The sequence below is a fragment of the Exiguobacterium sp. s161 genome, assembly GCF_018619045.1.
Lineage (GTDB): Bacteria > Bacillota > Bacilli > Exiguobacteriales > Exiguobacteriaceae > Exiguobacterium_A > Exiguobacterium_A indicum.
The window spans coordinates 1-55,837 of record NZ_JACSNH010000002.1 but is presented as its reverse complement, the minus strand read 5'-3'; the positions used below and the strand labels follow the sequence as shown (position 1 = coordinate 55,837).

The following is a 55,837-nucleotide window of genomic DNA, read 5'->3' as shown; positions in this document are numbered from 1 at the left end:
CCACGAAGTATACGCTGCAGGAGGAATTGCGGAGAAGAATGCCTTGATGATGCAGATTTATGCTGACGTTCTAAACATGGAAATCAAGATTTCAGCCTCTTCTCAAACCCCCGCTTTAGGATCTGCCATGTTCGGTGCCGTAGCCGCAGGAGCAGAACGAGGCGGTTATGCCACCATCACGGAAGCAGCGACGAAGATGGGACGTGTAAAAGAAAAAACATATCTTCCGATTCCAGAAAACGTTGAAGTGTATGAGGCGCTGTTCGCTGAGTATGCGAAACTATACGATTATTTCGGTCGTGGAGAAAACGATGTGATGAAGCGATTAAAGAAAATCAAAGCTGAAGCGTCGCGTCAGAAGGGAGAACCTGTATGGTGAGTCGTCAATTAAAAGAAGAAGTGCTTGAAGCGAACCTAGCATTGCCAAAACATGACTTAGTCACCTTTACGTGGGGAAACGTCAGTGGGATTGATCGAAATGCGGGTTTAGTCGTTATCAAACCGAGTGGTGTCCCCTATGACGCTTTGACGATAGATGATTTAGTCGTAGTCGATTTAGAAGGCAATGTTGTCGAGGGTGATCTACGTCCATCTTCTGATACGCCAACACATTTGGCTTTGTATCGCGCTCTGCCTGAGATTGGAGGCATTGTCCATACGCATTCCCCTTGGGCGACAAGCTGGGCGCAAGCAAAACGAGCAATTCCTGCATTCGGAACGACACATGCCGACTACTTTTATGGAGAAATTCCGTGTACACGTGAACTATCTGATGAAGAAATCGAGACGGCGTACGAGCTAGAAACCGGAAACGTCATCATTGAGACGTTGAACGAACTACACTTGGAAGCTGTTGCTGTACCAGGTGTGCTGGTCGCAAATCATGCACCTTTTTGTTGGGGGAAGCATGCGGATGAAGCCGTGCATAATGCAGTCGTACTTGAGGAAGTAGCCAAGATGGGTATTCATGCCTTGAATCTGAATCCAGGATTAGCACCCATCAAACAAAGCATCTTAGATAAACACTACTTGCGCAAACACGGAGCAAACGCCTACTACGGTCAGAAATGATAGGTGCACATAGCTAGATGAGGGGGATTTTAAATGTTGACAGCAAACACACACGAATTTTGGTTCGTGACAGGAAGCCAGATGCTCTACGGTGAGGAGGTAATTCGTCAAGTCGAAACACATTCAAAAGAGATGGTCTCAGGATTAGATGCAGCGGACGTCTTCCGGGATCGAATTGTTTACAAGGGAGTCGTCAAAAATGCAGAAGAAATTCGGCAGATGATGTTGCGGGCGAATGCTGATGATGCCTGTGCCGGTGTGATCACATGGATGCATACCTTCTCACCATCGAAAATGTGGATTAGTGGGATGCGTGTCTTACAAAAACCATTGCTCCATTTTGGGACACAGTTCAATCGTGACATCCCGTGGGATGCGATCGATATGGATTTCATGAACCTCAATCAGTCGGCGCATGGTGATCGTGAACATGGTTTTATCACAAGTCGAATGAACGTGAAGCGAAAAGTGCTCGTCGGTCATTGGGAAGATGAACTCACACGTCAAAAGATGTCATCTTGGATGAATGTAGCGCATGCGTTAGCGGAAAGTAAGAACTTAAAAGTCGCGCGATTCGGTGACAACATGCGGAATGTAGCAGTGACAGAAGGTGACAAAGTCGAAGCGCAGATTCAACTGGGCTGGACGGTTGATGGGTATGGTGTCGGCGATCTCGTCACCTACATGAATGCGGTATCGGAGTCAGATTTAGATGACTTGATGGAAGAATATCGCACGCAGTATGAAGTGACGAATACTGGAATGGAAGAAGAAGCATTCCAGGAATCGGTTCGCTATCAAGGTCGCATCGAACTCGGCATGAAGGCTTTTCTTGAAGCTGGTGGATACACTGCCTTCACGACAACCTTCGAAGACCTACATGGCATCAAGCAACTACCTGGGCTAGCCGTTCAACGATTGATGGAGCAAGGGTACGGGTTTGCTGGAGAAGGAGACTGGAAAACCGCAGCGCTTGTTCGTCTTATGAAAATCATGGCGAGCAACGAACGGACATCTTTCATGGAAGATTATACTTATCACTTTGAACCAGGCAACGAAATGGTCTTAGGGGCGCATATGCTCGAAATCTGTCCGACCATTGCGGTCGATAAGCCTAGAATCGAGGTACATCCTCTCGGAATCGGAGATCGTGAAGCGCCAGCGCGGATGGTATTCGAAGGACAGAATGGCAAGGCATTGAACGCTAGTTTGATTGATTTAGGACATCGCTTCCGTCTCTTGGTAAACACAGTCGAGGGCATCCAACCGGATGAAGCAATGCCGAATCTTCCTGTGGCACGTGTTCTATGGAAAACAGAACCATCGATGGCTCAAGCTGTCGAAAACTGGATCCAAGCCGGGGGAGCGCACCATACTTGTTACTCCTATGAAGTGACAACTGAACAACTACGCGACTTCGCAGAACTTCTGAACATTGAAATTGCTGTCATCGATAAAGAAACGGAGACGGTTCGATTTAATAACGAGTTACGTTGGAATGAACTGTACTATCGACCATAATTTATAGGGACCTTCCTAGGTCCCTTTTCTTGGAGGAGATACTATGAATAACCAACTCGTCACATCAACACTAAATACAAAAGAAGCTGCAACACAACTAATCGTCAATGTAGATTTACCGAAAGGTAAAATCAGTAAGCATATCTATGGGCACTTTGCGGAACACCTTGGACGTTGTATTTATGAAGGGCTTTGGGTTGGTCCAGAATCATCCATACCGAATACAGATGGCATTCGGAACGATGTATTGACAGCATTGAAGAAATTGAACATTCCGGTTTTACGATGGCCGGGTGGATGCTTTGCAGACGAGTATCATTGGAAAGATGGTATTGGACCAAATGATAACCGAAAGCGGATGGTCAATACACATTGGGGTGGCGTCGTCGAAAACAATCATTTCGGAACCCATGAATTTATGCGCCTTTGTGAATTACTAGAGTGTGAGCCTTATATTTGTGGAAACGTTGGAAGTGGGACCGTCCAAGAAATGTCTGAATGGGTCGAATATATGACGTTCAATGGAGAATCACCGATGGCGAACTGGCGTCAGGAGAATGGCCGTACAGAGCCGTGGTCGCTTAAGTATTTCGGTGTTGGTAACGAGAACTGGGGTTGCGGAGGGAATATGCGTCCGGAGTATTACGCCGATCTATATCGTCGCTATCAGACATATGTCCGCAATTATGATGGCAATCAACTCTATAAGATTGCTGGTGGTGCAAACATTGATGATTACAAATGGACTGAAGTTCTCATGCGTGAAGCGGGTACGATGATGGATGGTCTTAGTCTGCACTATTATACGATTCCGGGCGATTTTTGGTTAGGTAAGGGATCAGCGTTAGATTTTACGGAAGATGAATGGTTCATCACCCTAAAACGTGCTTATTACATGGATGAACTGATCACAAAGCATGGGCAAATCATGGACCAGTATGATCCAGAAAAGCGCGTCGGTCTCATTGTTGATGAATGGGGAACGTGGTTCGACGTTGAACCAGGAACAAATCCAGGCTTCTTGTATCAACAAAACTCGATCCGAGATGCACTTGTCGCAGCAATTCACTTCAATATCTTCCATAAGCATAATGACCGCGTTCACATGGCGAACATCGCACAAATGGTCAATGTGCTTCAAGCAATGATCTTAACGGAGGGTGACCAGTTCATTCTTACGCCAACGTACCATGTCTTTGAGATGTATCGCGTTCACCAAGATGCTGAACGAGTCGAGCTAGCAGCCATCACGCGTGACTATGTAGCTAAAGAAGAATCGATTCCTTCTGTAAACGCGACAGCTTCTCGCGATGCTGATGGTGTATTGCACATTAGCCTCTGCCAGCTTGATCATCAAAATAGCGATAAAGTAGAAATTGATTTGCGGGGAATGGGGACGATTTCTAACGTATCGGCACGTATTTTAACAGCAGATCATCTCAATGCCCATAACACGTTTGAACAACCAGATGTGGTTGCGCCGCGTGATCATGAGGTCCAGGTGACAGAAGACGGAAAGCTCATCATGGATGTTCCGGCGATGAGCGTCATCACAGTGGCGGTTCGCTAAGATGAAAGTCGTCGAGACAAGACAGTGTCGTACTTGTCCACCGACAAAAGTAGACACTGATTGGTTATTAACCATCGACGCGGAAGTCATGCCGCAAGTCACGGACGCTGAGTATCAGGAACGTCTTCGTCAATGTGCAGTCTGTCCGTTTTATCAGGACGATACCTGTTTGAAGTGCGGGTGCTATGTCTCTTACCGGGCACGCCTTGCAACAAAGCATTGCCCGGTGAAGGTTTGGTGAAAAAGGAGCGACTTGAGATGGAGCGACAAGAAGTAGTAGATCAGACGGCGTTTACGCTCGAGAACGATATGTGTCGTTTACGCATTTTGACATATGGAGCAACCCTGCAAGAGTTTTCGATTCAAGATGAGGGATGGAAAAATCTCATTTTGTCATACGATACGGTTGAAGAATACAAGACAGACACGTATTACTTGGGAGCGACTGTCGGACGTGTCGCTGGTCGAATCGAGGACGGGACATTCGATATGGACGGTGCAACGTACCATCTGCCTCAAAACGAAGGCAAGCATCATCTTCACGGGGGAGACGGTCTCCACTGTCAATTCTGGAAAATGGAAGACGTATCCAATACTCATCTCGTTCTTCGGTATTTAAGTCCTGATGGTGAGAATGGCTATAAGGGTACACTCGATGTCAGAGCATCGTTTGAATTGTTAGCTGACGGTGTCAAAATTACGTATGAGGCAATCAGTGACACGGATACGGTATGCGATATGACAAATCATACGTACTTTAATCTAAGTGGTGGAAGTCGTGATATTTTAGGACATGAATTGACGTTACCGGCTAATCAATTTGCTGAGCTGCGAGATGATTTGATTCCTACAGGACGCCTATTGGATGTCGATCAGACCCCTTTTGACTTCCAATCAGGACGAATGCTAGGAGATGGTCCAACTTCAAGCCATCCACAAAATCAACTCGTCAATGGTTATGATCATCCATTTTTATTCGACGACCAACGAAAAGCGACGCTGTACGATCCTGAAAGTAAGCGTTCCTTGATGTTGTCTACGACTGCACCAGCTCTTGTGCTCTATTCAGGAAACCAGATGAATGAAGAAACGATCTTACGTGAGGGACGCTCTCGAAAATATTATGGTGTTTGTCTCGAGCCGCAACATCTTCCGGACGCCGTTCATCACAGTAATTTTTCATCCATTCGATTATTAGCAGGAGAGACGTATCACTGGGAAACGGAATATCGCGTTGGGAAAGGAGTCAGTCGATGAACCTCGAACAGATACAAAAGCAGGTTGCTACTTGTTCGTGTGGAAATCTACATTACCCCATTACGATTGAACAAATCAGCGCCTCTGAAAAAGTATGGCAATCAGTGGTCGAGTTTGTGCAGCAAAAGGAGTGGCGGCACCTCCTCGTCATTGGTGATGTCAATACGCAGATGGTCGGTTATTCTCCACTGAAGAAAGCATTAATGACAGTAGGAATTGACGTATCAATAGTCACGCTCTCGCCGAACAGGCAAGGGGACGTTTTAGCTGATGAACTATCAGTTGTACAAGTAATGCTCGAGTTGGACGATAGTGTGGATGCGTTGATTGCACTCGGAGCAGGGACGATTCATGATGTGACGCGGTTTTGTGCTGCGAAAGCAAAAATCCCATTTCTGTCTGTTCCGACCGCTCCTTCGGTGGACGGGTTTACTTCGAAAGGAGCTCCCTTAATTATAAGAGGGAAAAAAATCACTTATCAGCTCGTCTCACCAATTGCCGTATTCATCTCAAGTGACATTATCCGTGATGCACCTCGGGCGTTAATAGCAGCAGGTGTCGGGGATATGCTTGGGAAGTACACTTCCTTACTGGATTGGCGTTTTGGTGCTTTTGATGGACAAGAACCCTTTTGTCCTGTAGTTGCTCGATTGACAGAAATTGCTTTATCCGATTGTGTAAAAGCTCTACCAGATATCTATGCAGAAAAAGCGGAAGGTTTGGATCAACTGATGGATTCATTGATTTTATCAGGAATTGCGATGTTGATTTTTGGGCATTCACATCCTGCATCTGGTGGAGAACACCACCTCTCTCATTATTGGGAGATGGATTTCTTAACGCATGACCGTCCAGCCGTCTTACACGGTACAAAAGTAGCGATTGCGACGATGGAACTTATCGATACTTATAGAACGATGATCCAAGAACAACCTGATGTACCAAAGGAGCTAGGTGATTGGGTCACTCAAATGCCAACAAGGCAGAAGTTGGAGTCCATTTTTAATTCGTTACAAGCGCCTCTTCAGCCAGAGGAAATCGGTATTTCGTCTCTTCTTCTATCGAGTAGCAAGAGAGAAGCATATCGTCTTCGAGAGAGACACACGCTGTTAAAACAGATGAGCTTACAGACGAGCCACTTTGAAACAGAGGAGCGTTCATTATGACAGAGACAATCGTAAATCCAATCATAGGACAACGCGCGGATCCATGGATCATGCGGCATACAGATGGCTATTACTACTTTACGGCGTCCTTACCTGACTTTAGCGGTATTCCGCTGCGTCGTGCTCAGACGATCAAGGAGTTGACTAAAGCAGAAGAAAAAGTCGTATGGCAGAAGCGCTCGACCGGAATCATGAGCGCTAACATTTGGGCACCAGAATTACATCACATTCAAGGGAAATGGTACCTTTATTTCGCGGCGGCACGTGAAGATGCTATTTTTGATCATCGCATGTACGTTCTCGAAAATAGTTCAGCCAATCCGCTGGAAGGTCAATGGACGGAAAAAGGACAAATCAAGACATGGCAAGAATCATTCGCCCTCGATGCGACAACGTTCGAGCATGAAAACCGGTTATATTACATCTGGGCTCAGAAAGATCCAAAAATTGAAGGAAACTCGAATCTCTATATTTCTGAAATGGAGAATCCTTGGACATTGACAGGACCGCAAACGATGATTGCGACACCGGAATATGCTTGGGAAAAAGTCGGCTTTCTTGTAAACGAAGGACCTGCTGTCTTAAAGCGAAATGGTTATATATATGTCACGTTTTCAGCAAGCGCGACGGATCATAATTATTGTGTAGGTTTCCTTCGTATCAATGAAAAAGAGGATGTGTTAGATGCTACTCATTGGGAAAAACACCCGCAACCCGTTCTTACGACGAATGAGTCAATCCGTGAATACGGACCAGGTCATAACAGTTTCACGACACTCGCAGATGGGACCGATATGATTGTTTATCATGCACGGAACTATAGAGAAATCGAAGGGGATCCATTATGGGATCCGAATCGTCATACGTATGTACGACCATTTTCTTGGCAGGGAGATGTGCCTATTTATGAAAACAGGATGGTCAACGAGGAGGTCACACGATGAACCAGACAGAGGATCGAAATCTTGTTTTAGAGCAACGGGCAGATCCATGGGTGTATCTGCATTCTGACGGTTATTATTATTTTACAGCGTCTGTTCCTGAATACGATCGAATCGAATTGCGTCGTGCTAGATCTCTCCATGAACTAAGGGATGCAGAAGCGGTGACAGCATGGATTAAACCAGAAACTGGCCCTATGAGTGATCTGATTTGGGCACCCGAATTACATCGTATTCATGGGAAATGGTATCTTTATTTTGCGGCTGCGAAGTCACGCGAGATTGTAAACGGACTCTTTGATCATCGGATGTTCGTTTTAGAGAATAGTTCGGATAATCCTCTAGAAGGCGAATGGTTAGAACGCGGACAAATAAAAACGCAGTGGGATTCATTTGCTCTTGACGCGACCGTCTTCGAACATCAAGACGTTCATTACTTAGTGTGGGCACAAAAAGATCCTTCCATTGAAGGAAACTCGAACTTATATATTGCAACTTTAAAGAATCCATGGACCATTCAAAAGCCACAAGTCATGTTGACGAAGCCAGAGCTTGATTGGGAGACAAAGGGCTTTCTGGTGAACGAAGGACCGGCAGTCTTGAAGCGCCATGGACAAATCTTCATTACGTATTCTGCTAGTGCAACGGATGAGAATTATTGCATGGGTATGTTGAGTGCCTCAGAAGACGCAGACCTATTGAATCCGGATGCTTGGGAAAAATCATCGTCTCCCGTATTTGCGACGAATGAAGAAGTTGGTCAATATGGACCAGGGCACAATAGCTTTACAGTAGATGAACAGGGAAAAGATGTCATTGTGTATCATGCACGGACCTACACTGAAATCGAGGGTGATCCTCTGTACGATCCGAATCGCCATACACGGGCACAGATCTTTACGTGGGGCATGGATAAAAAACCAAACTTTGATAAGCCAATCTGATTGCGAACAGAATCAACAAAAGACGTTACTCTTCAATCTGGATTTTCACCTTCGTTTTCAGCGACATTCATAGAAGGATTCTTGACATCAGAGGCGACAATGGAAAATCCTTTTTCTTGCTCAGCAGCTCGTGCTGGTTCGATCGCTACATTCAAGGCAGGTAGATTGGTTTGTTCAGAATATCATGAATGATAAAATAAGATTGAATTAGATGTAAATTACTTTATAGACAATATTTATTGGGGGTACTTTAAATGGAAAATAAAATTTGCTCATCATGCGGAAGTACTAATTTTCAAGAGGCAACAGATTATATTCCACTAAAGCCATCTAAAGGGTCATTTCTTAGTGCTCAAAAAGTATTTTCGTTTTGTATGGATTGCGGTATCGTAGATGCGATTCGTATTGAGAACACAGAAATCTTTCAAAATAAAGAGTAAATATTCAATCTACAAAAAGAGCGTCCGATATGGATGCTTTTTTATAAAGAAAAAATGTAGTCGATCATGAAAAATAATTAGTTTTGTAAATATGGAGTAATGTAGTGCCTATCTTTTTCTTAAATGGCACTGTAAATGCATATCTAACCAATGCAACCAGTCAGATGCACTTAACCAGCCAAGTTCATCATAATAAATCTTTTTTGAAGCATCTATAGTTTGAATATGCATTTTAACGCACTCCATTTGAGTAATTAATTATTTTGTGCTTTTTAGGAGAATAGCGTAATTCAGGTTACTTTCTAGTTCGATATTAAAATCATTTTTAAATTTACACGTACCTGGAACTTCGTCATATAAAAAACAAAGTCTCCAAATCTTGTTCTCCTTTTCGAAGGCTGATGAAGTAAATTTAAGAACCCAAAAGCATCGTATCTTTTCTTAACAGAAATGGTACGATGCTTCTTTGTAGTTCCTCGATAGAATTAAAAAAATCTATAGTTAGTCATTCATAAAAGGGAAAAGTAGAAAAAGAAGAAGAGGTCTGGTCAAGATTGATTATTTCTTCTAATCTCCATTTAACTAATTTATTAATTGAATTAACTTTAATTCTGAAAAGTAAATTTAATAAATGTCACCTATCCTATTGTGATATAAGGTATCATTGGAAATAGTTTCTTAGGGAGTATATACCATAAAGAAAGTTATAAGAGGAAAAGAACAGGCAATTGATTTCTTGAAACTACTAACAAAAGAATTAAATCTTAAAGTAGATGAAGGAGAAGTATGATGAGAGAAAAAACTCGCATATTAATCGGGCTGCTACTAGCTTGCCTCTATATTTTACCGATGGTCTTACTGGGAGAACATGCACATGTCCGTATTCATGATAATCTAGACTCAAACATCACGTGGTATAAAACATTGGTCGATACCAATAGTATTTACGCAAGCCTTCATGCAAATGTTCCTGACTTATTGAATGGGGTCGTCTCGAGAAATGCTTTCGTCAGTGAGTTTACAGGTATCGTGTGGCTATATCAATGGTTCCCTCCATTTACGGCATACGTGATCAGTCAAACGTTGGTCCGAATCTTTGCTTTCTTAGGAATGTACTTATTACTACGTGATCATGCGAAAGGGGTTATTCCTAAATCATATGCGCTGTGGGTAGCAGTTCTATTTTCTTAGACACCATTCTGGCCATCGGGCATGCTCAGCACGCTTGGGATGCCACTCTTATTGTGGGCTTATTGGAATATCTGGCATGGACGGAAAATAAAATCGAGTGCATTCGTATTGTTAGTGGTTCCGTTCTATTCGAGTTTCGTGCTAGGAATCGTTTTCTTTTTAGCAACGCTTGCCATTTACCATATGGTGAAGGAGATACGCGCACGTAGTTTTCATAACCGTTTTTGGATCGCCTATGGCCTTCAGGTCCTTTTATACTTATTAATTGAATATCGACTTGTCTTCTCGATGCTGTGGGAAGAAGAGCCTACAAGTCGAAATGACTTCGAAACAGGGAATAACGGATTTTGGGCAAGTATTCGTTTATTTTTTAAGAATTTGGTGTTTGGTCATACACATGATCGCGCAGTACAATCGCCCATCATCCTCCTAACACTTCTGATTGTTGGATTTCTAGTATTTCGTCAAAAAGATCATGCAGCAAGACGAATTCGAACTTTGATGTGGTTTCTATTTGGACTATCGCTGTGGTATGCGTTTTGGTTTTATGAGGGGTGGAATCCGTTAAAGCAACATGTCTCTCTCATTAGAACTTTCAATTTCTCACGATTCCACTTCCTTCAACCGATGTTGTGGTATGCATTGTTTTACTTGATGCTCGACTGGCTATGGCGAACTGCCAAACGAAAATGGGTGACTTGTTTGCTCGTAGCCCAAACCCTTGTCTTGCTTGCATGGAATCCCGAGTTCCTCTATCGTCATCATCCATCCTATGAAGCGTTTTATGCGACTTCTCAGTTTTCTGACATTAAACGCTTCATCAACCAACCAACGAAAGACTATCAGGTCGCTTCTCTCGGATTGCACCCTGCGATCGCACAATACAATGGTATGCAAACCGTGGATGGTTATGTGAACTTTTATCCATTACGCTATAAAGCATCTTTCCGAAAGGTGATTGCTGGAGAATTGGATAAAAGTAAGCTATTACAACGTTATTTTGATACGTGGGGAAATCGAGTCTATGTGTTTTCATCTGAACTCGGTAAGGAATACGAGTACACAAAGGAGCATCAAGTACCGGTTCGACATTTATCTATCAATACAGCACAGTTGAAGCAAATCGGTGCGACCTATCTTTTGTCTGCTGTACCAATCAAAAATGCTGCAGCCATTGGATTGCAGTACGAAAAAACATTTGAAGATCAACATTCTGCTTGGAAGATTAGGTTATACCGTATCCAAGCTACTACAGTGAATACGAAGTAAGTTCATTTAAGGAGGAGTAATGGTATGACGATGACGACAATCCCTACGCTAGGCGTAATTATTCCGTGTTATAACGAGACGGAAGTATTACGCTTGACGGTCCATACGATGCACCGTTTCTTAACAGAGTGGCGAGAACGACACCTCATTTCTGAGGACTCCTTTGTCTTGTTCGTAGATGATGGAAGTCAGGATGATACCTGGTCCCAAATTGAAGATGTACACGCACAAGATGGTCGGTTTAGAGGATTAAAATTAGCACATAACGTAGGACATCAAAATGCTTTGTTCGCAGTTCTTGTCGAAGGACACACCGATGCGGATTGTGTTGTGTCAATGGATGCGGACCTTCAGGATGACGTAAAAGTGATTGAACAGTTTTTAAGTGAATTTGCGAAAGGGAATGATATCGTCTATGGGGTAAGAGAAGATCGTCAGACCGATAGCTGGTTTAAACGGTCGACTGCTCAAGGCTTTTATCGCTTCATCGACTGCTTGGGTGTAGAGACCATCTTCAATCATGCAGACTATCGTCTCATGAGCAAACGAGCTGTCGAAACACTTTGTGCACATCCGGAACGTAATCTCTTTTTGCGGGGGATGGTACCTTCGCTTGGTTTTCAAACAGCAGAAGTGACCTATACACGTCAATCACGTCCAGCAGGCGAATCAAAATATCCATTACGAAAGATGATGGCACTCGCATGGGATGGGGTGACCTCGTTTAGTGTTCGTCCGATTAAGTTGTTATTTTTAGTCTCACTATTCATGCTCATCGTCTCGATCGGTTTTGTCGGATATGCTCTTTATCGTAGATATGAAGGAGAAGCGATGGATGGGTGGACGTCTTTAATGATGTCGATCTGGTTCATCGGCGGACTTCAATTACTAGGTATTGGACTGATAGGAGAATACATCGGTAAAATCTATCAGGAAGTCAAACGACGTCCTCGTTATGTCGTCGAGAAAAAAAGAGAATGATGACCTTTCTTCGTTTCTTATTAGTAGGAGTTCTTAATACGCTGGTTGGTCTGACGCTGACACTGATTTGTTTTCATGTCTTGCATACTGGTTATTGGGGAGCGACGGCGATCGGGAATGCATGTGGTGTTTGGGTCAGCTATATGCTAAATCGTCGCTTCACCTTTCGTCAAGAGGCTGGAGGATGGCCCTATTGGATACGTTTTTTGATCGTCGTTTCGATTAGCTATCTCATCGCTTATCGTCTTAGTTTATGGGGAGTGCATTACGTATTGCCAAATCTACAAGAGACTGGAGTGATTCTGATCGGGATGATCATCTATACGGGGTTAAATTATCTAGGTCAGTCTTATTGGGTATTTCGCAAATCATGATAAAACAAGCTATCTATAGAGGGAGCTTGTTTTTTTTAATCCTCTCAATTGCACTTGCAAAAGCACAGTAGCAAATCAAAAGACTGACAAATGAATTTTCAAATTATAGAAATCAACCACTCAGATTAGAGTGAGGAAAGTCATTTACAATTTGATAAGATGACGCATTCAACGTATGCATCACATAGTTATATGGGTGGATATGCTATTTCTCATGTAATCGACCATGCCTATTCCTTATTCATCGACTCCCTTCAGTCCACCACATTAAATGACCGTTGATGAACGAATCCCAAAAGAAGAACAAAAGTAAAGTATCCGTGAAATCTAATTTACAGACTTAAATTTATTACAAATGACATCAATAAATCGCAATTTCTTCTTGTAGTAAATAATTCTGTTAAAATAAGAAATTTTTATTTTTTAGTTGGTCCGTTATTACTCCTTCTCGATAAAGTAAAAGTCTATGAACTTAAACGATAAGAAGCAGTTCCTGTCACGTAAAGACAGGAACTGCTTCTTATCGAACAATTATATCGTCGGTAATTCTAAAATTCTTAAGAGATAGAAAAAAGTAAGATAGAAAGATATGTCACTTCGTTTCAAAACAAACATACGTTCGTTTTACGTGACAATTTAAATAAAAGTGTCCTTACTTAATTTTCATAATATTAGTATAATCCATATCAAAATATAAGTCTATATCTTGATAACTATCTTCTCTATAGTAAAGCTACGAAAAGAAAACGCTATTCGTTAACTATGAGAGGAGTTATTATGAACAAAACTACATGGAATCCTAATGTGAAAGTCAGACTGATAGGAGAAGGTCTTTTCAATCTGCTATTTTGGATGTACTTTCCTTTTCTAACGGTCTATTTTGGTAAAGGACTAGGGTTACAGACTGCTGGATTAATAATGGCACTGCCCCCCTTAATAAGTATTGTCGGAAGTTTAACCGGAGGAAGCTTTGCGGATACGTTAGGGAGACGTCCTGTGATGCTGATCGGAACATTTTTGCAAATGACCATGTTTATTCTATTTGCTGTCTCTTCTTCTCCTTGGATTAATTATGTTGCCTTTATCGGAATTAATATAGGCGCAGCATTTTATCGTCCTGCTAGTTCAGCGATGATAGCGGACACAGTTCCAAAAGATGAATTGCGACAAGTGTATGCGACATTTATGACCGTGAACAATATTGGTGCCGTTTTAGGACCAATCATTGGAGCAGTCTTCTTTTTTCAACATCGTCTACTGTTATTGTGGACCTGTGCAATAGTTCTCTTTCTTTACTTCATAACGATCTATTTTATTGTTAGTGAAACCTTACCTGTCCGATCCAAGCAAAAAGATGTAACGACCCCACTTAAATATGCGTTTCAGTCTAAGTGGTCTGGCTATCGACTTATTCTCAAAGATCGTATTTTTCTGCTATACGTAATTGCGGGAACCTGTTCACTCTTCCCAGTGATGCAACTCGATCTCTACTTACCAGTTTACGTGATAGACAATGTGCCTAAACAACCTCTCGTACCGCACTTGCTAGATTCTTTTCAGCTCACGAGCCAATCCATTTTTGGCTATCTGGTAAGCTTTAATGGTCTTTTGTTTGTCATCTTGATCCTTCCCGTAACGAATCGACTTAAAAATTGGTCAGAAAGACGTCTCTTCGTCGTTTCGACCTTACTTGCAGGAGGAGGTACATTTTTAGTCGGATGGAATAACAACATCTGGTTTTTGTTTGGTTGTACGCTCATCTTCACGTTAGGTGAGATCATGCGTACACCAGTCACGCAGAGTTTCATCGGTCATTATGCTCCAGAGGAGGCAAGAGGTCAGTATCTAGCTGCTGATAGTCTTCAAAACACACTTGGTAAGACGCTAGCACCTCTCGCTATCTACGCATCAGGATGGATCGCCCCGCTTGGTATCTTCACTATCATTCTCCTTTTTGCTATCATTGGAGCTTGTTTATATCTGCAATTATTTAGACTGTATTCTCCCACTTGACAATCAGGTTGATAATACAAAGTGTACGATTACAAATAAAATATTAATTTAGGCTTTAGAATGATTTCACGAAAATAATAATTACTATAGATAATTAATATCAGATAAATGCTATCTAAAATATCTTAAATCAGCATGAATGAGATGATTTCAACATTCCACCGACGATTAATCTTGAAGTCGATGATCCAACGTGTGACCTGGATTATGTAGCAGGAGGGGCTCGTTCGCTGGAGATGCAGTACGGACTATCCAATTCTTTCGGATTCGGTGGTTATAACGCCGCCATCGTCTTGAAAAAATATATGGATTAAGCATCAGAGTTTGGGTTCGGACAAGAGGACTCAATGAGTAAGTACTCGCTGAAAATGGATTGTATACATTTCGACGTCGAAATGTATACAATCTTTTTTGTGTATCCAATTCTTATTAAATGTTAGTGATTCGGAAACCTTCACTATTGCTGTGTCGTCATTCATCCAACGATTCATGACACGTTCTATCTATTTTACATAAAACGCGAATCATCAGTTCTAGTCAGAGTTTGCCTTAACTAGGACATCATGATCTTTATTTTAGTAATCCACCCTCTGAAGGGAGGTTTGAATCCACACCTAAAAAAATAACTGTATATGTTGTCATTCTAATTCTAGCTTTTTCATCATATCGTCAAAAGAGAAGGCTTTTGATTGATTATCATGTACTTCCTAAGATATGAGTTTTAGATGCTTTATTTATAGATATCCCGACGATGTCCAATCTCAAGAATCAATATCACGACTTTCTCATCCTGGATGTCAGCAATCAGACGATAGTCGCCGATGCGATACCGCCATTCGCCAGAGCGATTCGAGACGAGTCCTTTCCCATGACGACGCGGATCATCCGTCCCGACAAGGTTCTTCTTGATCCAGGACATGATGATCCGCGCTTGTTGTGGGTCTATCTTCTTGAGAGATTTTTGAGCCCCGCGCTCGAATTCTACATTATAAGCTGTCATTCTAAATCAAGTTCCTTCATCATGTCGTCGAAAGATATCGCTTCTGATTTTTTACGGTGTGCTGCCATGGAATCATGATAGAGTTGCAAATCGATTTCGTCTTCGATACGGTCGAGGACGGCATCGCGAACGAGTGTAGAAATCGTGATGTTCTTTGCCTTCGCATATTCCTTGATAAGTCGTGTATCTTGATCATCCAGACGTACGGAAATGGTACTCATGATTATCAGCTCCTTTGTAATACATTGTAATACATATTCCGGTAGTAGTCTAGAAATGGCACCGATTTAAAATAGGATTGAACCTGTTATAACTAGTATGAAAATGATGAATAAGTATGAAAAAAGAAAGGCTGCTGTATCGCGTGCCTTTCTTTTTGTATAAGACGTCGCACACGCTGAAATGCTCATGTGGAGGATCATAAATACACGGAAATACTATACAACGCTGCGAAAAATAATGAGATCGAGACGCCTAATCCAAGATAGAGGGTCTTGATGGAGTCTTGGGTTGATCGGATGACGTACACCAACAATCCCACGAAAAGGAGGCTGATTGCCATCAAGAAGAGGGATATCATGGTCGGCTCGAACCGGATATCAGAATAGGTGAAACGCAAGCTAGGGAAAAGAAACCCTGACAGTGGACCAGCCCCGCTGGAGTGAAGAGTATCCTTGATCGAGTGAGGGGGTTCCTGTTGACCGAGCCACGCAGTCGCTGTGAAGAGAAGCAGGATCAAGATGCCTTCCATGCGCATCCGCATCCGTCGGACTTCAAACGATCGTTCAGGAGACGCGTAACTCCACTTCCCGTTCATGATACCGATGATCAGCACGGATAGAATCAGGACGTGTTTCCAGAGTAAGGCTTGTCCATACGGTAAAATCCAGGAATCGGAATACTCCTCTACCTGCACGACGACAGACATCAGATAGATGCCGGAACCGACGATCAGTAAGAAACATAGCGTCACGAGTGGTTTGAACTATTCGAGGAAGATGCCCCAGTTACGGTCTGATGGACTCCAAAAGCCGAGTATGAGCAATCCACCGGTCCAGATGAAGACGGCGAGTGCGTGAATAGAATGTACGAGCATGCCTTCTGCCCCTTTGATGCTAGAGGCGTGCCCGGACCACGCGAACGTAACGACCATCGCCATAACAAGGAATACCCCTAGTTTTATACGTCCAGGACTGAGTGATGAACGATTGATGACGATGAGAAGGAGTACACTCCAGAGAGCCATCAGAATCCAAGCGTTCCCTGCCTCGAATGTAAGTAACACGGATTGCAGTGTTATCCAAAAACCGATCTCTTCATATAAATACAGTACGATTCGTAAGACGGACAGGGAAAAGGATAACAGCATCAGCACGATGAGCATGCGAACCCAGCGGATTGAAAGCGATACGTCAGGTCGGTAAGAACGAGGGATGAGCTGGACGGAAAAGAAACCGATCAACAGCGCAAGACAACCGTAGAGGAGCGTATCGCCGATCAGATAGAGCGCGGTCATCGCTTCCGCCCCTTCCCGATAAATCAGATCAGCTCGTCCAAACATTCACCGTTTCCGGGATGGACTGTAGTAGCTGTGCTAAGACGATCGAACAACACTTTCAAAAGATGCAAAATGTCCAGACCGTCACAGTTTCGTTTGCCCGTGGGGAGATGGAAATCGACCATCAGCTGGATGCTCGACAAGTCCAAAGCGAGCTGAACAAGATCGGTTTCGATGGATACGTCAAGGGAAAGAAAATGTCCGAGGCACCGGTCCGGTCGTTCGAGGGGATCTCCTTGATCCTGTCCGGGATTTTGATTGGTCTGGGATTGCTCATCCAAACGAGCGGAGTAGCGTATCTTCCGAATGTTTTGTACGGTATCGCCTTGATCCTCAGTGGGGGGAGAGTTTTCCGGAGTGCCTATTATGCCGCCCGTGCCCGCTCACTCGACATGAAAGTATTGATGAGCGTAGCAGCCATCGGTGCCGCATGTATCGGGGAGTGGCTCGAGGGAGCGACCGTCGTCTTCCTCTTTGCCATCGGCAATTTGCTTCAGAATCGCTCCCTTGCGCGGACGCGCAATTCCATTCAGAAACTGATCGAACTGTCTCCGAAGGAAGCCTTCGTGCTGACGGACGGGGACGTTAGACGTAAACCGGTGGAAGCGGTGCGAGTCGGAGAAATCCTCCGGATTCGACCAGGTGATCAGGTTGCACTGGACGGCACGATCCTGAACGGGACGACGACCATCAATCAAGCACCGATCACGGACGAATCGATTCCTGTCGATAAGAAGGAAGGCGATCACGTATTTGCCGGAACGCTCAACATGGATCGTTCGTTCGACATGATCGTCGAGAAGACGTATCAAGAGACGACGCTTGCGCACATCATTGAACTGGTCGAGGAAGCGCAGGATAATAAAGCACCGAGTGAAGCGTTCATCGATCGTTTCGCGAAAGTGTATACACCGTTCGTCTTCCTAGGTGCATTGTTGCTGATGATCGTCCCACCTTTACTCCAACTTGGTAGTTGGGGAGAGTGGTTCTATAAGGGGTAGCGTCAGGAAAATGCGGATTTACAATGCTAAGGAAATTCCCATACTAAAAAGCCAAATTTCTCAACATCAATTGAGAAATTTGGCTTTTTCCGTTGCTCAGTTAAAGCGTCCTTTAGTTGTATATTTCCTGTTAATATCCCTTTTGAAGCATAACATTGTTTTCAATGATCGCACCCGATAGTTGACGCCCATTTTAGAACCTATTCTTTGATTTTCAATAAGCGTAAACTGTTTAATGTTACAAGTAAAGTTGCTCCCATATCAGCAAATATAGCTATCCAAAGTGTTAACCAACCGGGCATGACCAAAAGTAATGCCACTAATTTAATCGCCAAAGAGAAGGTAATGTTTTGCTTGATGATTGCTAAAGCCTTACGGCTTAATTTTATTGTATATGGCAATTTACTCAAATCATCAGACATTAAGGCGATGTCAGCCGTTTCTAAAGCTGTATCAGTTCCAGCACCACCCATTGCTACACCAACGGTAGATGCCGCAAGGGCTGGAGCATCATTCACGCCATCTCCGACCATCCCCACACTTTGATGTTTTTCTCGAAGTTCTTTAATAAAATTAAGCTTATCTTCTGGAAGTAAGTCAGCTTTAATATCCGAAACACCAGCTTGTTTTCCGATGGCTGTTGCCGTTCTTTGGTTATCGCCTGTTAGCATCACTGTTTCGATTCCCATATTGTTCAACTTGCCGATAACTTCTTTAGACGATTCCCTCATTTCATCGGCTACGGCAATAAACGAAAGAATTTCTTTTTCTGTTCCTAACACCATCACCGTTTTACCTTGAGTTTGCATATCGGCAATTTTTTCTTTCCTATCGCTTGAAATGCTTCCGTGTAATTCCTCAAAAAGATTTGGACTTCCCACATAATACATTTCATTATTTATTTTGGCTTTAACGCCTTTACCTGTAATGGATTGAAAATCCTCTACTGTTACTTCGTTGAATTTTAATCCATTTTCTTCTGCTTTTCGCATAATCGCTGAAGCAAGAGGGTGCTGTGATCCTTTTTCAATGGCTGCTGTTATGGTCATTAATTCATTTTCATTTCTACCATATGTCACAATGTCTGTTACAGCAGGAATCCCTTTGGTTAATGTTCCTGTTTTATCAAAGGCTATCGCTTTTAAGTGTCCTGCTTCTTCTAAATGGATACCACCTTTAATTAAAACACCATTTTTCGCTGCATTTCCTATTGCTGTAACCACAGCAACTGGAGTTGAGACTACTAAGGCACAAGGACAACCAACCACTAATACAGCTAAGCCTTGATAAATCCATTGGCTCCAGTCTCCGCCAAATAATGGTGGAACTACCGCAATTAAAAGAGCTAGTATGACAATAGCTGGTGTATAGTATTTTGCAAATTTATCGACAAACGCTTGAGAAGGGGCCCGTTCTGCTTGGGCTTCTTCTACCAAGTGAATGATTTTTGAAAGAGTAGTATCTTCAACTCGTTTTGTTACTTTAACCTCAAGTAACCCTTCTTCATTCAAGGTTCCTGCAAATACTTCATCATTTGTGGTTTTCGTTACTGGAACACTTTCACCTGTAATCGCAGCCTGATTTAATGTCGATGTACCTTTAACCACTATTCCATCCATTGCTAACTTTTGACCGGGCTTAACAATCATGATGTCTCCAACTTGAATATCATCAACATGAATCATCATTTCTTCATTGCCTCGTCGAATTAACGCTTCTTTTGGGGCAATATCCATTAAAGATTCAATAGATTGACGTGCTTTATCCATTGAATAACGCTCTAATGCTTCACTAATCGCAAATAGGATAACAACGGTTGCCCCTTCACCCCATTCACCAATGATTGCAGCTCCTATAATTGCAATAGTCATAAGCGTATTCATATCGAAATTTAATCTGCTTAGATTTTTGAGACCTTTAATGAATAACGAATATCCACCGATTAAAATGGACGCTGCATAACCAATTGTCGGTAGAACATGCTCTTCACCATACTGCTCTCCTAAGAACCAGCTAACTACAAGTAAAAGAGCTGATATATATACCTTAATGTTTTCTTTCTGCTTCCAAAAAGGTTCTCGTTCTACCCTTTGTTCTTTTTCATCTCGAATTTTTAAATTTTCAAATGCTCCTGCTTTTTCTAATTCTTCAATGGTTGTCGTCCCTTTAACATAAACTTTAGATGCTCCGAAATTTACTTTCGCATCCTGAACACCGGGAAGTTCTTTAACATTATTTTCAAAAATGGCTGCACAGTTAGTACAAGTAAATCCTTGAACACGATAGGCTTTCATTTCTTCTTCAGACAGTTTTGCTTTCCCACTAGACATTGATCTTCACCTCTTTCTTATGTGCCAATGCAATCATCATAATTTGTCTGATATGCTCATAATCTAATGAATAAAATGCAAGTTTTCCCTCTTTTCGAAACTTAACAATCCCTTGCTTATGGAGCGTTCGCAGGTGATGAGACGCATTTGCAACCGTAACACCTATAATATTTGCTATATCACACACACACAGTTCGTCATCTTGACATAAAGCATAGGTAATTTTTGCTCTATTTTCATCTGCAATAGCTTTTAACATTTGGGCAACACTAGAAATATCTACTGTCTGTAAATTACCTTGTATTCGATTGACCTTTTCTTCGTCATAACAATAAATTTCACAAGTATCTTTCTTAATCACATTCTCACCCCAATATCATTCAAGTGTTTATTTGAATATAGTATAACAATTTTTAATAATTCATTCAAGTGTTTATTTGAATGAGTAAAAAAATTCATAAAAAAAGAATTGGAGTACCCAATTCTAATAACAAAATAACCAAACTGCATAAGACTTTAAGTACATAACATTATCTGGCCAATTAATGGAATAGGACTGAACTATTTGTTCTCTTCCGATAGCTTTCTATATAATGAAGCCCTAGACACATTTGTAATTTCACAAATTTGATTTACAGTCATATTTCCTTCTTTATATAGCTTTACTGCATAATTCATTCCCGCATGATTTTTATGATATTTCTTTATCCGACCTTTAAACTTTCCTTCTTTCTTAGCCATCTCAATCCCTTCACGTTGACGCATACGGATAAGATCTCTCTCTAACTGGTTAACACCAGCCATTACTGTAATTAAGAATTGGCTGTATGGATTATCCTCTGATAAATCTAGCCATGTATCCTTGAGTGATTTTAAGCTGGCTTTTTTCCTTCGTATGTAATCGATCAATTCAAATAAATCTTGTGTACTACGAGTAATTCGAGTTAAATCTGTAACATAAATGGTGTCACCATCTTGTAAGTCCTCTAACATTTTTTGAAGTTGCTCACGTTCCTTCGTTGCCCCAGAAACTTTTTCTTCGTATATAATATCCATTCCGAATTCGCTTAGCTGCTGAAATTGTCTTGAAGGGTTTTGACTAGTTGAACTGACACGTACATAACCAATTTTCCGCAAAATATCACCTCACTTTTGAGACAAGTCTTATGAGACGCTAGATCACAGCAATCCACTTCAAAATAAATGACTTGATGAAGTCGCTTCAGATCATAGAAAAACCCTCATTTCGACGTCGAAATGAGGGTTTTTCTATGATCTGAAAAGATGCTGTCTTAGGACATCCTCTCTTCTTTTTTTAGGTTACAAATAGTTCAATGGGTTGACACTATTCGCTGCAGAATAACTGCTGTATTTATAACTGTTTTTATGAATCTCAAAGTGTAAATGATTTCCGAACGAGTTTCCTGTATTCCCAACTGTTCCAATCTTCATACCTTTAGAGACTGTCTGACCACTTTTTACCGAAAGACTATTCATATGAGCATAAACGGTTACGTATTTTTGATTCTTTAGACTATGTGAAATCATAACGTGTTTACCATATGCACCGCTGTTTTTAGAGATAGTGACTTTTCCACTCGCAGAAGCATAGACAGGTGTGCCTTTTGTTGCAGCTAGATCAACGCCATTATGGAATGTATAACCGTAAGCGCCATTAGATTTTCCGTATCCTTGGGTCAGCCTCCCTTTAGTAGGAGAAGCAAAAAGAGACTCATTATACGTCATTTTTTTTGCAACGTGGCTCTTATATTTTTTTAGGTAAGAACTATAGATATACCGTGTGTTCCCTTTGTAAAGTACTTTTGTCCAAGCTCCTTTTTTTCCTAAATAAGAAAAAGTCTGACCAGTGTTAGTCACGCCGACTATATTGTAATTGAGAGAAGGACCAGTCCGAACACGGAGATTGTCTGTCTTTACTTTTACTTTATATGCACTACTTGCTTCAACTTTTGGGCTATGCATTGAAAAAGTTGTTGTGAGTAAGACGCTAGAAGCGATAAGTATTACCTTGTTTTTCATTAGTTGTACTCCTTTAAAGATAAAGATACGGTGACAAACGATTTGTTAAAAGGAGTATAGCATCACTATATTACAAAAAAGTGTATCAAATTCATTTCAAAAATTGATACGAGATTTAATCAAAAAATGCATAGTTTTTTCACAAACAGATTTTATGTTTAAAATTAAACACATTTCTTTTTTATACATCTTAAAAAAAGATTTATTTTTTAGAGTTCGGGAGGAATTTGATGGAGTTATCTTTTTTGTTAGCTTTTGGAGCAGGGTTTTTATCTTTTATCTCGCCATGTTGCCTAGCTTTGTATCCTGTTTTTCTATCTTACATTACAGGAATTTCAGTTACAGAGTTAAAAGAAAATAAAAAGTGGAACTGGAATGGTGTTCCCCATACATTCGTTTTCTTACTTGGATTTTCGAGCGTATTTTTAGTGATGGGTTTTTCAACGTCATATTTGGCTGATTTTTTTATAGTGTATAAAGATGTTCTACGGATGAGCGGTGCACTTATTTTATTCATATTCGGTGTTATTTTAACTGGTCTGTGGACCCCAATATTTTTACTTAAAGAGCGAAGAATGAACTTAGGAAAAAGAAAGCGTGGTTATATCGGAACGTTTATTGTCGGAGTCGGATCGGCTGCTGGATGGACTCCTTGTACAGGACCAATCCTCGCTGGAGTTATTGCTTTGATCGCCACGAATCCTAGTAATGGATTTTTATATATGCTCTTTTATGTACTAGGTTTTTCTATTCCATTTTTCTTGATGTCGTTTTTGGTCGGGAAATCCAGATACTTAATGAATTATTCTTCAAAGGTTATGAAAATAGGTGGCTGGTTTATGATTTTATTAGGTATCATATTGTATTTCGATGGTCTGACGAAACTAACTACAATATTGATTGATTTTACAGGGTTTAGAGGGTTCTGACGCTCTATTTTCTATTTCGAAAGGAGATGCATCGTAAATGTCTCGTGAAAATGTCCTGATAATGGGAGTAGAGGAAAACTGGAAAGTGATGGAGAACATAAAACAACTTAAACCTGTAAGTATAGATATTCATATTTCTTCAAAAGAAGGATGGGTTCGAAAGCTATTTCCTGATTTTAAATATTTTGATTCATTTTCAAAAAAAGAATCAGAAGAAGGGTATATTAGTAATCTGATTGAATATTGTACTTCTCAAGAAATAGGCTGGATTATCCCTTTAAGCGAACAAGAAGCATCTACGTTATCAAAACATAAGTTGAAAATGAGAAAAAATAACGTAGCGTTTATAACATCCTTTGACTGGGATAAAACAGTACTTCATGATTCATTTTCGGTTCAAGGTAATACTTTCACTTATTCTTTTGACCAGATAAAGAATGCGCCTGAAGGTGTAAAGGTGGGGAAAATTAATGCATATGTCGATTATCGATCTAGTGAAGTGATTTGCTGTTTTATGAGAGAAGAGTATGAACGGTACCAAGATACTGTTCTTTCATACGAGGTGTTTGCCAACTCGATTTTAGAGGAGTGCGTAGCAATAATTGCTCAAAGGCTTAATATAAAGGGTTCTTTTTCTTTCGATTATCAACGTGATTCGGAGGGAATGTATACGATTACAAAAATAGAATGTTTCATGACGCATTCTACTCGTGAGGCTAATTTTAGTGATTATGATTTCGCTAATTATTTGTGGAGCAATATTCAAGGAATTGTCCTTTTAAAAGAATCAAATGATAAAAGCTCTTTTGTGTATCGCCTAAATGAAGAATACTTTCTTTTCTAAATCTCAACAGTTTGTTTTTATATGTAATCATCTTAAATGAGAAAGGTACTTTATGAATAAACTTTCATTTAAAATAACGTTATTTTATTTTTTCGGGATTCTCATGATTTTCATTCTCTCATCTGCTATTGTATACAACATTCTTGAGCATCAACAAGTAGAAAGTGAACTGGAGAGCCTTCAAGAGAGAGGCAATAGTCATCGAGATGTTCTTTCCACTAACTTCGACAAGCAAACAGTTGAACACGTTGTTTTAATGGAGGAAAAGGCGATGACTGATGTGATTATCTTAGACAAAAATAATCAAGTCGTCGATTCATCTAACGACGCTGAACAATTTTTGAACCCGGATTGGATTCAAAAAAAGGATGGAATCGTAGAAGGTAATTGGAGAGAGGGCAAATTTTTAGTGACGGTGAGTAATATTGAAGATGGCGGTCAAATAATCATGTTAGAGCCGACGAAGTATATACAGCATTTGATGGGGGAATTGAAACAACAAGTAGTGTTCTCTCTATTCTTGTTAGTACTTTTTCTATTAGTAAGTGTTTATTTTTTGAGTTATATCATTATAAAGCCACTTTTATCAATGAAAGAGGCAACGGTAAAGTTAAGTAAAGGCGAGGTGCTGAAAATCAGAGAAGCTGAGAGAAGCGACGAAGTAGGAGATTTAGCACGAGCGATCACTAAGTTATCTGTTGATTTACGTCACATTCAAAATACAAGAAAGCAATTTCTGACTTCAATCACACATGAATTGCGTACGCCGATTACCTACATTAAGGGATATGCAGGACTCCTCAAAAAAGACGAATCGAGATTTGGAGATATTATCTATGAGGAATCCGAAAGACTTCAAGAACTGATTGAGGATTTGTTTGAACTTGCTAGATTGGAAGAGCCACATTTTCAAATAGATCCTCAGATCACAGAGATGAATGATTTCTTAAAAAAAATCAGTGAAAGAATAATTTTTAAATTTGAGGAGAAACAAGTGAAATTAATTCTTCAAATTAATAAAACTCCCATCTACAAAGAGATAGACCAAGCTAGATTCGATCAGGTTCTCTTAAATTTACTGGATAACGCGCTAAAATATACACATGCGAACAAACGCGTATTTTTAAAACTTGATGAAAACTTTATTGAAGTTACGGATGAAGGTGGTGGTGTGGATGAGCAATCACTACCGTATCTTTTTGATCGTTTTTATCGAGTAGATTCTTCACGAAATCGTGAAACAGGAGGTACTGGGCTCGGTTTGGCTATCACGAAAGAAATAGTTGAAGCGCACAAAGGGACCATCGTAGCTATTAATGTAGAAAACGGGCTGAAGGTTGTCATTGACTTGAGGGGGATTCCAGGATGAGAACCATTGCTTTGGTAGATGATGAGAATCGAATGTTAGAACTGATTGAACTCTATCTGCAAGACAGTTATACCTGTATTAAGCTGAACAGCGGAAGAGAGATATTGAACTTGATTGATGTAGATGAGCCTGACTTAATCATATTGGATGTGATGATGCCTTTAATGGATGGTTTTGAGACCTGTCAAAGGATAAGGGAAGTTTCGAATGTACCAATCATTTTATTGACAGCACTCGACGGAAAAGAAGAAATCGTAAAAGGATTACAACTGGGAGCAGATGATTACATTGTGAAACCGTTCGACGAGGCGGAATTGAAGGCAAGAATTCAATCGATTTTCAGACGAACTACAGTTTCTTCAGGATCAAAAATCGAATCGTCGGGTCTAATCTTAAATGAAGACGCCCATGAGCTGTATTATGATAATCATTTAGTCAAAGTCACGCCAAAGGAATTTTCATTACTTGCTAAGTTATTAAAAAATCCAGAACGTGTCTATTCAAGAGAGGAACTGCTCTCAAGTTTATGGTTAGCAAATGAGTGGACAGATGAACGAACGGTCGACTCTCATGTAAGAAACTTAAGAGAAAAACTTAGGAAACTCGAGTTTCCTATTGAAGAACACTTTCGCACAGTATGGGGAATTGGTTACAAGTGGGTTCCTTAAATAAGGAGAAATAAGACAAGAGAGGAACGGTTAAAAAACCGTTCCTCTCTTGTTTATCGTTTATTCTGCAGATAGTTCGTCTTCAGTCACCCATTTATGATTTTTCACTTCTTCACCTGTAGTCGATTCGAAATCAATCATATACACTGTTGTTTGCTTAGCTGAGTCGATAGTGGCCGTAGCATCCTTCATTCCTTTCATATGATCCGCGTCTACTTTTACTTCATCGCCTACTTCATAAGGAGATGACTTGGCATCTACAATCTCTTCTTGAATAATCCATTTATGATTCGTGACGCGTTTCCCGCCATTTGTAGGGTCATAAGAAATGCTATAAGCAGTAGTATCATAAGCTCCTACAATTTTAGCCTCGGCCCCTTTCATGCCTTCCATATGTGCTTCTTTGATCATCGCCATGTCGCCAACTTTAAATTTAGGGTTTTTAGCCTCTTGGAGCCCTTTCGGAACCTCTTTCGATCCAGACATGTCCATCGTCGAATGATCCATACCGTCCATATTTTTATCCATGCTTCCTGTTGATTTAGAATCATCACCATTGCTTCCGCACGCAGCGAGTGCTAAAGAAAGCGAAGCAGCCATAGTTGTCATAAAAATCTTTTTCTTTAATTTCATAAAAATTACCTCCAATTGTTTTTTTTATGCTTTCCATAGACTCTATCACATAAATTTGCAGAAACATTGCAGAGAGCAGAAAAGTAACACATTGAAAAAAACTATAAAATTCATGGGTGGAAAGACATATTTTTTTCACAATCATTCTTTAAGTTAAAGATAATAATTAATTGAAGGGAATGATCCATGTGAAGAAAAGATGGTTAATCGCAACTATCGGTATCTTTACTCTCATGATTATAGTGGGCGGTTCGTATTTACTTTTTATCCGAGGTACTATGCCAAATAACAAACAGCACATGAAATCTATGATGAATGGAGGGAACACTACTACAAATCAGACTATGATGGAAGGTATGGGACATGGCGCGAGTGTCGATTTAAAATCAACTGAAGAAAAAGAGCGACGATTGAACATCCCTAAGATGCTAAAATCCGATCGTGAAACCAAGAATTCCATTCAATACACGATTGTCGCTAAACAAGGGGAGACACAGTTTTTCCAAGATAGTAAAAAAACTGAAACTCTAGGATATAACGGAAATTATTTAGGTCCTGTAGTGGAATTGAAAAAAGGAAAAATGGTAACAATCCGTACGGTGAATCGCTTATCAGAAGCGACTACATTCCATTGGCACGGTCTTGTTGTACCATCATCCGTAGATGGCGGACCACATCAGGTCGTGAAAGCTGGTGAAACGAAGGTAGTAAAGTTTAAAGTGAAGCAAGATGAATCGACATTGTGGTTTCATCCACATCCAATGGGGAAAACTGCTGAACAAGTATACAAGGGGTTAGCAGGATTGTTGTACGTAAAAGATGAAAAAACTAAAGAGACGATGCTACCTCAAAAATATGGTGAAAATGATATTCCATTAATTCTTCAAGATCGAAAAGTTAAAAACAGGAATGTCCTTGGATATGCTGATGTAGAAAAAACAGATGGGGCTTTAGGCGATACCCTCCTCGTAAACGGTACGATTAATCCATATTTCAACGTAAAATATTCGCAACTTAGAGTCAGATTGATAAATGGCTCCAATGCACGTAACTACGTAGTGAAGCTATCTGACGGTTCATCCTTTGAAAAAATTGCTGATGATGGTGGTTACATCTCAAAACCGAAAAACGTAAAGAAAATTGAATTAAGTCCAGGCGAACGTGTAGAGGTATTGGTAGACTTTTCAAAAAGAAAAATTGGTGAGACTGTTTCATTTGAGACGAATGGAGTAAGGGTCGTTAACTTCAAGCTGAAGGATAAACAAGGGACGAACCTAAGTGCATTGGCGCCGAAAAGTGGATATGAAAAGCCGCTAAAGACCTTGTCTACAGTGAATCAAAAGTTAACTCTTTTCGGGATGGGCAAAAATGTTGAAATCAATGGGAAAAAGTTTGATGAGAAGAGAATCGATATTAAAGCGAAACAAGGAGAAACCGAAATTTGGGAGGTCTATAATAAAAAAGACATGATGGGTGGAATGACTCATCCCTTCCACATTCATGGAGTCCAATTCAAAGTATTAGAGCGAAACGGACAGAAACTGGATAATCAAGAAGCAGGTCTAAAAGACACTATCGCTATAAAACCAGATGAACGAGTTAAGATTCAGATGACTTTCAAGGAAAAAGGGGTATTCATGTACCATTGCCATATCCTTGAACATGAAGAGAACGGAATGATGGGTCAGTTGAAAGTGGACTAAAAAATAGGTGAATGTTTTCATCTTTTCTTCACAAACTAAGGAAATAGACTTTGTGTAAGTCAAAAAAGACGGAAAATGGAGGTATTTTAGAATGAATACTGGACAACAAGAAATCTTAGGTGCCCTACACAACTGTATAGTGACTTGTAATGAATGCTTTGATGCGTGTTTGAGTGAACATCATGTTTCTTCGATGGCAGAGTGTATACGTCTAGACAGAGATTGTTCTGAAATTTGTAGTCTTTTAGTACAAGCTATTTCTCGAAACAGCAGCAATATTGATGTTCTTGCAAGAAGCTGTGTTGAAATTTGTGAAAGATGTGCCGACGAATGTTCGAAACATGATCATGATCATTGTAAAAAGTGCGCTGAGGCCTGTAATGAATGTGCAAAAGTCTGTCGTAAATTAATTGCTTAAAGCGAAGTGTTAAAAATGAAGGAGCATCTATGTCGCCATGCCGAAAAAGGTATGAGCTAAAAAGCTGATGCTCTTTCATTATTTATAAGCACTAAGATACTTAGTTATGAAAAAGTTCATAACCCTTATAGACCAGTAGTATGGTGAGAGAAAATAAGGATACATAGAGGATAACGATCAAACTCTTCATAAACACTTTCATGAAAATCAACTCCATTCTATAGGTTGAATTGATTATATAGAAAGTTCGTGAAATTTATGAGGAAATAGACTAACAATCATTTATTATTAAAAAATTTTAATGTAAGAGGTGGTGACTAGGATGGATAAAATATTAATTGTTGATGATGAAATAAGAATGAGGCAATTATTAAGACTCTATCTAGAACCAATAGGATATGAATGTAGTATGGCGAATGATGGGATCGAAGCTTTAGAGAAAGTGAAAAAAGAAACCTTCGATTTGATTTTATTGGATGTAATGATGCCGATGTACGATGGATTCGAAGTATGTAAGAAAATAACGGATTCTCACCCGGAAGTCCCTATCATCATGATAACGGCTCTAAATGATGCTGAATCCATCGTCAAAGGACTAGATGCTGGAGCTACAGATTATGTAACAAAGCCGTTTAACGGGGACGTACTTTTAGCAAGAGTTCGGTCTGTCATGAGAAGGAAAGCAAAAGAACCCGTTATCTACCACGGACTTACGTTCGATGAGAGCAACAATTTAATTTTACTAGATGGCAAGTCGATTGACTTTACACCAAAAGCACATGCATTACTGCGACTATTCCTTCAACATCCTGGAAGGCTGTTCAACAGACTAGAGCTTTATGAATTCGTTTGGTCTTATACGTCAGAATCGGATCCGAGGACAGTTGATTCTCATATTAAGATGATTAGAGAAAAGTTAAGAGAGTTAGATTACCCGATCGATAGGCATCTGAAAACAATTTGGGGGAGAGGATATCGTTGGAGTGAGGATGAAACGAAATGACACTCTTGCTATAGGAGCAAAAGTGTCATCATAAAAATCATAAGGGAGTCGGTGTCGGCTTCGAGTATCCATCTTTATATGAAGAATCGATTGCAGAACGAATTTCTTTAACCGATTCTCCGTCCCGTTGCTTCAAAATAGACTTTACAGCAATCTCGAGACAGGTGCTGCATGTCGTTCCGTGACTTGTCCATTTCACCGATCCATTCGTCGCGTTTTCTTCTATAAAGCAATCATAATTATTTTTATGATTGACTGTTTCACCGCAACCGCAATAGCAAGGTATTTTCTCTAGTAGTTCACGATTTTTCCCTACAGCTTGATAAACATTTCGTACATCTTCAGGTTGAGTTTTTAAAAACGTAGGAAGTATCAACGATGATGATGTTTCTTCAATCTTGTCACCGCTCATATGTTTCGCATGATCTACCTCCTTTGAATGATTGGGAGTAGAAGACTTCATCGGGGATTGAGCACAGCCGACCGCAATCAGGGATAGGCTAATAAGACTTACGCTTTTTAAGAGTATGTTAAGTTTCACGATTGGATTCTCCTTAGAGATAATTTTGTAGGTGCATAAAACAAAGCTTTTTAATTGCGTTTTTTATATTAGCTCATTTGTCTGTTCACGATAGTACCTATTCGTTCATTTGACCATAGTCTTCATTAGTTCAGTTAATTCATGAATTGTCATCAATCATTTGATGTCTACCTCGAACTTGTCCTTTAATTCTTTTTAAAGTTTCAGTACTTGTGATTTTAGCGCTAAATAGTCCTATTCAAACAAATGGTCTCATTTTTTAAAATATATCCTATACTTGTATGATAATTTTTATTTTTTAGTGTGTCAAAATACATTTTATATTTATATATATAAGTTTAACTGGAAGTAAAAACGAGATGTAGCTCTATATAGTCATGATCTCTCTATATACACCATACAGGTATATAGTACGTAAAAGGAGGTTTTCTTATGGATCACCATATCCATCACGAACATACTCATCATGAAGACCAACAAATGAGTGCTTCACATCATGAACATGAAGGAATGATCGGAGACTTCAAGAAAAGATTTCTCGTATCGTTAATGTTGACCATTCCAATCCTGCTACTTTCCAAAATGATTCAAGAATGGTCGGGTATCAACATTAGCTTTCCATATGACGACGTTGTTTTGCTTTTGCTATCCACAACTGTCTACTTCTACGGTGGATGGCCGTTCTTAAAAGGTAGCTTAGACGAAATGAAACAAAAAAATCCGGGGATGATGATGTTGATCGCTTTAGCGATTAGTGTTGCATACTTTTATAGTGTGGGCATCATCTTAGGTCTAGGAGAGGGACATGACTTTTTCTGGGAGTTAGCAACGCTCATAGATATTATGCTTTTAGGACATTGGATTGAAATGAAGTCAATCATGGGCGCGTCTAACGCGCTACAAGAATTAGTCAAATTGTTACCCAGTATTGCGCATCGAATTGATGATGAAAAAATAGAAGATATTGCGGTGTCGGAATTACAGACTGGTGACGTGATTCTGATCAAACCTGGGGAGAAAGTTCCAGTTGACGGTAAGATAATAAAAGGAGCAACAACAGTTGATGAATCGATGCTGACAGGTGAATCTCTTCCCATCGAAAAGAAAATGGACGACAACGTAATTGCTGGCTCCATTAATCAAGAAGGAAGCTTGACTGTTGAAACGAAAAATACAGGTGAAGGCACGTATTTATCGAAAGTGATCGAATTAGTCAGCGAAGCGCAGGCATCTAAATCTAAAACACAAAATTTAGCGAATCGTGCAGCAAAAATTCTCTTCTATGTCGCTGTTTTTGCCGGTGTGTTGACATTTATCATTTGGCTTGCATTAGGATATCCGCTCAGCATTGCTATCGAACGTATGGTGACTGTCATGGTTATTTCGTGTCCCCATGCACTAGGACTTGCAGCGCCATTGGTCGTCTCTGTCTCGACGGCGCTGTCTGCTAAGAAAGGTTTATTGATTCGAAATAGGACGCAGTTTGAAGATGCACGGAAATTAGACGCCATTATTTTTGATAAGACAGGTACTTTGACGCAAGGTAATTTTGGTGTGACGGATTTGATGCCGGTTGATGAAATTTCCTCAAACGAACTACTTCGTCTAGCAGCGGGAGTCGAACGTTCATCACAACATCCTCTTGCTAAAGGTGTAGTAAAAAGAGCAGAAGAGCTACAACTATCACTTCCATCGATTGAAGATTTTATGTCTATTACAGGAGTCGGATTGGAAGGGAAAGTAGAGGGCACGTTAATTCGTGTAGTGAGTCCTCGATATATTCGTCAAGAAAAAATAACGGTTGATGAGCTCGCTTTTGAAAAATTATCTGAAGAAGGAAAGACTGTCATATTTGTATTGAAAAACAAGCAATTACTAGGAATGATTGCACTTGCTGATTTAGTAAGAGAAGAAGCGAAAGAGACTGTGACTGCTCTTAAAAATAAAGGCATAAATTCAATCATGCTCACTGGTGACAATAAAAAGGTTGCACATTGGGTTGCCAAACAGTTGGGTATTGACGAAGTTCATGCAGAAGTTTTACCTGATGATAAATCAAGACAAGTAAAGAACATTCAATTGGAAGGTAGGAAAGTAGCCATGGTGGGTGATGGCATTAATGATGCACCCGCACTGGCACAAGCTGACGTAGGGATTGCGATTGGTAGTGGAACCGACGTGGCAGTCGAAACCGCTGATATCGTACTGGTCAGAAGTAATCCGAAAGATGTTCTCTCTATCCTTGAACTTTCCCGAAGCACTTATAACAAAATGATTCAAAACCTATGGTGGGCAGCTGGTTATAATATTATAACAATACCACTAGCAGCCGGCGTTCTAGCTCCCTATGGTGTGATCTTATCCCCAGCCATTGGGGCAGTACTAATGAGTCTTAGCACCGTCATTGTTGCTGTAAATGCTAGAACGTTAAAAATATGAAATCATTTGAAGTGATTTCAGAACTTATTAGTAGCCAAGCACTGGATTTAATCGCGTGTAAAAAGTCTATGAGTATTCGAAGACTTTTTACACGCGATTTTAATTTTATTAGAATATATGATGATGATTTATATAAAGAACAAATTTTTATTGCAATCATTATATAAAACGGTCGTTAAACAGACATATTCAAAAACTCATATGCTTACTTGTATATGAGCAATAGATGCCTTATTTATAAATGTCACGACGATGACCGATTTCAAGAATTAAGATCACGACTTTTTCATCCTGGATGTCAGCAATCAGACGATAATCACCGATGCGATAACGCCATTCACCCGATCTGTTCGAGACGAGTCCCTTGCCATGACGACGCGGATCATCCGTCCCGACCAGATTCTTCTTGATCCAGGACATGATGATCCGCACTTGTTGGGGATCCATCTTTTTGAGAGACTTTTGAGCTCCGCGCTCAAACGCTACTGTATATGCCGTCATTCTAAATCAAGTTCTTTCATCATATCGTCGAAAGAGATCGCTTCTGATTTTTTACGGTGTGCTGACATCGAATCATGATAGAGTTGTAAATCGATTTCATCTTCGATACGATCGAGGACGGCATCGCGAACGAGTGTAGAAATCGTGATGTTCTTTGCCTTCGCATATTCCTTGATGAGTCGTGTATCCTGATCATCTAGACGTACGGAAATGGTACTCATGATTATCAGCTCCTTTGTAATACATTGTAATACAAATCGAGCTTTTAGTACATATAATTGAGTAGGATAATCTAGAATAAACATTCTCTACAAGATGAAAATTCGCTGCTGAATATCATGAATAAGTACTATGTGATGTCAGAAGTGGATTAGATCATGTTCAAATTGAACTAAACATAGTCATTCGTCCTTATTTTGACCATGTTTAGGTAATCGATGACCATAATTTTTTCTTCACTCCGTTAGATTGACACTTAATATTTGCTTGAACGAGACGATTTCGACGTCTAGATTTCGTTTGACGAGATGGACCTCCTCCTGTACATAATCGAGCTTCTCAACGAAGGCGTCGAAACGATGCGTCAACGGACCATTCATTGCTGTCACCGTGACAATGTCTCCACTGAAGATGGCATCGTTCAAGGCGTTCTCGATCGTCCCATCGATCGATCCTTCTGTGTCCTCGAACTTGAGATGATGTACCTCTTGGTAATAGCGTTTCAGCAATCCTTTGTGTTCGGGCATGAGGAACGGGATCCACTTCTTATTGCCTCGGTCTTCATAACTCATTAAAACCACTCCTTTTCATAATAAGAACATTTAAATCACTCCTTTTTATAATAAGAGCATTTGTTCCTGTTATGTTCCTCCTTTCTGACGTTTTCAATCCGTTTTTTTCGACGTCTCATCAATTCCTCCGTTTCTAGGGATGAAAAAAGGCAGTGACGAGGATCTCATCACTGTTCCAATAAATTTCGAAAAGAAAATTGATAAAAGCTTTTTTCTTTACCCATTCTGTTATACTCATTCATTTTTTATGAATGAAAATCGATTTTTTACTAAGCTAAAATCATGTTATTAAAGAACACTAATTTGAATATTAAATCAATCTTCTACTCTTCGTTAAAAAATCTTCATTTCTACCTGTGACACTGTTTTGCGCCCAATTTCCTGGAGGCATTTCTCGAATAAGAATCAATATCTTATCTCCCGGTGCAGGGGTGAAAAGCGAGAGAACTTCAGTTAACTTATTCACCCAAGCATCTTTTATTTCTTGATCGAACGTATCCCACACATCGATCGTCAAGATAGCCATTCCTGCGACAGGAGTGACGTCTGTTGCATAAGACGCTCGTGTCTGCCAATTCGTTATGCGACTCTCGGAAGAAAAGGTCGGATCGGATGCCATGGCACCCGCTTTTCCAAAGTTTTCTGGTTCTTGTTCGTGAATCAAGACTTGAATCTTGTCAGGAATCATGTTCAATGTCTCGACCGTTATATTCGTCAGTTGATGGATGAGTTGTCGTTTCGTATCACGTGACATCGCTGGCCAAGTATTTAGAGAAAGTAATGGCATCAGAGCACCTCCCGTTCGTTTAGATAAGTACGCAATGCATTTACTACGATCGTATGATCTTCTTCAGGAGTTAACCCCGAAATTGTGATCATTCCGACAATCAGTCCACCATCCAGTATGATCGGGAAAGAACCGCCGAAAGCAAAGCTTGAGTCTAGTCGGTGTTCCTCGTTATACGTCATCTCGCTACATGCAGTCCGTAATTGCATGAAGTAAGAACTGTGAAGATGATAGTCGACGACTCGTTTTTTTCGTTCGATCCATTCGCCATTGATGCGGGTCGTACCTGGCATCTTATAATGGAACATCGACGTACCATTGACGGTAATATCAATGGCGATGGATACGTTGTTTTTCTGTGCTTCTTGAATCAAGGTCAATCCTAACGGAAAGATATCATCGTGTGTGAATCGCTTAAAACGTAAAGTATGTTCTTCCTGTTGTGTCTGTTGTATCAAGTCTTCAATCGACATTGGTAAGCTCCTTTTCAGATCGGATAAAGTGTTCATGTTAATTAAAAGTCAAACGTATCTGGATCCGGTCCACTCCGAAGGTTTTCATTCAATTGGTTTAATCGTTCCATATCTTCTGGAAGGATTTCGAAATCAGTGATGCGCAGATTTTCTTGCATCCGTGAAGGCGTCATGGACTTAGGAATCGTGATGATACCCTGCTGAATATCCCATCGAAGAATGATTTGAGCAGCTGATTTCTTGTATTGTGTAGCGAGCTCCTGAACGACCTCATTTTCTAGAAGTTCCGCATTCATAAGCGGTGACCAGGCTTCAATTTGAATCCCATGTTCGCTACAGAATTGACGTAACTCTGACTGAGTTAGCTTCGGATGGAGTTCGATTTGATTGACGACAGGTATGATGGATGCATGTTGCAGTAAGTCTTCGAGATGGTGGATTTGAAAATTACTCACACCAATCGCGCGGACCTTGTCCGTTTGATACAACTTTTCAAGTGCATTCCAAGGAGCTTGATACTTGGCTTTCCCTGGCCAATGGATCAAGTAGAGATCAAGGTACTCCAACTGCATTTTTTCTAAGGATTCTGCGTAAGCAGCAAGTGTTTCTTCATATGATCCATGTGCATTCCAGACTTTTGATGTCACGAATAGTTCTTCGCGTGTTACGAGTCCTTCTTCGATAGCTTTCGCAATGCCTCTGCCGACACTTTGTTCGTTACCATAGATGGCTGCAGTATCGATACTACGATAGCCTTCGCGAATCGCAGTCACGACTGCTTGCTCGAGATCCGCGCCGTCCTCGACACGAAATACACCATATCCGACTTGGGGCATGTCCACACCATTGTTTAACCGTACTGTAGAGATTTTCATATTCATCTAGCTCCTTTATCAAAATTACAGCAAAAAAATCATGCTGTATGTGTGACATCATCATATCGGGAGCAATCAGAAATAAGAAGACGGCACTTTAAAGTTCCATAGTCACCAAAAAGTGACTTTTCCTAAATCACAGGGGCGAGGGAAGTAAAAAAAATCAAACAGCAAACAGCCCTGCATTCGAAAATGCAGGGCTGTTTAGGGAAGTACAGAAAAATTAACAGCTATTCTTCAAGTGTTCATTTTGGAGATGTTGCTCTCCCCAGTCACATAAGACATCCATGGTCGATTTTAATGATCGTCCATAGTCCGTTAACTCATATTCGACCTTAGGTGGAGCTTGGTGATAGATGACACGTCGAATGACACCGTCCTGTTCTAATTCTCTTAATTGCTGGACCAGCATTTTTTGAGAGACATTCGGCATGCGACGTTTCAACTCACTCGTCCGGTACTTATCTTTAAACAAGTGGCACAAGATGACGACTTTCCATTTCCCGCCGATTACTTTTAAAGCAGCTTCGACAGGAATACTAAATTTACTCAACACGATAACTCCTTCATCCATAAAATTAAAATACAATGACTGATTCCTTCGTTAAAAGAATTACCAAAACGAAATATAGCATAAGTTGTACTTTATTCAAAAGAAGTGAACTCTTATGACTAAATGAACTAGTATTGAGCATTACTCGTGTTGTAAAGCAGGACGTTAGCAAAATATCCGATTTAGTTTTCCTTAGGCGTAGCTTTACGTTATTTTATTTTTCTGCCTCTGCTTCATACTTCTCTAAAAATTCATCAACAGAGACCTTTTCATTTACTTCACTCGTTGATTTACTCGTGGAAATGGTGTGGGACGGTCCTTTCAAATTATCTGGACTTGATTGGATTTCAAGCACTAATGTATCACCTAAACCCGTTTCAAGCCCACTTCCAAAGTTAAAAGTTCGTGTTACATAAGCTTCAGCATAATTTCGTTGATTTTCGGAGTACACTTTTACGTTAGAAATCTTATAACTAAATGAATGTAGCTGTTGTTTATCCACTTTTGTACTAGATAGAAAAATTAATACAGCCTCGTCGCGTGAAGATAATCTCGATTGATTAGTGTGTGCTAACGGCGTATTGTTTAAAAAATCCGCTTTTTGTTGCTCCAGGACCTTCGTGAAAAAAGTGAGGGCTTGCTCCTTTGAAATCGTGCTTTCAGTTTTTTCCTGTGAAATATTAGAAGTCGCTATTGCGTTACTGATCAAAAAGCCAGAAGATAGAAGTACACCTAAAGAGAGTGATAATAAAATAATTTTCTTCAATATCAAAACCTCTTTCTGTTGAATGGATAATGTTACTATATAACAAAAAAAGCCAATAAAGGAAAGGTTGAAAAAGATGGGTAAATCGAATTCTAAGAAAAAGAACAGAAAGAAAATAGTCCTGATCTGTTTCGGAACATTAGCTATCATCGTACTACTCATGCCGATCCTATCACCGGTTCTGTTTACGGATGCTTCGCCGAGAGGTGCTCTAAGACACGAACTTTATAAAGAAGGCTATTTCTATCAAAGTTACTTTGCAATCATTACGGAACAAGATCCACAAGCGGAGCGTTACCATATGTTTTGGTACCATTGGAAAAGTGAAACATGCGGAACTCCTTTTGTCTGTTATTCGAAGAAGGTGAGTGAAGAAAAGTATGCGGTCTCTTGTAGTACAGGTCCATGACCTGATTTTTCGGAGAAAAATCTTAAATAAGAAAAGTAGATACATCATGCGAAATAGGAGTGCAGACTGGTGCGATGGAAGCGTACGTAGTGCTGCACTCCTTTTGTAAAAAAGAAGATATAAAAGAAAAAATCATACCCCAAACATCATAAATGTAGACCAGACATAGAAAAATTCCAATAAAACTTAATAAAAGAAAGTATCGTAATTAATAGTTGTATAATAACTTCATGAAATAAACATATTCAAAGAATACATATGTCGGAGGAGACGTCGATAGTGGTACCGTTTCTTGGTCTTGGTGTCGGGATATTCTTGTTGACGTTAAGCATCTATTTCATTCGGTCGAAGCATGCGTTGAAGACGCCTTTAGCAGGACACGGAGATAGCGTCGACACGGTGGATTCATTCGTACTCAGTATCATTTTGTCAATTGGCGTCATCTTATTTTGTTCGTTGACCGTCAGACATTATGGTTATGTCTGTGTCTTAGGTGGACTGTTCATACTATACGTGGTCAGCGCGGCATGGTGAGACCTATAAAAATGTAGAAGGTAAGATAAAGGGAGCACAAATCATGATTCAATTAGTAAAACAAATCGACGATCGTGTGTATCACATCGTCTTTCACCAAGAGGGGCGCACTTTATTCTGCCGGGAAGGTGTTGCCCAAAAAGAGCAGGCAATCGATAGCGAGGATATGGTGGAAAGGAATGAAGAGTCTGCAACGAAGCGGATTGTTTTTAAAAATCCGTTCCTCGCGTATCGTCAGAAAAAAACGTGGGTTCGTGAAAAATTAGACTATGGTTACATCCGGTCACCTTTTGCTCTGTCTGAAGCGATGGATTTTCGAGCCGACCGACGCATCATAAAGTTGCGTATTTTAAGCGCTCTATTGATCTTGTTCAGTGGATTACTGACGCTGACTGATATCTTGCCAATCCCAGGATACATAACACTCGTCGTTCTGATGATTTTCTGGCCGATGCATCTCGAAGGGAAATCTGCACGTGCTCGCATGTATCGTTGGTCAGGAGCACTTTTCATGTTAGCCTTAGCGGGCTCATCGAAAAACTATTTATCACCGATCAATCTATCGATTAACGGAGCGGTCTGTCTCATCTCAGGATTCATTCTCCTGTTGTATGCGTCAGGACAATTACAGGAACTTGCGACGAAAGGAATCACATATCATGACGAATCAACAAACGAAGGTGAGTGAACTCAAGCGCGACAATGGTCAAGCGACCGACTACTGGGTCAGTTACCGGATGGGGCGCACGCTGTATCAGGTATCCGTGCAAGAACAAGTGGATGGTCAAACGGATGAAGGGGAGGTCGTCAAAGAACGTTTTCCGTTTTATTTCGGGATGGCGAAACGAATGCTTGAGTTAGCGGAAGCGAAAGAAGCCCTTGGGTTTCGACCGTTGACCGAAGAAGAGAAAGCAGCGCCCGTCATCGAGGAAGAGGAAGCGCAGCTCGATCCTGCATTCTTTAAGCCCGCTATTAGGTACGCCTGGTTGATGCTTGGTCTCGGCATTCTTCTTTTTCTCCTTCCTTCGCCAATCCTGAACGGACTTGCGTTCGGGCTTGGCTTATACGTCTGGTATGAGACGTTCGGACAGCCAGGAATGCCGCGCAGCTATCAAAGGTATTTCCACGGGATGCTCGCGGGATTGACGATCTTACAGGTGCTATCAGCGTTAGAGTTCGAGCGCGTCGCGCAACCGTACTATGCGACGATTTGTGTGATTTCCGCGGTCGTACTAGTGCTGCTCGTCGTTCGGCACCGCTTGAAAGAGACCGATCAAATCGGTCAGGAGGAAAGTATTCGGGTTAGGAAAATAAAGGACTATTCTGACGTGGATCTTTAAAAACCCCTTTGCTTAACTTTTAGAAGGCTAGAAGAGTCTGTATTGCTGTAAAATATAGGTATCACTCGCATTTTATCAGCCTATTGAAAAGGAGAGTAAATCATGGAGTTACAATGGAACGATAAGACTATTCTTGAACTCATACTCATCATCTGGGTGATCGGTGCCATCGTCATCATCGTGAGTCAGGCGCGGAGTAAGAAAAGCTTGAAAGCTAGCTTGATTAGCGGAACGATCATCAATCTTCTTTATACGACGGGCATTTCATTACTGTGGTTTTACACGATTGCTGTCGATGGGATCAGTCAGGTGTTAGTCGTCTATTTCTTCGTCGGCATCTTTACAATCCTTGAGTTTCTGTTCGTGATCGTTTTGTTGATCGTAAAACGCAAAAAAACAACAATTTCTTGATTAGTAAGGTAAGGTTAGTTAACACTAAAAAATCTTTAGTTTACATAATGAAGTAGAAGAAGGCATGTCTCTTCTTCTACTTTTTTGTAATTATGCAATCGATTGCATTCGTATGCCAATTTAACATCCAGTAAAAGGAATTATATTTCTTGCAAAAAACTAGTTTTTATTTCACACGATTTATGCAAGAATAGAAAACAACAAACTTCGAGAATTTTTAGAAAAGTGAATGACTAGCTATTCATCCTGTTGAGTAGGAAAGAAAAGTCATCAATTTTCGAATTCTAAATAACTTATTTTTTGTAAGCCTGGAGGGGAACGTATGAAAGTGTTGAAGATGTGGAACCAAATCAGTTTAGTGAAACAAATCGCGATTGGCTTGATCGTAGGGATTATCTTAGCCATCACGATTCCTGAAGCGGCGAAATCCTTGACCATTTTTGGGACTTTATTTATTTCCTCCCTGAAGGCAGTCGCGCCGATCTTAGTCTTTTTCTTAGTTATGGCATCAATCGTGCAGCATAAAAAAGGACAGCAGACGAATATGAAATCAATCATTTTCTTGTATCTGCTCGGGACGTTCTTAGCGGGAGCCATTGCGGTCATCGTCAGTTTCCTTTTCCCAGTGAACATTCGATTGACAGAAGGTGCGGAACAATTGGCTGCTCCGGGGAACACGGTTGAAGTTCTTCAAAAACTCGTCTTGAATATGGTCGATAATCCAGTCAATGCGCTCATCCAAGCGAACTACATTGGCATTCTGACTTGGGCGATCGTGTTAGGAATCGCTTTAAAGAATGCGTCCGATACGACGAAGACATTCATCTCGAATTTTTCTGACGCCATTGCGAAAATGGTCGGATGGGTCATCAAACTTGCTCCTCTTGGTATCATGGGAATCGTCATTGGCTCTGTTACGGAAAACGGTCTTTCTTCATTGCTCGATTACGGGAATTTATTATTGGTATTGATTGGCACGATGCTTGTCGTAGCACTCATTGTTAATCCTCTCATCGTGTTCATCAACGTTCGTCAGAATCCATACCCACTCGTCTTCAAATGTATCCGGGAGAGTGGAATTACCGCTTTCTTCACACGAAGCTCAGCTGCAAACATTCCAGTCAACATGGAATTATGTAAGAAACTTGACCTCGATAAAGAGACGTACGGGATCTCGATTCCGCTCGGTGCCACGATCAATATGGCGGGAGCGGCCATCACGATTTCCGTCTTAACGTTAGCAGCGGTTCATACGCTCGGTATCCCAGTCGACCTTCCGACAGCCATCATCTTAAGTGTTCTAGCTGCCGTTTGTGCATGTGGCGCATCCGGTGTCGCTGGCGGTTCGCTCCTTTTGATTCCGCTCGCATGTAGCTTATTCGGGATTCCGAATGATATCGCGATGCAAGTCGTAGCAGCGGGTGTTCTCGTCAGTGTGTTACAAGATTCGTTTGAGACAGCACTCAACTCGTCGACAGATGTCTTGTTCACTGCGACAGCTGAATATCGAAAACGGTTGAAAGAAGGCGAACACCTCTCGATTAATCGTCAATCGATGAATGAGGAAGTAGCAGAAAAAGTCGTTAACGGCTGATTAGATTCACTATTATCTTAATAAGAAAAGGCATCCCAGTTGAGGATGCCTTTTCTTATAGACAACCCTCGTTTCGTGATTGAAATAAGGGGTTTCTACAAGCTATAATCCATTTAACCTTCTCCTAAAGCAACGTATTTTTTTAATTTCCCTTTAAAACTCACCAAAAGAATTTCATTCCTTTCTTTCGTAGAGTATATGACGGTACCCTTTGAGAGCTTCGTAGCAGTTCCATTATCAAAATCGTATTGATCAGAACTCATTTTCTTGATTTCTCCGACTTTTTTACTCTTGGTGACTTCTGTTTCCTCTGCCCATTTTACATCTGATTTGTAGATCGTATCATTTAGTTGAAAAATGTCAGCAGTAGAATCTTCTCCTAATACGTCTAGTGCTGTCGGTTTTTCACTTGTATGTTGCATTTTCACTTCATTACTACAAGCAACTAACGGCCATACAGTTATAATTGAGAGAGCGCATAACAAAACGATTCTTTTCATGACATAACCTCTTTCCCGTTTTTGTATGTTACTCCATGTCGACCATTTAACAACGGACTATCGGCAAAACAGGTCACAGGTTTCTGTTGTTCCATTCGTTTTAAATCCTGTCCGATGTATGCCCATCTGCTCACGAAACAGTCGAAGTGGGGCACACCCGTGACACGTGCGTTTCAGGAAATCGTCCTCGACCAATTCATGAAGTCAAAGTGAATCGAGTATCTCGACCCAAACTTGATAATAGATCTCTTGATCGAGGTGAACCGTTGCCGAACGTACGCGATAGTCTGGATTTTCCGCTAGATAAAAAGCAAGAATCGATGCGACTTTAAAGTCAAGGGTGCAATAACCGGTGATTGACCGACCATGGATCTCGTTCGTGATCGACTCCGCCCAGACTTCTGCTTCACAAAGCGTCTCGAACTGAAGCATCTCTTCCTTCCAACGAATCGACATCTTTATGTCCTCCTCTACTGTAGTTAATGTTAGTATATGGAAGAAATAGTATGTTGTTCAAGGGGGGAACGTCAGACATGAGTCGTTTTGGAATGCATCGGGAAGAAATCAATCCGCCGCTCGGTGCTGCCTTCATCGGTTATCACCGAGAAGTCGGTATTGCAAGCATACACGATCCGCTATATGTCACAGCGAGTATCTTTGAAAGCGAGCAGACGACATCGGTCTTCGTCAGCATCGATAACATCGGCATGCTCGTCGCCGATACGGATGTCATCCGTGAAGGAATCGCGGGTCAGCTAGACGTGTCGAAGGAACAGATCACAGTCGTTTACACGCATACGCATTCGGGACCAGCGACAGCAGGAAACGAACCGTTGACCGTCGCCTATAAAACGATCTTGACGCAACAAGCGATCGTATCTGCCGTCAAAGCAAGCGAAGTGATGCAGTTGGTCGAGATTGGTTGGGGTGTGACGACCGGAAAACTCGGCGTCAACCGACGGGAGAAAATAAATGGACAAGCGGTGATGGGAACAGATCCGTCTGGGGTGGCGGATGACCGAATTGGAACATTGTTAATTCGTCGGACCGGTGATGCGGGTCTCGTCGGAGCGTTTGTCTTTTGTACGGCGCATCCGAACGTCTTGAAATCAGACAGTGTCGTCTTATCCGGTGATTATCCGGGAGTCACTTGAACGATACTCGAACAGGCACTCGGCTGCCCGGTCGTGATTGTTCAAGGCGCGACGGGGAACATCAATGCGAAATATCGTGGTGACATAGAGAGTCTTCAAAAAATGGCATTTACTTTACGTGGTCATGTCTTGACGACGATTCCAGACGTGTCGTTTCAACCGTTAACGCACCACCGGATTCAGTCATGCATTCATCCGATGCGCTTAACAGAAGTACCGGCTATGAACGTATTACGAGACATGGCGGATTACGCTGAACAGACATGGGGCGTCAGTGCAGCACGCTGGTTGGCATACGTTCAGGAACGATCGGGAGCAACACTCACCATCCCGCTCGAAGTTCAATTGTTTGAACTAAACGAAGGGTCGTTCTCAGGCATTCCGATGGAGCCGTTCTGTGAGACAGCGCTACAGATAAAGCAAATCCGTCAAACGGAACTCGCTTTTTTCGGGGGCTATACGAACGGTTACATCGGTTATTTGCCAACTGCGGAAGAACATCCGTATGGGGGTTACGAAGTGGCAATCAATCCCGTCGTCTACGGTCCAGTGACAGGGCTTTGGATGCCACCTGTACCGGGAACGGCGAACGACATCGTGAGTCACATTCGTCAACTCTATGAAACGAACAACAACCCGGCTTCTCTCCTTTGAGAGGCCGGGTTGTTGTGATTACGACTTGATTTTTTTGATGATCCAGAATAAAGCGAAAACAAATCCGCATGTTAGGAAGATAAATAAAAAGAGCAGAATGAGTAAGTTAGACATTTGTAGCATCGGAGACCTCCATGAATAGGTACAGCTAGATTTTCGAACTTTTCGAATAGTAATAGAGTAACATAGTAATTAACAAAATATAGGTAAATAGGTTGTTGTTTTAGATATTTCCTAATTTATTTACTTATTATATAAAAATAAGTTATTTTATTACATTTAGAAAAAGAGGGAATAACATGATCATCAAAAGACTTATTCTTAGTTTTGTCATCACTTATTTATTCCTCAGTTTGCTTTTATCCTTTAGCATCGGATATACGATCGATTGGATTCCCGAAATAACTTTGACTCAAAAGATAAAAGGGTACGTCATTGAAGGGTTCACTCGTTTTAAAATTATAAAGCTTTTGATTGCTAAAGGTGGAGGTACTCGGTACAGCCTACTCTTCTTAAAACAAAGGGCATCGAGTTTATCAAAGCGTTGATTTCCTTTATTTTGAAACTTTTCTTTGCTTGATTCGTTTATTAGAATGAGGACGAGTCAACGTATTGGGGGAAATAAAAATGAAAAAGACAGTTGGTGCAATCATTTTAGCGAGCGGCATGTTGATACTCAGTGGTTGCGGAACAGCAGCAACACAAACCGATGTATTTGAACAACAAGGTACATATCTTGGCGATAACAGTAACGTGCGCGACATCGTTCAACAGTTACCACATGGCGATCAGTTAAAGAAAATGGAACTTGCGACGAAAGAAAAGCCGTATCAACTAACGTTACGTTATGCTGGATACGAAGAAGGACAGGTCGAACAAAAAAGTAATCGCACGGCAATCTATAATGCGACGGCACTGTTCACACTGATTCCGAATGTCGACCAAGTCAACATGATGATCGAAGATGCTTCGTATCACTTCACGAAACAACAGCTTCGCGATTGGTATGGAAAGGACTTTACAGCGTACGATAATGAAAAAGCCTTAAAGGCATTCACGAAGCCTTTTATTGAGGATGAACGGAAAGTAAAAGAAATACTAAATTGAAATGAAAAGTGGAAGTAGATGAATTGTTCATCACTTCCACTTTTTTGATATTGATTATTTTCCCGGCTTCGTCTTGTAGAAGCTGTAGAAGACGCTGATCAAGATGACGATGACGATCGTACCGAGCGACATCCAGATTGGCATTTTGTAGACGTCACTGAAAATCATCTTCGCTCCGATGAAGACGAGCATGAAGCTTAAACCGTGTTTCAAGTAGTAGAAACGATCAATCAAGTTCGCGAGGACGAAGTAGAGACTACGAAGTCCAAGGATCGCCATGATGTTCGCATAGAAGATGATGAACGGATCACGCGAGTATGCGAAGCTTGCAGCGACTGAGTCGACGGCGAAGACGATATCCGATACTTCGATGAAGAGCAGTGTGATCAAGAGAGGCGTGAAGAACAACTTCCCATCAATTCGTTTTGCGAACTTACCAGACGAGATGTCTTGTGTGATCGGTAAACGTTTCTCTAACCAACGAATCGTTTTGTTGTCTTCGAGCGACGTCTCTTGACCGATGTTCTTGTACATCATCCAGCCTGTATAGACGAGGAACGCTCCGAAGATGTAGTACACCCAAGCGAAGTTCTCAAGCAGCGAGACACCAGCGACGATGAAGATGACGCGGAAGAAGATTGCACCGAGAATACCCCAGAACAAGACTTTGTGCTGGTACTTCAATGGAATCGCGAAGTACGCGAAGACGAGTGAGAAGACGAAGACGTTATCAATCGCGAGAGCCTTCTCAATGAAGTACACGCTCGTATATTCGACAGCAGCGGCGCTACCTTGATCAATATAGAGCCAGCCTCCGAAGGCGACAGCGATCGCGATCCAGACGAACGTCCATGTCCAAGCCTCCCGAAGCGAAACTTCATGTGCCTTGCGATGAAAGACTCCAAGGTCAAGGGCGAGCATGATGAAAACGATGGCTAGAAAAGCAATGAGTAGTGTCAACAGCGCTTCCTCCTTTAAAGTGATTTGTTTTCTTTAATTTATTATAAGTTCATGAGAACTCAAAAGTAAAGAGGTAAGCGTGCTCTTTTTTGAAATTGTGAACAAAATCCGCCAAAGGCACTGCTCATGCGAACAGTGCCTTTGGCGGATTATGTGAGAGCTAGAGAATAAGGTACGGCATACAGAGCGAGCGTATCGACGATTGTAGTCGAGCTCATCGTACAATCATGCGATCGTTAAACATGAAAATCTTCTTTTACTGCTGTTCGAGACGACGTGAGACACCAGTCAAGATGACGGCAAGAATGACCATGATAGCGCCGACCCATGGCGTGTGGACGAGTCCAATCGTATCGGTGACGAGACCACCAATCGTTGCTCCGAGTGCGATCCCGATATTGAAGGCTGCGATATTCAAGGCAGACGCAACATCGACTGCTGCTGGGACATATTTTTCAGCCAACTGAACGATATAGAGCTGGAGTCCAGGGACGTTCATGAACGCAAGGAGTCCCATTAAGATGATACCGATGATACCGGCGACCTTGAACGGAATCATGAACGAGAGAGCGATCATGACGATAGCGTGAATGATGAACATATAGAACAAAGCTTTAATCGGATTACCATTCGCGAGTTTTCCACCGACGGTGTTCCCGATCGCAACCGCGATTCCGTAGACGAGCAGAATGATACTGATTAAGCTCGGACTGATTTTCGTGACGTCCTGCATGATCGGTGTCAAGTACGTAAAGGCGACGAACGTTCCACCGTAGCCGAGGGCAGTGATTAAGAAGCCGAGCATCAAGCGTCCGTTCGTCAACAATTTAAACATGTCGGAGAACTTAGCAGGTGGTGATTGTTTCAAGTCTTTTGGAATCAAGAAGAAGCTTGCGATGATCGCGATGATTCCGAGTGCGGCAACCGCGAAGAACGTCGCGCGCCAACCGAATGATTGACCGATGAATGTCCCGAGTGGCACACCTGTAACCGTTGCGACTGTCAGACCTGTGAACATTAAGGCGATGGCACTCGCTTTTTTATGCTCCGGTACGAGCTGGACAGCAATCGTCGCACCGATTGAGAAGAAGACACCGTGCGAAAAGGCAGTGATGAAACGGGCGACGATCAACAATTCAAACGTCGGTGAAATCGCTGAGACGAGGTTACCAGCGATGAAGACGACCATTAATGCCATCAGTAACGTTTTCCGATTCATTCGGTTCGTTAGTGCTGTCAAGATCGGAGCACCGACGGCGACACCGATTGCGTAACCAGAGATGATGAGACCAGCGAGTGTGATGCCGATATTTAAGTCACCAGCGATCGCTGCGAGCAGTCCGACGGGAACGAATTCCGTCGTACCGATCCCAAAGGCGCTGATTGCTAGAGCGAGCAGGGCAAGTCCACCGTTTCTTGGGACCTGTTCCTCCTGGATCCGTGAGTTTAATTGATTCATGGGGATTCCTCCTAAAAATGATTTCAGTAGGGATCGTATTCAGTGGGCCCGACCGAACATGATCCGATTGACATAACCCCAGCATAACGGGGGTTGTTCCTTTCGGGAAGTACGTACTTTAAAGTGCGATAGGCACTAAAAAGTACCCTACTCCTTCATTTAGATACAAGGTCTAAAAGGAGGTTGTACTTTCCGTTGACAATTGCTATCATATAGCCAGCTAATCTGCTTGGGAAGTACGCACTTTCAAGTACGATAGGCACTAAAAAGTACCTATGCCCTTAACAGAATCACGAAAGGATGGAACATATATGCCATACAATATCCCGGTAGAAGCAACACTTGAAGTCATCGGTGGAAAGTGGAAGGTCGTCATCATGTGTCATTTGATCAAAGGCGAGCGTCGGACGAGTGAGCTCCGCAAGCTAATGCCGACGATCACTCAAAAAATGCTGACGCAACAATTGCGCGAGTTAGAAGAAGACGGCGTCATCATCCGGACGGTCTTTGAACAAGTCCCACCGAAAGTCGTCTACTCGTTATCCGAGTACGGCTGGTCGCTGAAGCCGATTCTTGACGCGATGTGCGCGTGGGGAGAAGGACATATTGATTTGACGGGTGGAGAAGTCGTCTCGTCATGACGAACAAAAGTGAGTCTCGCTTGAGGCTCACTTTTTTTGAATACATATGTAATGCGGGGAAAAAGATGGAGCAATCAATTGTTCAGTTCGATTCGATTACAGTCAGTTTCGAGAATAAAGCCGGCAGACGGCAGTCAATTGATGAGTTTGCACAAGGATTCGAGCACGGCATTTTGTTTTTCGGTCATCCGCCGGAAACCAATGATATCAAAGTCGTCCTTGATCTGAAGACAAACTTTGGTGAACGGACGTTTCGATTTAACTTTTGCCGGATGGACCGGGCAATCGGTCATTATCTAATCGATGGGTTGGTCTGGAAATGGGTCATCTTGTGGGAATGGTATTACCAGGAGAGTTATCAAACGGGTGAGTCCTACCATATCAATCGTCCAAAGGAAGGAATTCGTGATTTTTATCGACAAATCGATGTACAAAATGAGACCTGTTCGAATGATTATTTAGAGTCAGGCATTCACGAGGAGGACGTATCGTGTACGGATAGTTATACAAATTTTGAGAACCTAGATTGGGTCACCGAAGGAGATCCGATTAATACATTAGAACGGATGCGGAACCAAGGTGTCTTTTTCGAGTATTATTTTAAAACCTGGATTGATTTAGAGCATTCATTGCCCGCGATTCGACGCGTCATGGATGAATTGTATGCACTATACTTGAATAATGCTTAATCAAATAAACACCGCTCCCTCTGTCATTGACAGAAGGAGCGGTGTTTTGGTTAGAACGCTTTACGTAGACCTTTTAAAATCGTCTGTTGCAGAGGACCAAAGTCCCCTGGAACCGTCCGTTCCATGAACAGGTACGGTTTTCCATCGACGATGAATTTTCGATCTCCAAGATACTCGAAGTGGCGACCGTCATCCTTTAATCTTCGCTTAACAGCTTGAATATGGTCTTCATAATGGATGAACCGCTCGTTAAACGTCATGACGATATTTCCTTTTTTGAATCCGAGTAAGAAGACATAGTAAAACCAATAGCCAACGAGACAAATACCAACGGCCAATAACAAATCATACATGTGTGTCGAGCTCCTTTCGTGTATACAGATTTTTACGAAACAATCTGTAAAAAGATTCAATCAATTTCAATTAAAAGTAAAAAAGTATTCATCCGAAGATGAATACTCGTTATTTTTGAGCGATATATCTCTTTTGATCGAAATCATATTTAAATTCAACGATCATCCAATCATCACCCGTTGGATTTCGATACGAGTAAAAGAGTGATGTCTGTTTTTCTGGATATTCGACTGTATTGTCATTATAGGCTTTTCCCATCTTAGAGTAATCTTCTGTGCGGTGAGCCGTCATGACACCGAGCCCTTTACCCGAAAGAATATGATCGAATTCAGCTATCGTCATGCCTGGTTTAAATTTCTTTCCTGGCAAGAGTCGTTTTTTCGAAGGCGTTTTAGGGGTGTATTCCTTTTACACAAGATATAACGTGTGACCTTTTTGTTTCGTTTTGAAGATCAGATGCATGCGCTGTAAAGACCAATGATCGTTTTTTTCATCGTACGGATAAAATGAGAAAGCGTATAAAGCATAGTCGTCTTTGATCTCACTCAATACTACCTTGTGATTGAGTGTTGTGACGCCATGTTCTTTCTTTATGTATTTCTTATGTGATTTTCCGTAGAGCGATTTTGCGACGTCTGTCGCGGTCATACCGAGTTTTAGTTTTTTGTACGACGTATATTCCTTTGTTGCCGCGTCGACAGAATGAGGTGCGAAAATAGCACCAATCATCGAAAGCGTGATCAGAAGCGCGAAGAGTACTTTAAACTGAAGAAGGTGTAATTTTTTCGTACGTGCCATCATGATTGTGTCTCCTTTGACAAACTTATTAAAAACCGTGCGTTTCTTTTCGTTTGAGATACCAGAGAAGTCCGAGTGTAAAGAAAAAACCAATCGCACCTATGATTCCGATGAACAGGAAACCAATGAGATCATTGCCGATATTCTTTTGAAAAAAATAGAATGAACCAAAAATCGCAGTGGTAATCATGAAAATATTCCGTAGATGGCGAAGTACTTGGACTATCATGGATAACCCTCTTTCTTAGTTTTTCGTTCGACGGATCTCGGTCGCGACAATCGAGTCCTTTGCAAACGTCACTTGAATCGTATCACCCGTTTGAATGGCAGACGTGTTATCCGTTTTGCCATACACGATCGTGTCCGTTGTGACGCGAATCTCTGTTAATGCATACTGCTCGTCCGGATGTTGTTCACTTGGAGCGACGAATAACGTATCACCTGTAATTTTCTCGACGGTACGTGCATCGTTCTCGTGTGTACAGGCACTAAGCGGTGTACAAAGGAATAGAATAAAAGCGAAAAGCCACCGACGTGTCGGCATAAACCAGGCACCTGCTTTCGTCTGTTAATAGGGTTAGATGAAATCTTATTATTATATAAATTTTACCAGTTATGATACTGATTGATGCGAATTAAAAAAACTTTCTTACTCCAAAACAACAGGAATTCGGATCGAAATCGGCGTATGATTAAAGGAATACCATCATCTTGATCAGAGGAGGAAATACGATGAAGGCAGCCATCTGTACCCGCTACGGATTCCCGGACGTCTTGCACATCACAGAGGTACCTCGTCCGGTTCCAAAATCAAACGATCTACTGATTAAAGTACATGCATCTGCCGTCCATTCCGGAGATCGTCGCATGCGTTCGCTCGATGTCCCACTGTTAGGGAAACTTCCAATGCGTCTGGCTATCGGCTTCAAGCGACCGCGACAACCAATCCTTGGCGTTGTTCTTGCCGGTGAAGTCGTCGAAGTCGGTCAAGACGTCAAGCAGTTTCAAGTCGGAGACCGTGTCCATGCCTTGACGGGATTTGGCTTCGGTGGATACGCCGAATATGCGTGCGTGTCTGAGAAACGTTGCATTGCTAAAATGCCACAGCACGCATCGTACACGGAAGCCGTCTGTCTCCCGTTCGGTGGTACGACGTCGCTCCATTTCTTCCGGAAACTTCAAATCCATCAGATGAAGACAATCTTGATTTACGGTGCGTCAGGCGCTGTCGGGACGGCTGCCGTTCAAATCGCTAAAGCAAAAGGGCTGCAGGTGACGGCTGTCTGTAGTGGACGAAACACGGAAAGGGTCAAAGCGCTCGGTGCCGATCACGTCATCGATTATACAAAGGACGGTTACGATGGATTGTTGCTGAAGTACGATGCCGTCTTCGATGCATCCGGGAAAATCAATAAGACGCAAGCGAAACGGCACGTCAAACAAAACGGTGCCTTTGCATCCGTCGCGGGGCAGGGTGTCGCGAGAGAACGGAAAGAGGATCTACACTATTTGAATGAACTGTTTGAAGCGGGACGATTCAAAGCCGTCATCGACCATATCTATTCGCTTGATGAGATCGTCGAAGCCCATCGTTATGTCGACGCTGGGCAAAAATTCGGTAACGTCGTCGTGTTAATTGCAGAAGAAATAAAATGATTCAGTAGCTTGGAAGCCATTGTTTTTGAGTGTTCATTGCTCGAGAAAAATGTATAACATACAAAAAAACGAATGAACTACGATATCGTTCAGCGTAAATAATATCATTCAAAAAAGACCTTCTCGATTGTATCGGGAAGGCTTTTGATTTAGTTTCACTTTGGCAAATTGGTCATTCAACGCCTATTATCTTGAAGATGATACAGGATGTATTCTTGTTGAAGTCCTAAAATCGTTTAGATGATAAATCGAAATTGATGCTTGCAGCTGCACGGGAGCCATCAGCGGCTGCCAGCAATAAAGAAGAAGGACCGCTTTTTTCAGTCTCTCCGGCAACGTATACCCCTTCAACGGATGTATGACCAGTTCCATCTGTTACGATGGCTCCACTCTCATCGAATGTACATCGTAATTGTTGAGCCAAATCGTTTGAACGATAGAATTTAGGAACGACGAATCCACCTTGTCTTGCAACCATTGTTCCATCTTCTAATTCAATATGTTCTAGAATACCTGCCTTTCCATGTAGGCGTTTGATTTTTGTGGTGTATGCTTGAATATGGTTACGATCTAAATCGTTCCGAACGTCTTCAGATAGTTCAAAACCATTTGTAAAAACAACTAAATCTTTTGACCAATTGAAAACGAGTTTTGCTAAATGGTGAGCAAAAGCTGGATCTTCGGCAATGACGGCTAAGGGTAAGTCTCGCATCTCCCAGCCATCGCAATAGGGGCAACTAAACAAACTTTTTCCGTAATACTCCTTGATTGCCTCCAGGGGGAATTCTTCTTGAATTCCGGTTGCGAGTAGTAGTGTTTCAGTTGTATAACGATGCTGACCAGTTGAAACTTCAAACAGATGATTCTGATTATCTTGTTTTACTTCGATGACTTTTTCGTTGCAAATCGTAATGGACGGATATGCTTGTAGCTCTTTTAATCCGAACTCCCTAAACTCTGACGGTGTAATTCCATCTCGAGTTAGATAACCATGTGATTCTTGTGTGACACGATTTCGATTTGTAGCATCATCGAAAATTACAATATTTCTTCGAGCTCTTCCTAATGTTAGGGCAGCAGCTGATCCGGCGGCACCTCCGCCAATCACGATGCAATCATATACGTTCATGAACGTTTCCTCCTTTTAGATAACAGATATTAAAGAGTCATAGTGTCTGTAATTAAAGCATAAGACATCACATTGTTTCATATGGATGATGTCTCATTAACTTGAGTAGATAAGTCACTAATAAGCGTGTGTCTTAATGAATCTAAAAATTTGTGTTCAGCAGCCTCGATTGATTTCTGAATCAAGCAGTTCGGATTGTTATTCAGACAAGCGTCAGACATGGATGGTACGCCTTCAATTGCAATGATGACATCAAGCAATGAAATCTCTTCCCAACTTGGTTTTAATTTGTATCCACCTGTAGCTCCAGTAGTCGAGATCACCATACCCGTTTTGACTAGCTTAGTTAAAATCTTCGAGAGGTATGTGGGTGAAACGCCTTGTTGCTTGGCTAACGAGGCTACACCAATATGATCATGAGGCTGATTTACAGCTAAAAATAACATCGTATGAAGTGCATAATTGGTTGCTTTTGATAATTTCATATTCTCACCTTAATTACAGACTTGATGTGTCTATAATACCGTTATTCGTACGAATCTCCAAATGTTATCACTTAAACTAACGAAAGAAGGGTTTATCTACAATTTATAACCACCTGTGAAAGGTAGTTTTTTAGTCATTATCCAATATATGTTAAAATGAAATAGGCTATTTTAAGGATGGGGGATATAGAGATGATGAAACAGATTCATGCATTTGAGACAAAAACGGACTATGACAAATACGAAGCGGTCACGCATCGCTTTCAAGCACGGTTAGACGAGTATCAAACGATCTTACAAGAGACGTATCAACTGATCGACGTGCCGAAAGGAATTGTTTGGACGTCAGCGGAACTGGCGACGACCGTCTTCTCGGACATTCCGATTCCAGCATTTACGAATAAGGACTTGATCTACATATCACCAGATGTTACAGAGTGGCGAACGTTATTTTTATCCCAACTCGACGGGAAGGACGTACCACATATTCGAGCATTCTACGAAACGCTCGCGGAAGATCACGTCTTGACGATTGCTGGTCATGAACTGACGCATCACTTGGATTTGTTCGTTGATGAATTCGACGATGAGAGAGTAGACGGGATCTGGTTTGAAGAGGGAATGTGTGAGTATCTACCCCGAAAGCATTTGTTGTCGGACGAAGCATTCAAGCGAATTACGACAATTGAGACAGAACTGGTCGAGCTCTTTCAGGAGGAGTATGGAGCGCGCTCGATTGATCAATTTGGGAGTGCCTCCTATGCCGGTAGTCTGTCGAGTATCATGTTTGATTATTGGCGGAGCTTTCTCGCGATCCACCATCTTATCGAGGAACGGTATGACGGGGACGTCTTACGTGTTTTTGAAGCATATCGGAACTGGCATGAACAGGGGCGGGTCGTGCCGCTATCGGAATACTTTAATCTTCAGACGGTAAGACGCTAAGCTGTGTTTGTAGTGGAGGAGGGCTTATGAATCGTTACAGTATTCTTTCGTTATCTGCATTCATCTGTTTTTGTTTCTTATTTTTCCTGATGAAGAGCGGAGTCAGTCTGAAAGGGTTTGGAACTGTCTATATCCTGCTTCTGTTTATCGTTCCGTTAGTCGGCGTATACACAGGGTACAAAACGAAGCATCGAGTACTTAGATGGGGATTCGTCGGCATTCATCTTATTACGTTCTGCATGATTTCGTATTTACTGTTACTGGCTTACGGTATTTCTGAGCCTTAAAAAGGTTGAACAAAAAGGTCAGTTGATTCCGAGTGGCAAAGGAATCAACTGACCTTTACTAATATGTAGTGTGAAATTAGAAAGCATCACGTGATTTAGTTTCGCTTCGGCAAACTAGTCGTCGTGCCCATCTCGACGACGTGATCATCTTGAAGACGATATAGCAAGTATTCCTCTTTTTGAAGTCCTTGCCCCTGTACTTTTACGGCAATCTTATAGCGTTTTTCCTTATCGCGGTGTTTGTCGTCATAAGCAGAATGGAGGGAAACGACATGAGCTGGACCATATTTTTTCTCGACATAAGTCTCAACTTTTGTGCTGACGTGATGCTCAAATCGTTCATCGTATCGGACGTCTAAGTAAAACAGCAGTCCACCTAATAGGAGTGAGACAATTAAAACGTTCATTCCGACTTTTTTCAATTCATCACTTCCGATCGTTCCATAGCATTAAACCTAGAAAAGCTGTTACAGATGATCGAAAGACGATGCATCATAACAGCGATTGAATCATTAATTTGAAAATCTACATCATTTGAGTGATTGCTTTAGAGATCGACTCCAACTAATTTAAGAATGATGACGATCGTGATAGCTGAGAGCGCAAAAGAACCGGCAAAAGCAAGTTGTTTTTTCAAATGGATCTCCTCCTTATGAAAAGGTTACCATTATTATGCCATTAATTGACACTCCCACGGCTAAAGCCGCAAGCCCACACCGTTGGTGAGGGTGGGATTCTCAAGTGCTTGGCGGACTCAATCCATTTCTGCTT

64 protein-coding genes and 4 pseudogenes (1 of these 68 cut by a window edge) are annotated in these 55,837 nt (G+C 41.4%); 37 read left to right on the top strand and 31 right to left on the bottom strand.

What is annotated here, in order from left to right:
* The 9 genes in view from araB to KNQ14_RS07750 are tightly spaced (at most 43 nt apart) and all read left to right on the top strand, a layout consistent with a single transcriptional unit that may run on beyond the window.
* A protein-coding gene (araB, locus tag KNQ14_RS07790; protein WP_214860514.1) for a ribulokinase crosses the window boundary here: on the top strand, nt 1-379 show its end. Its footprint begins 1,313 nt before the window's first position; the window shows 379 of its 1,692 coding nt (coding positions 1,314-1,692); its start codon lies beyond the left edge, outside the window; the stop codon is at nt 377-379.
* Complete coding sequence (gene araD, locus KNQ14_RS07785; RefSeq protein ID WP_047395665.1) at nt 373-1,071, top strand: L-ribulose-5-phosphate 4-epimerase; 699 nt, start codon at nt 373-375, stop codon at nt 1,069-1,071. The genes araB and araD overlap by 7 nt, the downstream gene beginning before the upstream one ends.
* Before the next feature lie 33 nt (nt 1,072-1,104).
* Complete coding sequence (araA, locus tag KNQ14_RS07780) at nt 1,105-2,592, top strand: L-arabinose isomerase (RefSeq protein ID WP_214860512.1); 1,488 nt, start codon at nt 1,105-1,107, stop codon at nt 2,590-2,592.
* Nucleotides 2,593-2,635: 43 nt separating this feature from the next.
* The gene (locus tag KNQ14_RS07775) at nt 2,636-4,162 is read left to right on the top strand and encodes an alpha-N-arabinofuranosidase (protein ID WP_214860511.1); all 1,527 of its coding nucleotides are present in this window, start codon (nt 2,636-2,638) and stop codon (nt 4,160-4,162) included.
* 1 nt (nt 4,163) lies between these two features.
* Complete coding sequence (locus KNQ14_RS07770) at nt 4,164-4,403, top strand: DUF6171 family protein (RefSeq protein ID WP_214860510.1); 240 nt, start codon at nt 4,164-4,166, stop codon at nt 4,401-4,403.
* Between the two features lie 17 nt (nt 4,404-4,420).
* Nucleotides 4,421-5,419, top strand: a complete 999-nt coding sequence (locus KNQ14_RS07765) for an aldose epimerase family protein (protein WP_214860509.1) — start codon at nt 4,421-4,423, stop codon at nt 5,417-5,419.
* Nucleotides 5,416-6,585, top strand: coding sequence for a sn-glycerol-1-phosphate dehydrogenase (locus KNQ14_RS07760; RefSeq protein WP_214860508.1), 1,170 nt, complete (start codon nt 5,416-5,418; stop codon nt 6,583-6,585). Before KNQ14_RS07765 ends, KNQ14_RS07760 begins: the two co-directional genes overlap by 4 nt.
* Nucleotides 6,582-7,529, top strand: coding sequence for a glycoside hydrolase family 43 protein (locus KNQ14_RS07755; protein ID WP_214860507.1), 948 nt, complete (start codon nt 6,582-6,584; stop codon nt 7,527-7,529). Before KNQ14_RS07760 ends, KNQ14_RS07755 begins: the two co-directional genes overlap by 4 nt.
* A complete protein-coding gene (locus KNQ14_RS07750; RefSeq protein ID WP_214860505.1) occupies nt 7,526-8,470 on the top strand; it encodes a glycoside hydrolase family 43 protein in 945 nt (314 codons plus the stop codon). The genes KNQ14_RS07755 and KNQ14_RS07750 overlap by 4 nt, the downstream gene beginning before the upstream one ends.
* A 32-nt stretch (nt 8,471-8,502) precedes the next feature.
* Here KNQ14_RS07750 and KNQ14_RS16730 read toward each other — a convergent pair.
* A pseudogene (locus tag KNQ14_RS16730) lies at nt 8,503-8,637 on the bottom strand (methyl-accepting chemotaxis protein); the annotation flags it as partial.
* An 87-nt stretch (nt 8,638-8,724) separates the two neighbouring features.
* On the opposite strand from KNQ14_RS16730, the gene KNQ14_RS07740 reads away from it, so the two are divergent.
* From KNQ14_RS07740 to KNQ14_RS16725, 6 genes and pseudogenes are all read left to right on the top strand, one after another.
* A complete protein-coding gene (locus KNQ14_RS07740) occupies nt 8,725-8,910 on the top strand; it encodes a hypothetical protein (protein ID WP_214860499.1) in 186 nt (61 codons plus the stop codon).
* Nucleotides 8,911-9,696: 786 nt separating this feature from the next.
* A pseudogene (locus KNQ14_RS07735) lies at nt 9,697-11,370 on the top strand (DUF6044 family protein).
* Between the two features lie 24 nt (nt 11,371-11,394).
* A complete protein-coding gene (locus KNQ14_RS07730) occupies nt 11,395-12,351 on the top strand; it encodes a glycosyltransferase family 2 protein (RefSeq protein ID WP_251138335.1) in 957 nt (318 codons plus the stop codon).
* Nucleotides 12,348-12,725: a GtrA family protein gene (locus KNQ14_RS07725; RefSeq protein WP_214860497.1), complete on the top strand. Its 378-nt coding sequence runs from the start codon at nt 12,348-12,350 to the stop codon at nt 12,723-12,725. The genes KNQ14_RS07730 and KNQ14_RS07725 overlap by 4 nt, the downstream gene beginning before the upstream one ends.
* A 777-nt stretch (nt 12,726-13,502) precedes the next feature.
* Complete coding sequence (locus KNQ14_RS07720; protein WP_214860490.1) at nt 13,503-14,738, top strand: MDR family MFS transporter; 1,236 nt, start codon at nt 13,503-13,505, stop codon at nt 14,736-14,738.
* A gap of 155 nt (nt 14,739-14,893) precedes the next feature.
* Nucleotides 14,894-15,052: pseudogene (locus tag KNQ14_RS16725) on the top strand (beta-ketoacyl-[acyl-carrier-protein] synthase II); the annotation flags it as partial.
* 416 nt (nt 15,053-15,468) lie between these two features.
* Here KNQ14_RS16725 and KNQ14_RS07715 read toward each other — a convergent pair.
* From KNQ14_RS07715 to KNQ14_RS07700, 4 genes are all read right to left on the bottom strand, one after another.
* On the bottom strand, nt 15,469-15,738 hold the full coding sequence (locus KNQ14_RS07715; RefSeq protein ID WP_214860488.1) for a type II toxin-antitoxin system RelE family toxin: 270 nt from the start codon (nt 15,736-15,738) through the stop codon (nt 15,469-15,471).
* A complete protein-coding gene (gene relB, locus KNQ14_RS07710; protein ID WP_026829710.1) occupies nt 15,735-15,959 on the bottom strand; it encodes a type II toxin-antitoxin system RelB family antitoxin in 225 nt (74 codons plus the stop codon). The genes KNQ14_RS07715 and relB (KNQ14_RS07710) overlap by 4 nt, the downstream gene beginning before the upstream one ends.
* A 197-nt stretch (nt 15,960-16,156) precedes the next feature.
* Nucleotides 16,157-16,711: a hypothetical protein gene (locus KNQ14_RS07705; protein ID WP_214860486.1), complete on the bottom strand. Its 555-nt coding sequence runs from the start codon at nt 16,709-16,711 to the stop codon at nt 16,157-16,159.
* A gap of 12 nt (nt 16,712-16,723) precedes the next feature.
* Nucleotides 16,724-17,299, bottom strand: coding sequence for a hypothetical protein (locus KNQ14_RS07700; protein WP_214860484.1), 576 nt, complete (start codon nt 17,297-17,299; stop codon nt 16,724-16,726).
* A gap of 14 nt (nt 17,300-17,313) precedes the next feature.
* Here KNQ14_RS07700 and KNQ14_RS07695 point away from each other — a divergent pair, with 14 nt between their 5' ends.
* The gene (locus tag KNQ14_RS07695) at nt 17,314-18,297 is read left to right on the top strand and encodes a heavy metal translocating P-type ATPase (RefSeq protein WP_214853265.1); all 984 of its coding nucleotides are present in this window, start codon (nt 17,314-17,316) and stop codon (nt 18,295-18,297) included.
* Nucleotides 18,298-18,497: 200 nt separating this feature from the next.
* Here KNQ14_RS07695 and KNQ14_RS07690 read toward each other — a convergent pair whose 3' ends face one another.
* The 4 genes from KNQ14_RS07690 to KNQ14_RS07675 all read right to left on the bottom strand — a co-directional run bounded on the left by KNQ14_RS07690 (nt 18,498) and on the right by KNQ14_RS07675 (nt 22,667).
* The gene (locus tag KNQ14_RS07690; RefSeq protein ID WP_214860477.1) at nt 18,498-20,627 is read right to left on the bottom strand and encodes a heavy metal translocating P-type ATPase; all 2,130 of its coding nucleotides are present in this window, start codon (nt 20,625-20,627) and stop codon (nt 18,498-18,500) included.
* Nucleotides 20,620-20,988 (bottom strand): ArsR/SmtB family transcription factor, encoded by a 369-nt coding sequence (locus KNQ14_RS07685; RefSeq protein ID WP_214860475.1) that lies wholly within the window; start codon nt 20,986-20,988, stop codon nt 20,620-20,622. Before KNQ14_RS07685 ends, KNQ14_RS07690 begins: the two co-directional genes overlap by 8 nt.
* 200 nt (nt 20,989-21,188) lie before the next feature.
* On the bottom strand, nt 21,189-21,764 hold the full coding sequence (locus tag KNQ14_RS07680) for a recombinase family protein (protein ID WP_214860473.1): 576 nt from the start codon (nt 21,762-21,764) through the stop codon (nt 21,189-21,191).
* A 183-nt stretch (nt 21,765-21,947) separates the two neighbouring features.
* A complete protein-coding gene (locus tag KNQ14_RS07675) occupies nt 21,948-22,667 on the bottom strand; it encodes a peptidoglycan DD-metalloendopeptidase family protein (protein WP_214860471.1) in 720 nt (239 codons plus the stop codon).
* 230 nt (nt 22,668-22,897) lie between these two features.
* Between KNQ14_RS07675 and KNQ14_RS07670 the strand changes: the two genes are divergently transcribed.
* From KNQ14_RS07670 to KNQ14_RS07655, 4 genes are all read left to right on the top strand, one after another.
* A complete protein-coding gene (locus KNQ14_RS07670) occupies nt 22,898-23,596 on the top strand; it encodes a cytochrome c biogenesis CcdA family protein (RefSeq protein WP_034786404.1) in 699 nt (232 codons plus the stop codon).
* Nucleotides 23,597-23,633: 37 nt separating this feature from the next.
* Nucleotides 23,634-24,440, top strand: coding sequence for a hypothetical protein (locus tag KNQ14_RS07665; RefSeq protein WP_214860470.1), 807 nt, complete (start codon nt 23,634-23,636; stop codon nt 24,438-24,440).
* A 103-nt stretch (nt 24,441-24,543) separates the two neighbouring features.
* The gene (locus tag KNQ14_RS07660) at nt 24,544-25,809 is read left to right on the top strand and encodes a HAMP domain-containing sensor histidine kinase (protein ID WP_160315906.1); all 1,266 of its coding nucleotides are present in this window, start codon (nt 24,544-24,546) and stop codon (nt 25,807-25,809) included.
* The gene (locus tag KNQ14_RS07655; protein WP_029343435.1) at nt 25,806-26,477 is read left to right on the top strand and encodes a response regulator transcription factor; all 672 of its coding nucleotides are present in this window, start codon (nt 25,806-25,808) and stop codon (nt 26,475-26,477) included. Before KNQ14_RS07660 ends, KNQ14_RS07655 begins: the two co-directional genes overlap by 4 nt.
* A 60-nt stretch (nt 26,478-26,537) precedes the next feature.
* On the opposite strand, the gene KNQ14_RS07650 is transcribed toward KNQ14_RS07655, so the two are convergent.
* Complete coding sequence (locus KNQ14_RS07650; RefSeq protein WP_029343434.1) at nt 26,538-27,110, bottom strand: YdhK family protein; 573 nt, start codon at nt 27,108-27,110, stop codon at nt 26,538-26,540.
* A 344-nt stretch (nt 27,111-27,454) separates the two neighbouring features.
* Here KNQ14_RS07650 and KNQ14_RS07645 point away from each other — a divergent pair, with 344 nt between their 5' ends.
* The 3 genes from KNQ14_RS07645 (at nt 27,455) to KNQ14_RS07635 (ending at nt 30,234) form a co-directional block, all read left to right on the top strand.
* The gene (locus tag KNQ14_RS07645) at nt 27,455-28,813 is read left to right on the top strand and encodes a multicopper oxidase family protein (RefSeq protein ID WP_214860468.1); all 1,359 of its coding nucleotides are present in this window, start codon (nt 27,455-27,457) and stop codon (nt 28,811-28,813) included.
* Between the two features lie 91 nt (nt 28,814-28,904).
* Entirely contained in the window at nt 28,905-29,231 is a 327-nt protein-coding gene (locus KNQ14_RS07640) for a four-helix bundle copper-binding protein (protein ID WP_071908772.1), read from the top strand.
* Between the two features lie 322 nt (nt 29,232-29,553).
* A complete protein-coding gene (locus tag KNQ14_RS07635) occupies nt 29,554-30,234 on the top strand; it encodes a response regulator transcription factor (RefSeq protein ID WP_047394277.1) in 681 nt (226 codons plus the stop codon).
* A 37-nt stretch (nt 30,235-30,271) separates the two neighbouring features.
* Here the strand turns inward: KNQ14_RS07635 and KNQ14_RS07630 are convergent, their stop codons facing one another.
* The gene (locus KNQ14_RS07630) at nt 30,272-30,775 is read right to left on the bottom strand and encodes a PCYCGC motif-containing (lipo)protein (protein WP_371743339.1); all 504 of its coding nucleotides are present in this window, start codon (nt 30,773-30,775) and stop codon (nt 30,272-30,274) included.
* Between the two features lie 432 nt (nt 30,776-31,207).
* Here KNQ14_RS07630 and KNQ14_RS07625 point away from each other — a divergent pair, with 432 nt between their 5' ends.
* The gene (locus tag KNQ14_RS07625; RefSeq protein ID WP_214860466.1) at nt 31,208-33,214 is read left to right on the top strand and encodes a heavy metal translocating P-type ATPase; all 2,007 of its coding nucleotides are present in this window, start codon (nt 31,208-31,210) and stop codon (nt 33,212-33,214) included.
* A 231-nt stretch (nt 33,215-33,445) separates the two neighbouring features.
* Here KNQ14_RS07625 and KNQ14_RS07620 read toward each other — a convergent pair whose 3' ends face one another.
* The 8 genes from KNQ14_RS07620 to KNQ14_RS07585 form a co-directional block, all read right to left on the bottom strand.
* Entirely contained in the window at nt 33,446-33,715 is a 270-nt protein-coding gene (locus KNQ14_RS07620; RefSeq protein WP_214860465.1) for a type II toxin-antitoxin system RelE family toxin, read from the bottom strand.
* A complete protein-coding gene (relB, locus tag KNQ14_RS07615) occupies nt 33,712-33,936 on the bottom strand; it encodes a type II toxin-antitoxin system RelB family antitoxin (RefSeq protein ID WP_214860464.1) in 225 nt (74 codons plus the stop codon). Before relB (KNQ14_RS07615) ends, KNQ14_RS07620 begins: the two co-directional genes overlap by 4 nt.
* A gap of 234 nt (nt 33,937-34,170) precedes the next feature.
* The gene (locus KNQ14_RS07610; protein ID WP_214860463.1) at nt 34,171-34,506 is read right to left on the bottom strand and encodes a YolD-like family protein; all 336 of its coding nucleotides are present in this window, start codon (nt 34,504-34,506) and stop codon (nt 34,171-34,173) included.
* Between the two features lie 310 nt (nt 34,507-34,816).
* On the bottom strand, nt 34,817-35,293 hold the full coding sequence (locus tag KNQ14_RS07605; RefSeq protein ID WP_214860462.1) for a tautomerase family protein: 477 nt from the start codon (nt 35,291-35,293) through the stop codon (nt 34,817-34,819).
* Nucleotides 35,293-35,766 carry a heme-degrading domain-containing protein gene (locus KNQ14_RS07600; protein WP_214860461.1) on the bottom strand — a complete coding sequence of 158 codons (474 nt, stop codon included), beginning with the start codon at nt 35,764-35,766 and terminating at the stop codon, nt 35,293-35,295. The genes KNQ14_RS07605 and KNQ14_RS07600 overlap by 1 nt, the downstream gene beginning before the upstream one ends.
* 41 nt (nt 35,767-35,807) lie before the next feature.
* Complete coding sequence (locus KNQ14_RS07595) at nt 35,808-36,647, bottom strand: aldo/keto reductase (RefSeq protein ID WP_214860460.1); 840 nt, start codon at nt 36,645-36,647, stop codon at nt 35,808-35,810.
* 217 nt (nt 36,648-36,864) lie between these two features.
* Nucleotides 36,865-37,194: a winged helix-turn-helix transcriptional regulator gene (locus KNQ14_RS07590; protein WP_058705278.1), complete on the bottom strand. Its 330-nt coding sequence runs from the start codon at nt 37,192-37,194 to the stop codon at nt 36,865-36,867.
* A gap of 214 nt (nt 37,195-37,408) precedes the next feature.
* Nucleotides 37,409-37,960 carry a hypothetical protein gene (locus tag KNQ14_RS07585; RefSeq protein ID WP_214860458.1) on the bottom strand — a complete coding sequence of 184 codons (552 nt, stop codon included), beginning with the start codon at nt 37,958-37,960 and terminating at the stop codon, nt 37,409-37,411.
* A gap of 76 nt (nt 37,961-38,036) precedes the next feature.
* On the opposite strand from KNQ14_RS07585, the gene KNQ14_RS07580 reads away from it, so the two are divergent.
* The 6 genes from KNQ14_RS07580 to sstT all read left to right on the top strand — a co-directional run bounded on the left by KNQ14_RS07580 (nt 38,037) and on the right by sstT (nt 42,248).
* On the top strand, nt 38,037-38,369 hold the full coding sequence (locus tag KNQ14_RS07580; protein WP_371743338.1) for a hypothetical protein: 333 nt from the start codon (nt 38,037-38,039) through the stop codon (nt 38,367-38,369).
* Between the two features lie 279 nt (nt 38,370-38,648).
* Nucleotides 38,649-38,903, top strand: coding sequence for a hypothetical protein (locus tag KNQ14_RS07575; protein WP_371743337.1), 255 nt, complete (start codon nt 38,649-38,651; stop codon nt 38,901-38,903).
* 43 nt (nt 38,904-38,946) lie between these two features.
* On the top strand, nt 38,947-39,591 hold the full coding sequence (locus KNQ14_RS07570; RefSeq protein ID WP_214860456.1) for a hypothetical protein: 645 nt from the start codon (nt 38,947-38,949) through the stop codon (nt 39,589-39,591).
* Entirely contained in the window at nt 39,563-40,243 is a 681-nt protein-coding gene (locus tag KNQ14_RS07565; protein WP_214860454.1) for a hypothetical protein, read from the top strand. Before KNQ14_RS07570 ends, KNQ14_RS07565 begins: the two co-directional genes overlap by 29 nt.
* Before the next feature lie 102 nt (nt 40,244-40,345).
* Complete coding sequence (locus KNQ14_RS07560) at nt 40,346-40,654, top strand: hypothetical protein (protein ID WP_214860452.1); 309 nt, start codon at nt 40,346-40,348, stop codon at nt 40,652-40,654.
* A gap of 322 nt (nt 40,655-40,976) precedes the next feature.
* A complete protein-coding gene (gene sstT, locus KNQ14_RS07555; protein WP_214860451.1) occupies nt 40,977-42,248 on the top strand; it encodes a serine/threonine transporter SstT in 1,272 nt (423 codons plus the stop codon).
* A 113-nt stretch (nt 42,249-42,361) separates the two neighbouring features.
* Here the strand turns inward: sstT and KNQ14_RS07550 are convergent, their stop codons facing one another.
* Together KNQ14_RS07550 and KNQ14_RS07545 are read right to left on the bottom strand one after the other, a co-directional pair.
* The gene (locus KNQ14_RS07550; RefSeq protein ID WP_214745499.1) at nt 42,362-42,748 is read right to left on the bottom strand and encodes a hypothetical protein; all 387 of its coding nucleotides are present in this window, start codon (nt 42,746-42,748) and stop codon (nt 42,362-42,364) included.
* A 204-nt stretch (nt 42,749-42,952) separates the two neighbouring features.
* Nucleotides 42,953-43,204 carry a hypothetical protein gene (locus KNQ14_RS07545; RefSeq protein WP_214745502.1) on the bottom strand — a complete coding sequence of 84 codons (252 nt, stop codon included), beginning with the start codon at nt 43,202-43,204 and terminating at the stop codon, nt 42,953-42,955.
* A 77-nt stretch (nt 43,205-43,281) separates the two neighbouring features.
* Here KNQ14_RS07545 and KNQ14_RS07540 point away from each other — a divergent pair.
* A pseudogene (locus KNQ14_RS07540) lies at nt 43,282-44,556 on the top strand (neutral/alkaline non-lysosomal ceramidase N-terminal domain-containing protein).
* A gap of 627 nt (nt 44,557-45,183) precedes the next feature.
* On the top strand, nt 45,184-45,663 hold the full coding sequence (locus KNQ14_RS07535) for a DUF4825 domain-containing protein (protein ID WP_214745505.1): 480 nt from the start codon (nt 45,184-45,186) through the stop codon (nt 45,661-45,663).
* 54 nt (nt 45,664-45,717) lie between these two features.
* Here the strand turns inward: KNQ14_RS07535 and KNQ14_RS07530 are convergent, their stop codons facing one another.
* Nucleotides 45,718-46,623 (bottom strand): TerC family protein, encoded by a 906-nt coding sequence (locus KNQ14_RS07530; RefSeq protein WP_214745508.1) that lies wholly within the window; start codon nt 46,621-46,623, stop codon nt 45,718-45,720.
* 256 nt (nt 46,624-46,879) lie between these two features.
* The gene (locus tag KNQ14_RS07525) at nt 46,880-48,082 is read right to left on the bottom strand and encodes an MFS transporter (protein ID WP_214860449.1); all 1,203 of its coding nucleotides are present in this window, start codon (nt 48,080-48,082) and stop codon (nt 46,880-46,882) included.
* 311 nt (nt 48,083-48,393) lie between these two features.
* Here KNQ14_RS07525 and KNQ14_RS07520 point away from each other — a divergent pair, with 311 nt between their 5' ends.
* On the top strand, nt 48,394-48,723 hold the full coding sequence (locus tag KNQ14_RS07520; protein ID WP_023468096.1) for a winged helix-turn-helix transcriptional regulator: 330 nt from the start codon (nt 48,394-48,396) through the stop codon (nt 48,721-48,723).
* 65 nt (nt 48,724-48,788) lie between these two features.
* Complete coding sequence (locus KNQ14_RS07515) at nt 48,789-49,412, top strand: hypothetical protein (RefSeq protein ID WP_214860447.1); 624 nt, start codon at nt 48,789-48,791, stop codon at nt 49,410-49,412.
* A 50-nt stretch (nt 49,413-49,462) separates the two neighbouring features.
* Here the strand turns inward: KNQ14_RS07515 and KNQ14_RS07510 are convergent, their stop codons facing one another.
* From KNQ14_RS07510 to KNQ14_RS07490, 5 genes are all read right to left on the bottom strand, one after another.
* On the bottom strand, nt 49,463-49,765 hold the full coding sequence (locus KNQ14_RS07510; RefSeq protein ID WP_214745517.1) for a hypothetical protein: 303 nt from the start codon (nt 49,763-49,765) through the stop codon (nt 49,463-49,465).
* A 109-nt stretch (nt 49,766-49,874) separates the two neighbouring features.
* A complete protein-coding gene (locus tag KNQ14_RS07505) occupies nt 49,875-50,108 on the bottom strand; it encodes a hypothetical protein (RefSeq protein ID WP_214775375.1) in 234 nt (77 codons plus the stop codon).
* Between the two features lie 66 nt (nt 50,109-50,174).
* On the bottom strand, nt 50,175-50,567 hold the full coding sequence (locus KNQ14_RS07500; RefSeq protein WP_214745523.1) for a hypothetical protein: 393 nt from the start codon (nt 50,565-50,567) through the stop codon (nt 50,175-50,177).
* Nucleotides 50,568-50,592: 25 nt separating this feature from the next.
* Nucleotides 50,593-50,793, bottom strand: coding sequence for a hypothetical protein (locus KNQ14_RS07495; protein WP_214745526.1), 201 nt, complete (start codon nt 50,791-50,793; stop codon nt 50,593-50,595).
* Nucleotides 50,794-50,808: 15 nt separating this feature from the next.
* Entirely contained in the window at nt 50,809-51,108 is a 300-nt protein-coding gene (locus tag KNQ14_RS07490; protein WP_214745529.1) for a hypothetical protein, read from the bottom strand.
* Nucleotides 51,109-51,296: 188 nt separating this feature from the next.
* Between KNQ14_RS07490 and KNQ14_RS07485 the strand changes: the two genes are divergently transcribed.
* Nucleotides 51,297-52,220: an NAD(P)-dependent alcohol dehydrogenase gene (locus KNQ14_RS07485; protein WP_214745532.1), complete on the top strand. Its 924-nt coding sequence runs from the start codon at nt 51,297-51,299 to the stop codon at nt 52,218-52,220.
* 226 nt (nt 52,221-52,446) lie between these two features.
* On the opposite strand, the gene KNQ14_RS07480 is transcribed toward KNQ14_RS07485, so the two are convergent.
* Together KNQ14_RS07480 and KNQ14_RS07475 are read right to left on the bottom strand one after the other, a co-directional pair.
* A complete protein-coding gene (locus tag KNQ14_RS07480) occupies nt 52,447-53,349 on the bottom strand; it encodes an NAD(P)/FAD-dependent oxidoreductase (protein WP_214860445.1) in 903 nt (300 codons plus the stop codon).
* A 77-nt stretch (nt 53,350-53,426) separates the two neighbouring features.
* Complete coding sequence (locus tag KNQ14_RS07475; RefSeq protein WP_056061047.1) at nt 53,427-53,834, bottom strand: RrF2 family transcriptional regulator; 408 nt, start codon at nt 53,832-53,834, stop codon at nt 53,427-53,429.
* A gap of 192 nt (nt 53,835-54,026) precedes the next feature.
* Here KNQ14_RS07475 and KNQ14_RS07470 point away from each other — a divergent pair, with 192 nt between their 5' ends.
* Nucleotides 54,027-54,779: a hypothetical protein gene (locus tag KNQ14_RS07470; RefSeq protein ID WP_251138333.1), complete on the top strand. Its 753-nt coding sequence runs from the start codon at nt 54,027-54,029 to the stop codon at nt 54,777-54,779.
* A gap of 26 nt (nt 54,780-54,805) precedes the next feature.
* Nucleotides 54,806-55,066 carry a hypothetical protein gene (locus KNQ14_RS07465; protein WP_214860439.1) on the top strand — a complete coding sequence of 87 codons (261 nt, stop codon included), beginning with the start codon at nt 54,806-54,808 and terminating at the stop codon, nt 55,064-55,066.
* A gap of 95 nt (nt 55,067-55,161) precedes the next feature.
* Here KNQ14_RS07465 and KNQ14_RS07460 read toward each other — a convergent pair whose 3' ends face one another.
* The gene (locus KNQ14_RS07460) at nt 55,162-55,473 is read right to left on the bottom strand and encodes a hypothetical protein (RefSeq protein ID WP_214745535.1); all 312 of its coding nucleotides are present in this window, start codon (nt 55,471-55,473) and stop codon (nt 55,162-55,164) included.
* Nucleotides 55,474-55,837 lie beyond the last annotated feature (364 nt).

What these genes read in the sequence shown, in the direction of transcription:
- KNQ14_RS07595 (WP_214860460.1), bottom strand. Translation starts at nt 36,647, where the DNA reads ATGAATATGAAAATCTCTACAGTACGGTTAAACAATGGTGTGGACATG.
- KNQ14_RS07660 (WP_160315906.1), top strand. Translation starts at nt 24,544, where the DNA reads ATGATTTTCATTCTCTCATCTGCTATTGTATACAACATTCTTGAGCAT.
- KNQ14_RS07505 (WP_214775375.1), bottom strand. Translation starts at nt 50,108, where the DNA reads ATGACGATAGCTGAATTCGATCATATTCTTTCGGGTAAAGGGCTCGGT.
- KNQ14_RS07610 (WP_214860463.1), bottom strand. Translation starts at nt 34,506, where the DNA reads ATGAGTTATGAAGACCGAGGCAATAAGAAGTGGATCCCGTTCCTCATG.
- KNQ14_RS07730 (WP_251138335.1), top strand. Translation starts at nt 11,395, where the DNA reads ATGACGATGACGACAATCCCTACGCTAGGCGTAATTATTCCGTGTTAT.
- KNQ14_RS07700 (WP_214860484.1), bottom strand. Translation starts at nt 17,299, where the DNA reads ATGTTTGGACGAGCTGATCTGATTTATCGGGAAGGGGCGGAAGCGATG.
- KNQ14_RS07665 (WP_214860470.1), top strand. Translation starts at nt 23,634, where the DNA reads ATGTCTCGTGAAAATGTCCTGATAATGGGAGTAGAGGAAAACTGGAAA.
- KNQ14_RS07515 (WP_214860447.1), top strand. Translation starts at nt 48,789, where the DNA reads ATGGAGCAATCAATTGTTCAGTTCGATTCGATTACAGTCAGTTTCGAG.
- KNQ14_RS07470 (WP_251138333.1), top strand. Translation starts at nt 54,027, where the DNA reads ATGATGAAACAGATTCATGCATTTGAGACAAAAACGGACTATGACAAA.
- KNQ14_RS07475 (WP_056061047.1), bottom strand. Translation starts at nt 53,834, where the DNA reads ATGAAATTATCAAAAGCAACCAATTATGCACTTCATACGATGTTATTT.
- KNQ14_RS07640 (WP_071908772.1), top strand. Translation starts at nt 28,905, where the DNA reads ATGAATACTGGACAACAAGAAATCTTAGGTGCCCTACACAACTGTATA.
- araD (WP_047395665.1), top strand. Translation starts at nt 373, where the DNA reads ATGGTGAGTCGTCAATTAAAAGAAGAAGTGCTTGAAGCGAACCTAGCA.
- KNQ14_RS07570 (WP_214860456.1), top strand. Translation starts at nt 38,947, where the DNA reads ATGATTCAATTAGTAAAACAAATCGACGATCGTGTGTATCACATCGTC.
- KNQ14_RS07625 (WP_214860466.1), top strand. Translation starts at nt 31,208, where the DNA reads ATGGATCACCATATCCATCACGAACATACTCATCATGAAGACCAACAA.
- KNQ14_RS07465 (WP_214860439.1), top strand. Translation starts at nt 54,806, where the DNA reads ATGAATCGTTACAGTATTCTTTCGTTATCTGCATTCATCTGTTTTTGT.
- relB (WP_214860464.1), bottom strand. Translation starts at nt 33,936, where the DNA reads ATGAGTACCATTTCCGTACGTCTAGATGATCAGGATACACGACTCATC.
- KNQ14_RS07720 (WP_214860490.1), top strand. Translation starts at nt 13,503, where the DNA reads ATGAACAAAACTACATGGAATCCTAATGTGAAAGTCAGACTGATAGGA.
- KNQ14_RS07510 (WP_214745517.1), bottom strand. Translation starts at nt 49,765, where the DNA reads ATGTATGATTTGTTATTGGCCGTTGGTATTTGTCTCGTTGGCTATTGG.
- KNQ14_RS07520 (WP_023468096.1), top strand. Translation starts at nt 48,394, where the DNA reads ATGCCATACAATATCCCGGTAGAAGCAACACTTGAAGTCATCGGTGGA.
- KNQ14_RS07650 (WP_029343434.1), bottom strand. Translation starts at nt 27,110, where the DNA reads ATGAAATTAAAGAAAAAGATTTTTATGACAACTATGGCTGCTTCGCTT.
- KNQ14_RS07635 (WP_047394277.1), top strand. Translation starts at nt 29,554, where the DNA reads ATGGATAAAATATTAATTGTTGATGATGAAATAAGAATGAGGCAATTA.
- KNQ14_RS07740 (WP_214860499.1), top strand. Translation starts at nt 8,725, where the DNA reads ATGGAAAATAAAATTTGCTCATCATGCGGAAGTACTAATTTTCAAGAG.
- KNQ14_RS07750 (WP_214860505.1), top strand. Translation starts at nt 7,526, where the DNA reads ATGAACCAGACAGAGGATCGAAATCTTGTTTTAGAGCAACGGGCAGAT.
- KNQ14_RS07755 (WP_214860507.1), top strand. Translation starts at nt 6,582, where the DNA reads ATGACAGAGACAATCGTAAATCCAATCATAGGACAACGCGCGGATCCA.
- KNQ14_RS07645 (WP_214860468.1), top strand. Translation starts at nt 27,455, where the DNA reads ATGATGGAAGGTATGGGACATGGCGCGAGTGTCGATTTAAAATCAACT.
- KNQ14_RS07550 (WP_214745499.1), bottom strand. Translation starts at nt 42,748, where the DNA reads ATGAAAAGAATCGTTTTGTTATGCGCTCTCTCAATTATAACTGTATGG.
- KNQ14_RS07695 (WP_214853265.1), top strand. Translation starts at nt 17,314, where the DNA reads ATGGACTGTAGTAGCTGTGCTAAGACGATCGAACAACACTTTCAAAAG.
- KNQ14_RS07485 (WP_214745532.1), top strand. Translation starts at nt 51,297, where the DNA reads ATGAAGGCAGCCATCTGTACCCGCTACGGATTCCCGGACGTCTTGCAC.
- araA (WP_214860512.1), top strand. Translation starts at nt 1,105, where the DNA reads ATGTTGACAGCAAACACACACGAATTTTGGTTCGTGACAGGAAGCCAG.
- KNQ14_RS07725 (WP_214860497.1), top strand. Translation starts at nt 12,348, where the DNA reads ATGATGACCTTTCTTCGTTTCTTATTAGTAGGAGTTCTTAATACGCTG.
- sstT (WP_214860451.1), top strand. Translation starts at nt 40,977, where the DNA reads ATGAAAGTGTTGAAGATGTGGAACCAAATCAGTTTAGTGAAACAAATC.
- relB (WP_026829710.1), bottom strand. Translation starts at nt 15,959, where the DNA reads ATGAGTACCATTTCCGTACGTCTGGATGATCAAGATACACGACTTATC.
- KNQ14_RS07560 (WP_214860452.1), top strand. Translation starts at nt 40,346, where the DNA reads ATGGAGTTACAATGGAACGATAAGACTATTCTTGAACTCATACTCATC.
- KNQ14_RS07490 (WP_214745529.1), bottom strand. Translation starts at nt 51,108, where the DNA reads ATGCCGACACGTCGGTGGCTTTTCGCTTTTATTCTATTCCTTTGTACA.
- KNQ14_RS07715 (WP_214860488.1), bottom strand. Translation starts at nt 15,738, where the DNA reads ATGACAGCTTATAATGTAGAATTCGAGCGCGGGGCTCAAAAATCTCTC.
- KNQ14_RS07670 (WP_034786404.1), top strand. Translation starts at nt 22,898, where the DNA reads ATGGAGTTATCTTTTTTGTTAGCTTTTGGAGCAGGGTTTTTATCTTTT.
- KNQ14_RS07770 (WP_214860510.1), top strand. Translation starts at nt 4,164, where the DNA reads ATGAAAGTCGTCGAGACAAGACAGTGTCGTACTTGTCCACCGACAAAA.
- KNQ14_RS07535 (WP_214745505.1), top strand. Translation starts at nt 45,184, where the DNA reads ATGAAAAAGACAGTTGGTGCAATCATTTTAGCGAGCGGCATGTTGATA.
- KNQ14_RS07690 (WP_214860477.1), bottom strand. Translation starts at nt 20,627, where the DNA reads ATGTCTAGTGGGAAAGCAAAACTGTCTGAAGAAGAAATGAAAGCCTAT.
- KNQ14_RS07545 (WP_214745502.1), bottom strand. Translation starts at nt 43,204, where the DNA reads ATGTCGATTCGTTGGAAGGAAGAGATGCTTCAGTTCGAGACGCTTTGT.
- KNQ14_RS07760 (WP_214860508.1), top strand. Translation starts at nt 5,416, where the DNA reads ATGAACCTCGAACAGATACAAAAGCAGGTTGCTACTTGTTCGTGTGGA.
- KNQ14_RS07620 (WP_214860465.1), bottom strand. Translation starts at nt 33,715, where the DNA reads ATGACGGCATATACAGTAGCGTTTGAGCGCGGAGCTCAAAAGTCTCTC.
- KNQ14_RS07655 (WP_029343435.1), top strand. Translation starts at nt 25,806, where the DNA reads ATGAGAACCATTGCTTTGGTAGATGATGAGAATCGAATGTTAGAACTG.
- KNQ14_RS07495 (WP_214745526.1), bottom strand. Translation starts at nt 50,793, where the DNA reads ATGATAGTCCAAGTACTTCGCCATCTACGGAATATTTTCATGATTACC.
- KNQ14_RS07605 (WP_214860462.1), bottom strand. Translation starts at nt 35,293, where the DNA reads ATGCCATTACTTTCTCTAAATACTTGGCCAGCGATGTCACGTGATACG.
- KNQ14_RS07580 (WP_371743338.1), top strand. Translation starts at nt 38,037, where the DNA reads ATGGGTAAATCGAATTCTAAGAAAAAGAACAGAAAGAAAATAGTCCTG.
- KNQ14_RS07765 (WP_214860509.1), top strand. Translation starts at nt 4,421, where the DNA reads ATGGAGCGACAAGAAGTAGTAGATCAGACGGCGTTTACGCTCGAGAAC.
- KNQ14_RS07480 (WP_214860445.1), bottom strand. Translation starts at nt 53,349, where the DNA reads ATGAACGTATATGATTGCATCGTGATTGGCGGAGGTGCCGCCGGATCA.
- KNQ14_RS07525 (WP_214860449.1), bottom strand. Translation starts at nt 48,082, where the DNA reads ATGAATCAATTAAACTCACGGATCCAGGAGGAACAGGTCCCAAGAAAC.
- KNQ14_RS07565 (WP_214860454.1), top strand. Translation starts at nt 39,563, where the DNA reads ATGACGAATCAACAAACGAAGGTGAGTGAACTCAAGCGCGACAATGGT.
- KNQ14_RS07675 (WP_214860471.1), bottom strand. Translation starts at nt 22,667, where the DNA reads ATGAAAAACAAGGTAATACTTATCGCTTCTAGCGTCTTACTCACAACA.
- KNQ14_RS07500 (WP_214745523.1), bottom strand. Translation starts at nt 50,567, where the DNA reads ATGATGGCACGTACGAAAAAATTACACCTTCTTCAGTTTAAAGTACTC.
- KNQ14_RS07600 (WP_214860461.1), bottom strand. Translation starts at nt 35,766, where the DNA reads ATGTCGATTGAAGACTTGATACAACAGACACAACAGGAAGAACATACT.
- KNQ14_RS07460 (WP_214745535.1), bottom strand. Translation starts at nt 55,473, where the DNA reads ATGAACGTTTTAATTGTCTCACTCCTATTAGGTGGACTGCTGTTTTAC.
- KNQ14_RS07775 (WP_214860511.1), top strand. Translation starts at nt 2,636, where the DNA reads ATGAATAACCAACTCGTCACATCAACACTAAATACAAAAGAAGCTGCA.